39 protein-coding genes and 2 pseudogenes (2 of these 41 only partly in view) are annotated in these 57,671 nt (G+C 69.6%); 23 read left to right on the top strand and 18 right to left on the bottom strand.

Annotation, left to right across the window (positions count from 1 at the left end; translation table 11 throughout):
* Window positions 1–358: the beginning of a UDP-N-acetylglucosamine 1-carboxyvinyltransferase gene (locus HDC93_RS14840; RefSeq protein WP_185010948.1), read on the bottom strand. It extends 1,172 nt beyond the left edge of the window; the window shows 358 of its 1,530 coding nt (coding positions 1–358); its start codon is at window positions 356–358; its stop codon lies beyond the left edge, outside the window.
* An 84-nt stretch (window positions 359–442) separates the two neighbouring features.
* Window positions 443–643 (bottom strand): DUF4236 domain-containing protein, encoded by a 201-nt coding sequence (locus tag HDC93_RS14835; RefSeq protein WP_033308449.1) that lies wholly within the window; start codon window positions 641–643, stop codon window positions 443–445.
* 263 nt (window positions 644–906) lie between these two features.
* On the opposite strand from HDC93_RS14835, the gene acnA reads away from it, so the two are divergent.
* On the top strand, window positions 907–3,624 hold the full coding sequence (acnA, locus tag HDC93_RS14830; RefSeq protein ID WP_185010946.1) for an aconitate hydratase AcnA: 2,718 nt from the start codon (window positions 907–909) through the stop codon (window positions 3,622–3,624).
* Window positions 3,625–3,722: 98 nt separating this feature from the next.
* Here the strand turns inward: acnA and HDC93_RS14825 are convergent, their stop codons facing one another.
* From HDC93_RS14825 to HDC93_RS14800, 6 genes and pseudogenes are all read right to left on the bottom strand, one after another.
* The gene (locus tag HDC93_RS14825; RefSeq protein WP_185010944.1) at window positions 3,723–5,078 is read right to left on the bottom strand and encodes a sugar ABC transporter substrate-binding protein; all 1,356 of its coding nucleotides are present in this window, start codon (window positions 5,076–5,078) and stop codon (window positions 3,723–3,725) included.
* An 86-nt stretch (window positions 5,079–5,164) separates the two neighbouring features.
* Window positions 5,165–6,463 carry a sugar ABC transporter permease gene (locus HDC93_RS14820; protein WP_185010942.1) on the bottom strand — a complete coding sequence of 433 codons (1,299 nt, stop codon included), beginning with the start codon at window positions 6,461–6,463 and terminating at the stop codon, window positions 5,165–5,167.
* Complete coding sequence (locus HDC93_RS14815; protein WP_185010940.1) at window positions 6,460–7,239, bottom strand: ATP-binding cassette domain-containing protein; 780 nt, start codon at window positions 7,237–7,239, stop codon at window positions 6,460–6,462. Before HDC93_RS14815 ends, HDC93_RS14820 begins: the two co-directional genes overlap by 4 nt.
* A gap of 14 nt (window positions 7,240–7,253) precedes the next feature.
* Window positions 7,254–8,336 carry a sugar ABC transporter substrate-binding protein gene (locus tag HDC93_RS14810; protein WP_185010938.1) on the bottom strand — a complete coding sequence of 361 codons (1,083 nt, stop codon included), beginning with the start codon at window positions 8,334–8,336 and terminating at the stop codon, window positions 7,254–7,256.
* A gap of 677 nt (window positions 8,337–9,013) precedes the next feature.
* Window positions 9,014–11,584, bottom strand: a pseudogene (locus tag HDC93_RS14805) (SpoIIE family protein phosphatase); the annotation flags it as partial.
* A 472-nt stretch (window positions 11,585–12,056) separates the two neighbouring features.
* Window positions 12,057–13,115, bottom strand: a complete 1,059-nt coding sequence (locus HDC93_RS14800) for a lytic polysaccharide monooxygenase (RefSeq protein ID WP_185010936.1) — start codon at window positions 13,113–13,115, stop codon at window positions 12,057–12,059.
* Between the two features lie 361 nt (window positions 13,116–13,476).
* Here HDC93_RS14800 and HDC93_RS14795 point away from each other — a divergent pair, with 361 nt between their 5' ends.
* Window positions 13,477–13,755, top strand: a complete 279-nt coding sequence (locus HDC93_RS14795; RefSeq protein WP_185010935.1) for a hypothetical protein — start codon at window positions 13,477–13,479, stop codon at window positions 13,753–13,755.
* Between the two features lie 112 nt (window positions 13,756–13,867).
* Complete coding sequence (locus tag HDC93_RS14790; protein ID WP_185010933.1) at window positions 13,868–14,278, top strand: MmpS family transport accessory protein; 411 nt, start codon at window positions 13,868–13,870, stop codon at window positions 14,276–14,278.
* A 303-nt stretch (window positions 14,279–14,581) separates the two neighbouring features.
* Here the strand turns inward: HDC93_RS14790 and HDC93_RS14785 are convergent, their stop codons facing one another.
* Window positions 14,582–15,727, bottom strand: a complete 1,146-nt coding sequence (locus tag HDC93_RS14785) for an acetylxylan esterase (protein WP_185010931.1) — start codon at window positions 15,725–15,727, stop codon at window positions 14,582–14,584.
* Window positions 15,728–15,958: 231 nt separating this feature from the next.
* Here HDC93_RS14785 and HDC93_RS14780 point away from each other — a divergent pair, with 231 nt between their 5' ends.
* The 5 genes and pseudogenes from HDC93_RS14780 to HDC93_RS14760 all read left to right on the top strand — a co-directional run.
* Window positions 15,959–16,951 carry a sugar ABC transporter permease gene (locus tag HDC93_RS14780; protein ID WP_185010929.1) on the top strand — a complete coding sequence of 331 codons (993 nt, stop codon included), beginning with the start codon at window positions 15,959–15,961 and terminating at the stop codon, window positions 16,949–16,951.
* Window positions 16,945–17,817 carry a carbohydrate ABC transporter permease gene (locus HDC93_RS14775; RefSeq protein WP_185010927.1) on the top strand — a complete coding sequence of 291 codons (873 nt, stop codon included), beginning with the start codon at window positions 16,945–16,947 and terminating at the stop codon, window positions 17,815–17,817. Before HDC93_RS14780 ends, HDC93_RS14775 begins: the two co-directional genes overlap by 7 nt.
* A 45-nt stretch (window positions 17,818–17,862) precedes the next feature.
* A complete protein-coding gene (locus HDC93_RS14770) occupies window positions 17,863–19,518 on the top strand; it encodes an extracellular solute-binding protein (protein ID WP_185010925.1) in 1,656 nt (551 codons plus the stop codon).
* Entirely contained in the window at window positions 19,515–20,246 is a 732-nt protein-coding gene (locus tag HDC93_RS14765; protein WP_221516684.1) for a hypothetical protein, read from the top strand. The genes HDC93_RS14770 and HDC93_RS14765 overlap by 4 nt, the downstream gene beginning before the upstream one ends.
* 44 nt (window positions 20,247–20,290) lie before the next feature.
* Window positions 20,291–20,988, top strand: a pseudogene (locus HDC93_RS14760) (beta-galactosidase trimerization domain-containing protein); the annotation flags it as partial.
* Here the strand turns inward: HDC93_RS14760 and HDC93_RS14755 are convergent.
* Both HDC93_RS14755 and HDC93_RS14750 read right to left on the bottom strand, forming a co-directional pair.
* The gene (locus HDC93_RS14755; protein WP_185010922.1) at window positions 20,934–22,913 is read right to left on the bottom strand and encodes an alpha-glucuronidase; all 1,980 of its coding nucleotides are present in this window, start codon (window positions 22,911–22,913) and stop codon (window positions 20,934–20,936) included. The pseudogene HDC93_RS14760 and the gene HDC93_RS14755 overlap by 55 nt on opposite strands.
* Window positions 22,914–22,933: 20 nt before the next feature.
* Window positions 22,934–26,731, bottom strand: coding sequence for a GH92 family glycosyl hydrolase (locus tag HDC93_RS14750; RefSeq protein ID WP_185010919.1), 3,798 nt, complete (start codon window positions 26,729–26,731; stop codon window positions 22,934–22,936).
* A 368-nt stretch (window positions 26,732–27,099) separates the two neighbouring features.
* Here HDC93_RS14750 and ngcE point away from each other — a divergent pair, with 368 nt between their 5' ends.
* The 9 genes from ngcE (at window position 27,100) to HDC93_RS14705 (ending at window position 39,501) form a co-directional block, all read left to right on the top strand.
* Window positions 27,100–28,554, top strand: coding sequence for an N-acetylglucosamine/diacetylchitobiose ABC transporter substrate-binding protein (gene ngcE / locus HDC93_RS14745; RefSeq protein WP_185010917.1), 1,455 nt, complete (start codon window positions 27,100–27,102; stop codon window positions 28,552–28,554).
* A 42-nt stretch (window positions 28,555–28,596) separates the two neighbouring features.
* Window positions 28,597–29,523: a carbohydrate ABC transporter permease gene (locus HDC93_RS14740; RefSeq protein ID WP_185010915.1), complete on the top strand. Its 927-nt coding sequence runs from the start codon at window positions 28,597–28,599 to the stop codon at window positions 29,521–29,523.
* A 3-nt stretch (window positions 29,524–29,526) separates the two neighbouring features.
* Window positions 29,527–30,450, top strand: a complete 924-nt coding sequence (locus HDC93_RS14735) for a carbohydrate ABC transporter permease (protein WP_185010913.1) — start codon at window positions 29,527–29,529, stop codon at window positions 30,448–30,450.
* 517 nt (window positions 30,451–30,967) lie between these two features.
* Complete coding sequence (locus HDC93_RS14730; RefSeq protein ID WP_185010911.1) at window positions 30,968–32,179, top strand: ROK family transcriptional regulator; 1,212 nt, start codon at window positions 30,968–30,970, stop codon at window positions 32,177–32,179.
* A 133-nt stretch (window positions 32,180–32,312) separates the two neighbouring features.
* On the top strand, window positions 32,313–33,413 hold the full coding sequence (locus tag HDC93_RS14725) for a sugar ABC transporter substrate-binding protein (protein ID WP_185011071.1): 1,101 nt from the start codon (window positions 32,313–32,315) through the stop codon (window positions 33,411–33,413).
* A 188-nt stretch (window positions 33,414–33,601) separates the two neighbouring features.
* On the top strand, window positions 33,602–34,393 hold the full coding sequence (locus HDC93_RS14720; RefSeq protein WP_185010908.1) for an ATP-binding cassette domain-containing protein: 792 nt from the start codon (window positions 33,602–33,604) through the stop codon (window positions 34,391–34,393).
* Window positions 34,390–35,682, top strand: coding sequence for a sugar ABC transporter permease (locus HDC93_RS14715; protein WP_185010906.1), 1,293 nt, complete (start codon window positions 34,390–34,392; stop codon window positions 35,680–35,682). The genes HDC93_RS14720 and HDC93_RS14715 overlap by 4 nt, the downstream gene beginning before the upstream one ends.
* Before the next feature lie 181 nt (window positions 35,683–35,863).
* Window positions 35,864–37,822 (top strand): 1-deoxy-D-xylulose-5-phosphate synthase, encoded by a 1,959-nt coding sequence (gene dxs, locus HDC93_RS14710; RefSeq protein WP_185010903.1) that lies wholly within the window; start codon window positions 35,864–35,866, stop codon window positions 37,820–37,822.
* A gap of 164 nt (window positions 37,823–37,986) precedes the next feature.
* Window positions 37,987–39,501 carry an amino acid permease gene (locus HDC93_RS14705; protein ID WP_185010901.1) on the top strand — a complete coding sequence of 505 codons (1,515 nt, stop codon included), beginning with the start codon at window positions 37,987–37,989 and terminating at the stop codon, window positions 39,499–39,501.
* A 540-nt stretch (window positions 39,502–40,041) separates the two neighbouring features.
* On the opposite strand, the gene HDC93_RS14700 is transcribed toward HDC93_RS14705, so the two are convergent.
* Complete coding sequence (locus tag HDC93_RS14700; protein ID WP_185010899.1) at window positions 40,042–40,413, bottom strand: NTP pyrophosphohydrolase; 372 nt, start codon at window positions 40,411–40,413, stop codon at window positions 40,042–40,044.
* 82 nt (window positions 40,414–40,495) lie between these two features.
* Between HDC93_RS14700 and HDC93_RS14695 the strand changes: the two genes are divergently transcribed.
* The 3 genes from HDC93_RS14695 to HDC93_RS14685 all read left to right on the top strand — a co-directional run bounded on the left by HDC93_RS14695 (window position 40,496) and on the right by HDC93_RS14685 (window position 44,771).
* On the top strand, window positions 40,496–41,515 hold the full coding sequence (locus HDC93_RS14695) for a hypothetical protein (RefSeq protein WP_185010897.1): 1,020 nt from the start codon (window positions 40,496–40,498) through the stop codon (window positions 41,513–41,515).
* A 230-nt stretch (window positions 41,516–41,745) separates the two neighbouring features.
* Window positions 41,746–43,017 carry a nucleotide sugar dehydrogenase gene (locus HDC93_RS14690; RefSeq protein WP_185010895.1) on the top strand — a complete coding sequence of 424 codons (1,272 nt, stop codon included), beginning with the start codon at window positions 41,746–41,748 and terminating at the stop codon, window positions 43,015–43,017.
* Window positions 43,014–44,771, top strand: a complete 1,758-nt coding sequence (locus HDC93_RS14685) for a glycosyltransferase (RefSeq protein WP_185010893.1) — start codon at window positions 43,014–43,016, stop codon at window positions 44,769–44,771. Before HDC93_RS14690 ends, HDC93_RS14685 begins: the two co-directional genes overlap by 4 nt.
* Window positions 44,772–44,844: 73 nt before the next feature.
* Here the strand turns inward: HDC93_RS14685 and HDC93_RS14680 are convergent, their stop codons facing one another.
* From HDC93_RS14680 to HDC93_RS14655, 6 genes are all read right to left on the bottom strand, one after another.
* Window positions 44,845–46,269 carry a polysaccharide deacetylase family protein gene (locus HDC93_RS14680; RefSeq protein ID WP_311774543.1) on the bottom strand — a complete coding sequence of 475 codons (1,425 nt, stop codon included), beginning with the start codon at window positions 46,267–46,269 and terminating at the stop codon, window positions 44,845–44,847.
* A gap of 59 nt (window positions 46,270–46,328) precedes the next feature.
* Complete coding sequence (locus tag HDC93_RS14675) at window positions 46,329–47,780, bottom strand: cellulose binding domain-containing protein (RefSeq protein WP_185010889.1); 1,452 nt, start codon at window positions 47,778–47,780, stop codon at window positions 46,329–46,331.
* 162 nt (window positions 47,781–47,942) lie between these two features.
* On the bottom strand, window positions 47,943–50,072 hold the full coding sequence (locus HDC93_RS14670) for a 3-hydroxyacyl-CoA dehydrogenase NAD-binding domain-containing protein (protein ID WP_185010887.1): 2,130 nt from the start codon (window positions 50,070–50,072) through the stop codon (window positions 47,943–47,945).
* Complete coding sequence (locus tag HDC93_RS14665) at window positions 50,069–51,286, bottom strand: acetyl-CoA C-acyltransferase (RefSeq protein ID WP_030838745.1); 1,218 nt, start codon at window positions 51,284–51,286, stop codon at window positions 50,069–50,071. The genes HDC93_RS14670 and HDC93_RS14665 overlap by 4 nt, the downstream gene beginning before the upstream one ends.
* Before the next feature lie 209 nt (window positions 51,287–51,495).
* A complete protein-coding gene (locus HDC93_RS14660; protein WP_185010885.1) occupies window positions 51,496–52,530 on the bottom strand; it encodes a LacI family DNA-binding transcriptional regulator in 1,035 nt (344 codons plus the stop codon).
* The gene (locus tag HDC93_RS14655; protein ID WP_185010883.1) at window positions 52,527–54,914 is read right to left on the bottom strand and encodes a glycoside hydrolase family 2 protein; all 2,388 of its coding nucleotides are present in this window, start codon (window positions 54,912–54,914) and stop codon (window positions 52,527–52,529) included. The genes HDC93_RS14660 and HDC93_RS14655 overlap by 4 nt, the downstream gene beginning before the upstream one ends.
* Window positions 54,915–55,077: 163 nt before the next feature.
* Between HDC93_RS14655 and HDC93_RS14650 the strand changes: the two genes are divergently transcribed.
* The 3 genes in view from HDC93_RS14650 to HDC93_RS14640 are tightly spaced (each overlapping or abutting the next) and all read left to right on the top strand, a layout consistent with a single transcriptional unit that may run on beyond the window.
* Window positions 55,078–56,391, top strand: coding sequence for an ABC transporter substrate-binding protein (locus tag HDC93_RS14650; RefSeq protein ID WP_185010881.1), 1,314 nt, complete (start codon window positions 55,078–55,080; stop codon window positions 56,389–56,391).
* Complete coding sequence (locus HDC93_RS14645; protein WP_185010879.1) at window positions 56,391–57,341, top strand: carbohydrate ABC transporter permease; 951 nt, start codon at window positions 56,391–56,393, stop codon at window positions 57,339–57,341. The genes HDC93_RS14650 and HDC93_RS14645 overlap by 1 nt, the downstream gene beginning before the upstream one ends.
* Window positions 57,338–57,671 carry the start of a carbohydrate ABC transporter permease gene (locus HDC93_RS14640; RefSeq protein WP_185010877.1) on the top strand. It continues 497 nt past the right edge of the window, so only the first 334 of its 831 coding nucleotides appear in the window; the start codon lies at window positions 57,338–57,340; its stop codon lies off the right edge, out of view. Before HDC93_RS14645 ends, HDC93_RS14640 begins: the two co-directional genes overlap by 4 nt.

The raw sequence follows: 57,671 nt of genomic DNA, 5'->3' as shown, positions 1-57,671 counted from the left end.
CCTCGATGCGGGCGACGCGGCGCAGCACCGTGCGCCCCTCGTTGAGCAGTGAGGCGCACAGCAGTGCCACGCACGCGTTCTTGCTCGTCTTCACGTCGATGGCACCCGACAGCCGGCGCCCGCCGACCACCCGCAGATGCATCGGACCGGCGTAGCCGAGGGACACGATCTCGCTGTCGAGGGCTTCCCCGATGCGCGCGATCATCTCAAGGCTGATGTTCTGGTTGCCGCGCTCGATCCGGTTGACGGCGCTCTGGCTGGTGCCGAGCGCCTCCGCCAGCTGCGACTGAGTCCAGCCCCGGTGCTGCCGGGCGTCACGGATGAGCTTGCCGATGCGTACGAGGTAGTCGTCTGCCATGGGACTGAGGTTATCTCAGATATGAGATGTCACCCGACCGGGGGGTCTGAACGGGTGACGGGACGTCAAGCGCGCCCGGAGGGCTCAGTGCCGACGCGCCTTCGTCGTGCGCCGCCATCCGAAGGGTCCGGGCAGATCCATCGATGTCGTGCGACGTCCTGTGCTGCTGCGGGTGTAGCGGGGGCCGTTCTTTCCGCCGCCGGTGGTGATGGACCAGGAGCGTTTGTTGATGTTCAGGCGCACCCCCGGAAGGATCCGGAAACTCTTGCGGAACGTGAGCGGCATGCCTGTCTCCTCCTCGGTCGTGCGTGGGTACCCGGTTCGGATACCCGGGAAATGGGCGCGCATGACCGCAGGGTGGGCGCCGGGGCATGACCATCCGGCGCTCGTGTACTAGAGTTATCTCGACATCGAGATATCTGCCGAGAGAGCACTCCAGTCGCCACCCTGGTAAGGGTTACCTAAGTTAGCCTTACCTTAGCGGATCGGCCAAGATGCCGTGGCGGCAGGATCGTGGTGGTACGCGCACATCAATGAAGGAGACTGTCGTGTCGGCGAACAGCTTCGACGCCCGCAGCACGCTGCAGGTGGGCGACGAGTCGTACGAGATCTTCCGGCTGGACAAGGTGGAGGGCTCGGCCCGCCTGCCCTACAGCCTCAAGGTCCTGCTGGAGAACCTGCTCCGCACGGAGGACGGCGCGAACATCACCGCCGACCACATCCGTGCCCTCGGGGGATGGGACTCGCAGGCCCGGCCCAGCCAGGAGATCCAGTTCACGCCGGCCCGCGTGATCATGCAGGACTTCACCGGCGTTCCCTGTGTCGTGGACCTCGCGACCATGCGTGAGGCCGTCAAGGAGCTGGGCGGCGACCCGGCGAAGATCAACCCGCTGGCGCCGGCCGAGCTGGTCATCGACCACTCCGTCATCGCCGACAAGTTCGGCACGAACGACGCCTTCAAGCAGAACGTCGACCTGGAGTACGGCCGCAACAAGGAGCGCTACCAGTTCCTGCGCTGGGGCCAGACCGCCTTCGACGAGTTCAAGGTCGTCCCGCCCGGCACCGGCATCGTCCACCAGGTGAACATCGAGCACCTGGCCCGTGTCGTGATGGTCCGCGACGGCAAGGCCTACCCGGACACCCTGGTCGGCACCGACTCGCACACCACCATGGTCAACGGCCTCGGCGTGCTCGGCTGGGGCGTCGGCGGCATCGAGGCCGAGGCCGCCATGCTCGGCCAGCCGGTCTCCATGCTCATCCCGCGCGTCGTCGGTTTCAAGCTGACCGGTGAGCTCCAGGCCGGCACCACCGCCACCGACCTCGTCCTCACGATCACCGAGATGCTGCGCAAGCACGGCGTCGTCGGCAAGTTCGTCGAGTTCTACGGCGAGGGCGTCGCCGCCACCTCGCTGGCCAACCGCGCCACCATCGGCAACATGTCGCCGGAGTTCGGCTCCACCGCCGCGATCTTCCCGATCGACGACGAGACCATCAAGTACATGCGGCTCACCGGCCGCAGCGAGCAGCAGCTCGCGCTGGTCGAGGCCTACGCCAAGGAGCAGGGCCTCTGGCTCGACCCGGCCGCCGAGCCCGACTTCTCCGAGAAGCTCGAGCTCGACCTGGCGACGGTCGTCCCGTCCATCGCCGGTCCGAAGCGCCCGCAGGACCGCATCGTCCTCGCGAACGCGGCCGAGCAGTTCAAGGCGGACGTACGCAACTACGTCGACACCGTGGACGAGGCCGGCCAGGAGTCCTTCCCGGCCTCCGACGCCCCGGCCGTCGCGCCGAACGGCGCTCCGTCCAACCCGGTCACCGTGACCGCCCCCGACGGCACGTCGTACGAGATCGACCACGGCGCGGTCACGGTCGCGGCCATCACCTCCTGCACCAACACCTCCAACCCGTACGTCATGGTCGCCGCCGCGCTGGTGGCCAAGAAGGCGGTGGAGAAGGGCCTGACCCGCAAGCCGTGGGTCAAGACCACCCTCGCCCCGGGCTCCAAGGTCGTCACCGACTACTTCGAGAAGGCGGGCCTGACCCCCTACCTCGACAAGGTCGGCTTCAACCTCGTCGGCTACGGCTGCACCACCTGCATCGGCAACTCCGGCCCGCTGCCGGAGGAGGTCTCCAAGGCCGTCAACGACCACGACCTCGCGGTCACCTCGGTCCTCTCCGGCAACCGGAACTTCGAGGGCCGTATCAACCCCGACGTCAAGATGAACTACCTGGCGTCCCCGCCGCTGGTCGTGGCCTACGCGCTCGCCGGCTCCATGAAGGTCGACATCACCCGGGACGCCCTGGGCGCCGACCAGGACGGCAACCCGGTCTTCCTGAAGGACATCTGGCCCTCCGAGGCCGAGGTGAACGACGTCGTCGCCAACGCCATCGGCGAGGACATGTTCGCCAAGTCCTACAGCGACGTCTTCGCGGGCGACGCCCAGTGGCAGGCCCTTCCGATCCCGACCGGCAACACCTTCGAGTGGGACGCCGAGTCCACCTACGTCCGCAAGCCCCCGTACTTCGAGGGCATGGCCCACGAGCCGGCCCCGGTGGAGAACATCTCCGGCGCCCGCGTGCTCGCCAAGCTGGGCGACTCGGTCACCACCGACCACATCTCCCCGGCCGGCGCCATCAAGGCCGACACCCCGGCCGGCAAGTACCTCACCGAGCACGGTGTGGAGCGTCGTGACTTCAACTCCTACGGCTCGCGCCGAGGCAACCACGAGGTCATGATCCGCGGCACGTTCGCCAACATCCGCCTGCGCAACCAGATCGCGCCGGGCACCGAGGGCGGCTACACCCGCGACTTCACCCAGGCCGACGCGCCGGTGTCGTTCATCTACGACGCCTCGCAGAACTACCAGGCCGCCGGCATCCCGCTGGTCGTCCTGGCCGGCAAGGAGTACGGCTCCGGATCGTCCCGCGACTGGGCCGCCAAGGGCACCGCGCTCCTCGGCGTCAAGGCCGTCATCGCCGAGTCCTACGAGCGCATCCACCGCTCGAACCTCATCGGCATGGGCGTGCTCCCGCTCCAGTTCCCGGAGGGCCAGTCGGCCGCGTCCCTCGGCCTCACCGGTGAGGAGACCTTCGACTTCACCGGCGTCGAGGAGCTCAACAACGGCACCACCCCCCGCACGGTGAAGGTCACCACCGACACCGGCGTCGAGTTCGACGCGGTCGTCCGCATCGACACCCCCGGCGAGGCGGACTACTACCGCAACGGCGGCATCATGCAGTACGTGCTGCGCAGCCTGATCCGCAAGTAGGCGGACCGCCAGGGCAGTTCGAGGGCCGCGTTCCCGGGTGACCGGGGGCGCGGCCCGCGCCGTTCACGCGGCCCGCGCCCTCTCACGGCGCGGGCGGGTCACCCGCCCCGGTACTTCGCCGCCGCGGCCTGGGCCAGGTCCTGGGACTTGTCCAGGGCCGCGTCCACCGACTGCTGCCCGGCGATGGCCGCGGCGATCTGCTCGGAGACCGCCGTCCCCAGCACGGCGAACTCGGGGATGCCCAGGAAGCCGATGCCGTCGTAGGGGCGGGGGCCGACGCCCGGGTTCTTCGGGTCGGCGGATTCCGTCGCCGCCGTGAACTCCTGCCGGTACCAGGCACTGGCGGCCTGCTGGTACTCGGGATTCTCGTAGAGCGACATGCGGTTACCGGCGGGCGCCGAGGTCCAGCCCACCTCCTGGCCGACCAGCTCCTGGAACTCCTTGGAGGAGGCCCAGGAGATGAACTCCCAGGCGGCGTCCTTGTTCTCGGAGGCCTGCTGGACGCCCCAGGCCCAGGTCCACAGCCAGCCGGCCTTGTCGGTCCTGTCGTGCGGGGCCGGGACGTAGCCCACCTTGCCCTTGACCGAGGAACTGTCGGCCTCGATCGACGAGGCCAGCGACGTGGCGTCGTACATCATGGCGCACTTGCCCTCGACGAAGCGGTCCAGGATCTCCAGCACGCCCATCCGCTCGGCGCCGGGCTGGCCGTGGGTGCGGAGCAGGTCGACGTAGAACCCGACGGCCTTCTTGAACTCCGGTGAGGTCAGGCGGGCGTTCCAGTCCATGTCGTACCAGGCGCCGCCGAAGGTGTTGACGACCGTGTTGATCGGGGCGAGGTTCTGGCCCCAGCCGGGCAGGCCGCGCAGGCAGATGCCGCTCGCGCTCTCGGAGCCGTCGACCCGGGCCGCGAGGTCGGCGACCTGCTCCCAGGTCGGGTCCGGCGGCATGGTCAGCCCGTCCTTGCGGAAGAGGTCCTTGCGGTACATCAGGAAGGAGCCCTCGCCGTAGAAGGGTTCGGCGTAGAGCTTGCCGTCCTCCCCGGTCAGCGAGGACGCCAGGTTCGGGAAGACGTCGTCCTGGTCGAAGTCCGGGTCGGCCTTCACGTAGGGGTCCAGCGGGGCGAGCCAGCCGTTGTCCGCGTAAATCGGCACCTCGTACGCGCTGACGCTCGCCACGTCGTAGGTGCCGGCCTGGGTCGCGAACTCGCGGTTCATCTTCTCCCGCGCCTCGTTCTCCGGCAGCATCGTGTAGTCGACGGTGATTCCGGTCTCCGCCGTGAAGTGCTTCTTGGTGAGCTTCTTGAGGGTCTGGATCTGCGGCACGTCCGTCGCGAGCACACGGAGGTCGGCCTGCTCCTCGCCGCCGGACAGATCGGCGTCGCCGCACCCGGCGAGGACCAGACCGGCGGCGGCCGTGAGGGCCACGGCCGCCTGGGTGAGGCGGCTGCGTTTCATGACATTTCGGCCCCTACCCACCTTTGCCATTTGTTAGACATTTCGTAAGAAGCGGATTAACAAGTGGGTTTCCGGCATGCCTGTGCTCAAGGCCGGCCGCGTCTGGCCTGAGCGCGCCGGGACAGCGCGTCCGCCGCCACGGCGGCCAGCAGCACCCCGCCGGTGATCATGAACTGCACGGCGTCCTGCACCCCCAGCAGCCCCATGCCCGAGGCGATCGACTGGATGACCACCACACCGAGCAGCACCGACCAGGGCGAGCCCCGCCCGCCGAACAGACTCGTCCCGCCGATGACGGCCGCCGCGATCGCGTTGATCAGCAGCATCCCCGAACCGGCGGCACGCGCCGTCGTGGGGCTCGCCGAGGTCAGCCCCGACGCCACGAACAGCCCGCCGAACGCGGCCAGCGTCCCCGACACCATGAACATGGCGACCCGCACCCGCTCCACCCCGATGCCGGCCCGCCGCGCCGCCTCGACCCCGCCGCCGAGCGCGTACACCCGCCGCCCGTAGCGGGTGCGGCGCAGCACGTAGTCCGAGACGACCAGGACCACCAGGAAGATCAGCAGCGCGAGCGGCAGTCCCTGAAACCGGTTGAGGGTGTGGGCCCCGGCGAAGGCCACCACCGCGAGGAGCCCGGTGCGCAACCAGATCTCGCCCCCGGGCCGGTAGGGCATCCCGGTCGCCCGGTGGCGGCTCAGCCGGCGGCGGGCGGCCAGGAAGTACCCGCCTGTGCCGAGCGCCGCGACCGCGTACGCCGCCACGTCGTTGGCGAAGTGCCGGCTGGTCAGTGAGGCGACCAGGCCCTCCTCGTCGATGTTGATCGTGCCGCTCGCCCCCAGCAGGTAGAGCGTCAGACCGTTCCAGATCAGCAGCCCTGCCAGCGTCACCACGAAGGCGGGCACGCCGAGCCAGGCGTGGAAGAACCCGTGGAAGGCGCCCACCGCCGTGCCCGCGGCCACCGCCACGATCACCGCCAGCCACTCCGGCACCCCGTGGTTCACGTTCAGCACGGCGAACGCCGCCCCCGCCAGGCCGCTGACCGAGCCGACCGACAGATCGATCTCCCGGATCAGCAGCACGAACACGATGCCGACGGCGACCAGCCCGGTCCCGACGATGTCCACGCTGAGGTTGGACAGGTTGCGCGGCGAGAGGAACTTGTCGTCCAGCCCCTGGAAGACGATCCAGATCACGATCAGCCCGGAGATGACCAGCAGCGGCCCCCGCTCGCCGTCGCGCACACCACCGCGCAGGTCCCGTACGTACTCCCGCACGCTGTCCTGCCAGCCGCGGGCGGCGCCTCGCTCGCGGCCGGTGGTGACCGGCCCGGCACTGCCGGGCCCGGCCGGCCCGCCGTCCCCGTGCGGCCCGCCGCGGCTCACGGCCACGCCTCCTCGTCGCCCTTCGAACGGTGGGCCACGGCGTTGTCCGCCGCCCCGGTGACCGAGGAGATGATCTGCTCCTGGGTCACGGTGCTCACGTCGAACAGACCGTTGTTGCGGCCCAGCCGCAGCACCGCGACGCGGTCGGCGACGGCCTTGATGTCGCCCATGTTGTGGCTGATGAGGATGATCGCCATCCCGCGGTCGCGCACGCCCTCGATCAGGTCGAGCAGATGACTGGTCTGCTCCACGCCCAGGGCGGCGGTCGGCTCGTCGAGCAGCAGCACCTTGGGAGCGCCCATCAGCGAGCGGGAGATCGCCACGGCCTGCCGCTGCCCGGCCGACAGCGCGGCCACCGGCATCCGCACGTCGGGGATGCGGATCGACAGGGCACGCATCAGATCGCGGGCCCGGCGCTCCATCTCGACCTCGTCGAGGACGCCCACCCGGTCGATCTCGCGGCCGAGGAAGAGGTTGCCGACGACGTCCAGGTTGTCGCACATGGCGAGGTCCTGGTAGACGGTCGCGATGCCCAGGGCGTGGGCGTCGTGCGGGCGCTTGATCTGCACCAGGCGCCCCTCCCACTCGATGATGCCCCGGTCGGCGGGGCTGACCCCGGAGATCACCTTGACCAGCGTGGACTTGCCGGCCCCGTTGTCGCCCGCCAGGGCCACGACCTCCCCGGCCCGGACCTGGAGGTCGACGTCCACGAGCGCCTGGACGCCGCCGAAGCGCTTGGTGATGCCGCGCAACGCCAGTACGGGGGGACGGGCCACGGGGACCACCTCGCTCACCGGGTGAGCCCGGCCCGGTCGCAGGCCGCGCGGAGCTTCGGGGTGCAGATCTGGTCGATCGTGTAGACGCCGTCCCGCACGAGCGTCCGGCCGATCGTCTCGCGCGTCACGGCGGTCGGGGTGAGCAGGATCGCCGGGACGTCCTCGGTCGTGGGGCTGTCCACCTTCGTCGTGACCAGGGCGTCGATGTCGTTGCCGCGCGCCAGGGCGACGGCCATCGCGGCGGCCGCCTCGGCCTCCAGCCGGAACGGCTTGTAGACGGTCATGTACTGCTCGCCCTTGACGATGCGCTGTACGGCGTCGAGGTCGGCGTCCTGCCCGGTGACCGGGGGCAGGGGCGAGACACGGTCGCTCTTGAGGGCCGAGACGACACCGGCCGCGATCGAGTCGTTGGCCGCGAGCACCCCGTCGATCCGGCTCGGGCCGAGGTCGCTGATCGCGGCGGACATGTGGTCGTGCGCGTTCTCCGTGCGCCACCCCAGGGTGTTGTACGACTTCAGGATCCGCACCTCGTCCTGGAGGACGGACCGGGCCCCGTCCTCGTACCAGGCGGTGTTGGGGCTGGAGGGGTCGCCGTTCATCATGACGACTCCGCCGCCGTCGGCCCTGGCGCCCATGCCCTCCAGGAGCGCCTGGCCCTGGAGCCTGCCGACCTGGGCGCCGTCGAAACTGACGAAGCCCGAGATCGGCCCTTCGGCGAGCCGGTCGTAGGCGACGACCGGGATGCCCTCGTGGTGTGCCGCGCGGACCGAGGAGCGCAGGGCCTTGGGGTCGACGACGTCCAGCATCAGGACCGAGACCCCCCGGGTGATCATGGAGGTCATCTGCTGCCGCTGGCTCGCCGCGTCGTTCTCGGCGTTGGCGTACACGACCGTGCAGTCGGCGCACAGCTCCTTCACCCGCTTCTCGATCAGCGGCTTGTCGGACTTCTCCCAGCGGGGCACGGCCCGGCTCGGCAGCAGCAGCCCGATGACCAGCTCGCCCTCGCCCTCCCCGCCGCTGTCGGTACACCCGGCGAGGGAGACGGCCAGGAGGACCGCCAGCAGCCCGGCGACGCCGCGCAGGCCGACGCCACGCATCAGGGACCTCCCTCGTGGGACCGGGCCCGGCGCGAGGACGGGGGAGGGTCCGCGGCGCCGTCGCCGATGTGCTCCATGGCCCGGTCGAGCCCCACGGCCTGCTCGCCCCTGCGGCCTGCCTCCCGCTCGCCGGTACGACCTGCCTCCCGCTCGCCGGTGCGGCCCGGCGCTCGCTCGCGGTCGCCGTCGCGGTCCGTTGCGTGGTCGTCGTCGTGGTGAGCCGCTGAGCTGCTGTCGTGGTCGGTTGCGTGGTCGTCGTCGTGGTGAGCCGCTGAGCTGCTGTCGTGGTCGGTTGCGTGGTCGTCGTCGTGGTGAGCCGCTGACCCGCCGTCGTGGTCGGTTGCGTGGTCGTCGTCGTGGTGAGCCGCTGAGCTGCTGTCGTGGTCGGTTGCGCGGTCGTCGGCGTGGTCGGCAGCTGATCCGCCGTCGTGGTCCGTTGCGTGGTCGTCGTCGTGGTGAGCCGCTGACCCGCCGTCGCGCTCCGCCGCCCGGTCGTCGTCACGGTGCCGGCCCTGGGCGCGGGCCCTGCGGCGGTCCCGGTTCCGGCCCAGCCCCCAGTTCCGGTCGCGGCCCAGGCCCCAGCCGCGGCCCGGCCTACGCTCCTCCTCCGGATCCTCCTCCGGCTCGGGCACCTCGTCCGGCTCCTCGCCGTCCTCCGTCTCCCGTTCCGAGCGGGTGACGACGATCTCGCTCCACACCTGCTTGCCGCCGCCCACCGGCACCGACCCCCAGGCCGCCGACACCGCCTCGACCAGGAAGAGTCCCCGGCCGCCCGTCGACTCCCAGTCCACGACCACCGGCTTGGCCGGCGCCCGGGGCGAGGAGTCGCTCACGGTCACCCGCAGCCGGTCCGCCGCCAGGGTCAGCTCCACCCGGACCGCGCCCTGCGTGTGCACCAGCGCGTTGGTGACCAGCTCCGACACCACCAGCAGGACGGTGTCGGCCTCCTCCGCGATGCCCCACGAACGCAGCGTGCGCGCACTGAACCTGCGGGCGTGCATCACCGCGTCCGGCAGCCGCCACACCACCCAGCCCGCCCGCACCGGCCGTACCCGCATCCCGTCGTAGCGCAGCAGCAGGATCGCCACGTCGTCCTCACGGCGCCCGTCCTCGCCGAGCAGCGCGTCGGCCATCCGCCCGGGGTCGGCGGGATCGGCCGCGGCGAGCGCCAGACGGACGAGCCGCATGCCCTCGTCCACCTGGAGGTCCGCCGACTCGACCAGACCGTCCGTCACCAGCGCGAGCACCGAGCCCGGGGCGAGCGCCAGTGCCGTCAGCGGGAACTCCGCGTCCGCCAGGACACCCAGGGGGAGCCCGCCCTCGACGGCGATCTCCGCGGTGCTGCCGTCGGGATGCCGTACGAGCGGGGCCAGGTGCCCGGCCCTTACGAACAGCGCGTTGCCCTCCTCCATGTCGAGCTCGACGTAGCAGCAGGTGGCGAACAGGTCCGTCTCCATGCCGACGAGCAGCCGGTTGGCGTGCGCGACGACCACGTCCGGCGGATGCCCCTCGACGGCGTAGGCCCTGACCGCCGTACGCATCTGGCCCATGATCGTCGCGGCGCCGGCGCTGTGCCCCTGCACATCCCCGATGACCAGGGCCACCTTGCTCTCCGACAACGCGATCACGTCGTACCAGTCGCCGCCCACCTGGAGCCCGCGCCGGGCCGGCAGATAGCGGGCCACCGCGGTGCCCCCGGGCAGCCGGGGGAGCCGGCGCGGCAGCAGGCTGCGCTGGAGCATCGTCGCGAGTTCCTGCTCGGCGTCGTAGGCGTGCGCGCGCTTCAGGGCCTGCCCGACGAGTCCCGCGGTCGCGGTCAGCAGGGCCCGCTCCTCGGGGGCGAACTCGTGAGGGGTGTCCCAGCCGACCAGGCACACCCCGGCCACCCCGCTCTTGGCCGGCAGCGGCAGCACCGCGAGACCGCCGGGGCCGATCCCCGCGAGCCCGGGTTCCAGCACGGAACCCTCCGGCCACAGGCTCATCCGCCCGTCCCGCAGCGCCGCCTGGAGCGTGGGCAGGGCGGTGACCGGCGCGTCGGGCCACTCCGAGCGCCACTCGCGCCGCCACAGCTCCGGCCAGGCACCGGCACTCGGCGGATCGAGCATGGTGACCGCCAGCCGGTCCTCCAGCAGTTCGGCGAGCGCCACCCGGTCGGCACCCAGCGGCTCGCGCAGCGCGGCGACCACCACGCGGCTGACGTCCCGCACGGTCGTGGCGTCGTCGAGCGCGGCCGTCAGCCACTGGATCCGGGCGACGTCACTGGCGCTGCGGCGCAGCACCGGAGCCGCGCTCACCACGCCCAGCACCCGCTCCGGGGTGCCGTCGGGCCTCTTCAGCACGCGGCAGTTCAGCCGCAGCCAGCACAGTTCCCCGGTCGGCCGGCGGATACGGAACTCCAGCTCACGGCGGCCCGGGGTCTGCGCGGACGGCTCGATCACCGACATCAGCGCGGGGACGTCCTCCGGGACGCTGCAGGAGAGCAGGGTGTCGGTCTTGCCGTCGAAACCGCCCTCGGGGATGCCGACGAGTTCGAGGAGGGCCGGATCCGTCTCGACCAGACCGGTGCCGGGCGACAGGGCGAAGGAGCCGACCCCCAAGGCGCGCAGGGCCGAATCCAGCAGCGGTGCGGGCGCCGACCGGTCGGCCTCGCCGCGCAGCCGCTCGGCGACGGCTTCGGCGTACCGCTCCAGGAACTCCCGCTGTTCGGTGCCGAACCCTTCCGCGGCCTCTCCCACCACGACGAGACAGCCCAGCCACCCGCCCGCGGCCCCCAGCGGCAGCGCTCCCAGCGGGACGGCTGCGGCCGCGGTCTCCTCTCGCCCGGGAAGCACCACACCCGCGAGCCACACGGCCCGCCCGCGGAGAAACGCCTCGACGACGGCCGGACAACCGCCCCCAAACCCGGTCGGGCCCGACGGCGCCGAGGTGGGAGCGCCCTGCGGAGCGGCAGGGGAGTCCGCCCCGGGAGAGGCGCTCGGCCGCGTGCCCGGTGCTCCCGCGGAATCCGAGACCGCCACCCGCCCCGGCAACTGGTACCGCTGCTCGGACTCGGCCCCGGCCGACTCCACCAGGCAGAGCTCCGCGCCGTCCTCACTGCGCACGTAGACCGCCGCCAGCGTCACCCCGGCGAACGCCAGCAGCCGCGCTCGCGCGGCCGTCTCCGGAGCGGGACGAGGCGGATCGGTACCCCCGTTCCCCGGCGCCCGAAGACCGGGGACCGCGGCCCGGGCATCGCCGTGATGGGGCATGTCCGCATCCACCTCCCGTCCATGCCGCAGCCACCGGCAGGTGGGAGTCCCCGGAACTCAGGCGACGACGACGCGGGCACGGGACCGGCGGCGCGGGGTCGCGCCTCCCATGGCGGATCCACGCCGCTCATGAGCGGCAGGGCACCCACCAACAGCTTCGCACACCTGGATAACTGCGACATATGGGGCACCCTGGCCGGCTCGGCCGACGTCTCCGACGGGTTCCGCTCACGCACCCCGACGACCCGGGACGCACCCCGACGACCCGGGACGCACCCCGACGACCCGGGACGCCGCTCGGCCGAACCGACGCGGCACGGCCGAAACGGCCCGCACGGAGATCGAGATCACCGCGGTGGGGTCCCGAAACACGCAGCTCCGGCGCTGGGTCGACCCTGGTCACCGGCCCGCACGGCACGACGGGCCCGGTGATCACCGCCTTCGGGCCACCGGGCCCGCCCCGTACGACGGTTCAGCCCACCCGGCAGGGCGGACTGCTCGTGCTTTCAGCCCCCGAACCGGAGACGACGTAGCCGAACGTCGTGCTCTTGCCCGGGGCCAGGGAGCCGTTCCAGTTGGCGTTGTGGACCATCACCGCCTGGCCGTTGTAGGTCGCGCTGCCGCTCCACAGGCTCTCGACCTTCTGGCCCGCCGGGAGTGTCCAGTCGACCATCCAGCCGAGCATCGGGACGGTGCCGCTGTTGGTGACGGTCACCTCGGACTGGTAGCCGCCGTTCCAGGTGCCGGTCGTCCTGCGGGTGGCCGTGCAGGTGCCGGGCACCGGCTCGGACGGGTTGCCGGGCTCCTTGATGCCGGTCACCTCGCCGTTGCCGCCGTCGAAGACGACGTCGGAGCAGGAGTAGAAGGTCTCCTGGCTGTCGGAGCGCTGCCAGACCATGTAGATGATGTGGCGGCCCGACTTGGCGGCCGGGAGCTTGCCGGTCCAGGAGTAGTTGGCCTCGACCGTCCCCGGGGAGCCGTTCAGCGGCGGGTGGTCGACCGAGAGGAAGGGCTGGGCCTCCATGTCGTTCCAGGTGAGCGTCTTGGTCGGGTCGAAGCCGTCCTTGGTGATGTAGACGTAGAACCAACCCGGGTGCGCCGCCCAGGCGTTGTACGAGAAGTCGACCGTCGCCCCCGAGGTGAGGTGGGTCAGCGGCCAGTCCTTGCTGGGCGTGTTGAACCCGGTGAAGTTGGTGTTGCCGCCGCTGCACAGCTCGCCGTCCGGCACGAAGCCCCGGGTGCGGCCGGCACCGTCCGAGCGGAGCACCGAGAACCAGTTGTAGAACGGTGTGGTACCGCTGACCTGCTGCGCACCGCGGCACGCGGGGTTGACCGGCTTGATCTCACCGGTGCCGGTCAGCCCGTCCTGCCAGCACAGGAACGTGCGGCTGCCGGGCTTCATGGGCGTGCCGTGCGCCTCCGCCTCACCACCGGCCGTCATGACCAGGCCGAGGGCCGGGACGGTGACGAGGAGGGAGAGCAGCACGAGGAAGAGGGCTCTGGCCCGGGTGGGGAGCGCTGATCGGGGCATCGTGGAACCTCCCGGCTTGCTTGTCAGGATCATGACAGCCTCATCCGTTCGTGGGGGTGTCGGGCCTGCGGATGTGTGTGCCTGGATGTGCGGGATGGGAGCGACTTCTGGGGCGGGTTCCGGTCCACCACGATGGGAGCGCTCCCACCCCGCCTGTTGCGGAAGTTAGCGCCCGGCGGCGGAGATGTAAACGGCTCGGGCGAAAGGGTGGGGGCCGGGGGAGCGGCGACCGGTGACGATGACCCGCCCGCCGGGTGGTGCGGGGGTCGTTCGGGTGATGCGACAGCGCCCGCGTGCGTCCGAGGTGCTCGCAGACTGCGGATGACTGGACGGCTCGTCAAGTGGGAAGCGGGAGGCGGTCATGGCGTGCATGCCGACCGGGGATGTCGACTTTCACGACGCCGTCAAGGAGGTCTTCCGCGGGTATCCGGAGACGCAGGGCAAGTACGCGCTGTCCAGTCTCGCGCTGGAACGCCGGAGGAGGGTCGACGTCGACAAGGAGGTCGCAGTCTCCCGGATCGAAGGCCGCAAGATCATCACCGAATTCGAGGAGCGGAAGTCGGTGATCAGGATGCAGCTCTGCCTGAAGTGGAACTTCGACTGCACCGAATGCCTCATGTGGGAAGAGGCGCCGGAGTAGGCGGGTGTCATCGCCCGTCTCCGGCCCATGAGGCCGCCGGGCAGAGCGAGTTGACTTTACCTTCCCTTTGCGATTGGCTGCGGATCCGACCATCAAGATCCGGGGGATCCACGTGAACCGCATACTTCGTGCTGTCGTCTGCTCCGTCGCGGCCGGCGGTCTCGCGCTCGGCCTCAGCTCCTGCTCCGAGGCGGTCGACCAGGTCGACAAGGCGGTGAACGAGACGTATGAGGTCACCTACGAGGTCACGGGGAAGAACATCGACTCGGTCGACTTCCACGGCGGCGGTGGCAAGGCCATGGAGCCGAAGATCGAGTCGGTGTCGAAGCCCGAGCTGCCCTGGAAGAAGACGGTCACGCTGCGCGGCATCATGCCCGCGGCCGTCATGCCGGTCGCCACGGATCCCGAAGGCGCCCAGGTCACGTGCAGGATCATCTACAAGGGCAAGGTGCTGGAGGAGCAGAGTGCCGAGGGTCTGGTGACCGCCGGCGGCTGCACTGCGCAGTCCCCGATCGCAGAGTGATGCTCGTCGGGTGACGACCGGGGCGGCGCCGTACAGGGCGCCCAGGAGGAAGCCGGCGAAGGCCCCCCCCGGGAGGCCCGGCAGGGGGTGGCGCAGCCTGTTGGCCGCGCCATCGGCGTGTCGGCGGACCTTGCGCCGTCTTCCGTGGACCTGAGCGTCTCCGGTCGTAGTGGCCTGAGCGTCTTCGGTCGTAGGGGACCTGAGCGTTCCCGGTCGTAGTGGCCTGAGCGTTTTCGGTCGTAGGGGACCGGGGCCCTCTCGTGGCGAGACACCTCGCCGTGAAGCCGACACGCCCCGGGACGGCTACCGCACACCCCTGCCGGCGTCGTCACTCACCTCGTCCAACACCGCTCGCAGCCACTCCAGTTGTCGCCGCACCTGTACCGCCTCACCCCCCTCGTGCCCGTTGAACGGATACGCGTGGATCTCCTTGCGCGGACCCTTACCCGTCAGTTCCGCATAGCGGTTGAACGCGGCGTACACCCCGCTCGGCGGACACACCGTGTCGCGCAGCCCCACCCCGAAGTGCGCCGGGGCCTGCGCCCGCCGGGCGAAGGAGACACCCTCGACGTAGGAGAGGGTGCGACAGGCCGCGTCCTCGGCGCCCCGGTGGACGGCGAGGTAGGCGGCGATCTCGCCGTACGGGCCCGCGTCGGTGAGGTCCAGGGCGCGCCGGATGCCGCACAGGAGCGGGGCGGTGACCAGCAAGGCCGCCAGGTCCGGGACGAGCCCCGCGACCGCCAGGGCCAGCCCGCCGCCCTGGCTGTTGCCGACCGCCACGGTCCGCTCCGGGGCGACGCCGGGCAGCGCCCGTACCGCCGCGACCGCGCGCACCGCGTCCGTGATCAGGCGCCGGTAGTGATAGTCCTCGGCGGCGAGCAGCCCCCGCACCGCCGGCCCTGGTCCGCCCGCCGCGGCGGCGTGCGGATCGGGTGTGTCTCCGCCGCACCCGTACTGGTCGCCCTGGCCGCGGTTGTCCATGAGCAGATGAGCGTACCCGGCGTTGACCCACGTCAGGCGCTCGTGCGGCAGCCCGCGCCCGCGCCCGTACCCGGCGAACTCGACCACGGCGGGCAGTGTTTCGCCGGCTCCACTCACACCGGCCTGCAGTGTTTCGCCGCGTCCACCCACAGCGGCGGGCAGCACTTCGCCGCGTCCACCCACACCGGCGGGCAGCACTTCATCGCCTCCACCTACCCGCACACCTCCCCCCACCCCCACCGGCCGGCTGAACCACGCCCGTACCGGGTCACCCCCGAACCCCCGGAACGTCACGTCCCAGGTCCGCGTCAGCCGGAGGCCCGTCTCCACCGGTCGCACCGCCATCAGCGGGTCCGTCTCCCCGGCCGACGTCAGGGTGTCCCGCCAGAACGCGTCGAAGTCGGCGGGCTCCTCGATGTCCGGGCGGTGGCGCTCCAGTTCTGACAGCGGCAGGTCGAACGCGGGCACGGCGGCACCTCGCAGGAGTCGGTGGTCATCCAGAAACTTGCGGGACGGCAGAAGCCTTTGGCTCATGGGCATACCCAGCTTCGACGCTGTTCCAACGCGTCCCAGGCGTCCCGTCCGGCTGTAGCAGTACCCATTGACAGCGCTTTCTGGTGCCCTTAGGTTGCCGCGAAGTTACCGGTAGAAGCTCGAAAGTTTCGGTTCCGCGTCCCACGCCCACGGGAGGCCCGAGCAATGAGCACGTCCACCACATCGGCCCCGCCGGGCACCCAGGACCAGCCCCCGGCCCGGGCCGCCCCACGGCGCGGCAAGCGGACGGACACCCGGACCGGTTGGCGGCGGGCGCTGCGCCGCGACTGGCAGTTGTACTCGCTGGCGATCCTGCCGCTGCTGTTCTTCCTGGTCTTCCGCTATCTGCCGATGATCGGCAACATCATCGCCTTCCGGCGCTTCGAGCCCGGCGGTTCGCTCTTCGGCGAGGAATGGGTGGGGCTGCGCTATGTGCGGATGTTCCTCGGCGACCCCACCTTCTGGCAGGTGTTCCGCAACACCCTCTGGCTGGGCGGGCTCACCCTCGTCTTCTGCTTCCCGATCCCCGTCGTGCTGGCGCTGCTGCTGAACGAGGTGCGCCGGCGCTCCCTGAAGCGGTTCGTGCAGTCGGTGTCGTACCTCCCGCACTTCCTGTCGATCGTGATCGTCGCGGGCATCACCCTGCAGATGCTGGCCAGCGACGGCCCGGTCAACCACGTCCTCGGCCTGCTCGGCCACGACCCGGTCCGCTTCGTCCAGGAACCGGAGTGGTTCCGCGCCCTCTACGTCGGCTCGGAGGTCTGGCAGTCCGCCGGCTGGGGCACGATCCTCTACCTCGCCGCGCTCACCACGATCGACGAGGATCTGTACGAAGCCGCCCGCATCGACGGTGCCAACCGCTGGCAGCAGATCTGGCACGTCACCCTGCCCGGCATCCGCCCCACCATGATCACGCTGCTGATCCTCAACGTCGGCACGTTCATGGCGGTCGGCTTCGAGAAGGTGCTGCTGCTGTACAACCCGCTGACGTATCCGACCGCGGACGTGATCTCGACGTACGTCTACCGCTCCGGCGTCGAGTCCAACAGCTTCAGTTACGCCGCCGCCATCGGGCTGTTCGAGGCGATCATCGGCCTGGTCCTCATCACGTCCGCCAACCAGCTCTCACGCCGCACAGTGGGGACGAGCCTGTGGTGAAGCCGAGCCGCGCGTACCGGGTCTTCCAGGGCGTCAACGGGGTGGTCCTCACGCTCGTCGTGCTGGTCACCCTCTACCCGTTCGTCAACATCCTCGCGCGGTCCTTCAGCGGGGAGCGGCAGATCCGGGCCGGAGAGGTGACCCTGCTGCCCAAGGGGTTCAACCTCACCACGTACGAGATCGTGTTCCAGGACGCGATGTTCTGGCGGAACTACGGCAACACCGTGCTCTACACGGTCGTGGCGACAGCGGTCGCGATGGTCCTGACGACCTGCTACGCCTACGTCCTGTCGAAGAAGCACCTCAAGGGCCGCGGCCTGCTCGTCGGCGTCGCCGTGTTCACCATGTTCTTCACCGGCGGCCTGATCCCGAACTACATCCTGGTCACCAGCCTCGGCCTGAAGAACAGCGTGTGGGCGATCGCCCTGCCCAACGCGATCAGCGTCTTCAACCTGCTCGTGATGAAGGCCTTCTTCGAGAACCTGCCGACGGAGCTGGAGGAGGCCGCGCAGATCGACGGCCTGAGCACCTACGGCGTCCTGCTGAGGATCGTGCTGCCGCTGTCCAAGGCGGTCGTGGCGACGATGGTGCTGTTCTACTCGGTGTCCTTCTGGAACTCCTGGTTCAGCGCGTTCCTCTACATGGACCGGACCGAGCTGATGCCGGTCACGGTCTACCTCCGCAACCTCATCCAGGGCGCCACCGGTGGCGGCAACGCCGGTGCCGGAACCGAGCAGCTCAGCCAGGTCGGCGCGAACATCCAGTCGGTGACCATCGTCCTCACCGCCCTGCCGATCCTCTGCGTGTACCCGTTCGTCCAGCGCTACTTCGTCTCGGGCGTGATGCTCGGCGCGGTCAAGGGCTGACCGCCGCACCCTTCCTCAACTCGCTTACGGAACAAGGGGGTTCCCGTGAAGAACGCAGGACAGCTGTCGCGGCGCCAGATGCTCGCCGCGGCCGGCTTCATCGGCCTCGCCACGGTCACCGGCTGCGGCGGCGGGGACGACGGCGGCGACGGCAAGGACCTGTCGAAGAAGCAGGACGGGGCCATGAAGAACTACCGGGCCGGCCAGCAGTTCAAGGCATCCCGGCCGCTGTCCTTCCCGGTGCTGCACAACAACAACCCGGTGTATCCGATGAAGAACGGCTGGCTGTTCTGGAAGGAGGTCACCAAGCGCACCGGGATCACCCTCAAGCCCCTCGACGTCCCGCTGGCCGACTACGAGAAGAAACGCAGCGTCCTCATCGGCTCCGGCGACGCCCCCTTCATCATCCCGAAGACGTACCACCCCGGCGAGGTCGCCTTCGTGTCCTCGGGGGCGATTCTGCCGGTCAGCGAATACGTCGACCTGATGCCCAACTTCCGCGACAAGGTGAGGAAGTGGAAGCTGGAGCCCGAGCTGGACTCCATCCGCCAGTCCGACGGCAAGTACTACCTGCTGCCGGGCCTGCACGAGAAGCCCAAGTCCGGCTACTCCCTGTCCTTCCGCACGGACATCCTCGACAAGCACGGACTCACCCTGCCCACGACGTGGGACGAGGTGTACGACGTCCTCACGGCGCTCAAGGCGGAGTACCCGGACAAGTACCCGTGGACCGACCGCTGGAGCACCAACACCCCGTTCCCCTGTGGCGCGTTGTTCCAGTACCTCGGTCAGGCGTACGGGGTGAAGGCCGGCTGGGCGTACGACAACATCAGCTTCGACACCAAGGCGCAGACGTTCGTCTTCACCGCCGCCCAGGACGCCTACCGGGACGTGGTCGCGTATCTGCGCAGACTGGTCTCCGAGAAGCTCCTGGACCCGGAGAGCTTCACCCAGCAGGACGACCAGGCCGTGCAGAAGCTCCTCGCGGAGAAGTCGTACGTGATCAGCGCCAACCCCCAGGAGCTGGTGCAGAGCTACCGCTACAACCTGTCCAAGCAGGTCAAGGGCGCGAAGATCGAGATGGTCCCGGTGCCCCTCGGCCCGGCGGGGCCGGTCCTGCTGAGCGGTATCCGGCTGGAGAACGGCGTCATGATCTCCAGCAAGGCCCTCAAGAGCGACACCTTCGTCGCGATGATGCAGTTCGTGGACTGGCTGTGGTACTCCGACGAGGGCCAGAAGTTCTGCAAGTGGGGCGTGGAGGGCGTCACGTACACCGAGTCCGGCGCCACGTACACGCTGGAGCCCGGAATCTCCCTCATGGGCTCCGACCCGGACGCCCCGAAGGACCTCCAGAAGGACTACGGCTTCTTCAACGGCGTGTTCACCTACGGCGGCAGCTGGGAGCTCGTGTCCTCCCACTTCAGCCCGGACGAGAAGAAGTTCCAGGACGTGATGTCCCAGCGCAGGGAACTCCCCGTCGACCCGGCGCACCCGCTCCAGTCCTTCGAGCAGGAGCAGGCGACCCTCTGGGACACCCCGCTCAAGGACACCGCCATCCAGAACACCCTCCAGTTCGTCCTCGGCAAGCGCCCGATGTCCGACTGGAACGCCCATGTCGCCGAGCTGAAGTCGAAGAACATGCAGCAACTCGTCGACCTGCACAACAAGGCGTACGAGCGGTTCAGGAAGGAGAACGGATGACCCCGGGCGGCCGGACGGCGACCGTTCGGCGGGAAGGGCCCCACAACAGTGCCGCGCGCACCTCCGGCTTCGGCACCGGCCCCCTCTCCCGCGCCTCCGCCCTCATCCACACCCTCCTGACCGTCGAAGCACTGCTCCTGCTCGCCGCCTCCCCGGGCCTGGCCGGACTGCTCCTGCTCGGCCCCGAGCCGGCGAACCTGCCCCTCGCGGCCCTCTGCCTGCTGCCCCTCGGACCGGCCCTGTCCGCCGCGCTCTACGCCCTCCACCACCGCAGCCGCGACCTCACCGAACTGCACCCGGCCCGCGCCTACCTACGCGGCTGGCGGCTCAACGCCGGACCGGCACTGAAGCTGTGGACACCCCTGCTGGTCTGGCTGACGGTCATCGCCTTCACCCTCACGCACTTCTCCGCCACCGGCCTGCCCGGCTGGTGGGCACTGCTGCTCGGGGTGATCGGCGTGGGCTCCCTCCTCTGGGGCGCGCACGCCCTCGTCCTCACCTCCCTCTTCGCCTTCCGAACCCGGGACACCGCCCGCCTCGCCGCCCACTTCCTGTTCCGGCACGGCCGCGCCACCCTCGCCGCCGCCTCCCTGCTGGTCCTGACGGCCGCGTCGGCCGCCCTGCTGACCGAGGCCCTGCCCGCCCTGCTGGCCGCCCCGCTGCTGCTGTCCCTGCTGCACGGCAGCCGGTCCGTGATCGGCGAGACGCGGAAGGACTTCACCGCATGACGTACAAGATCCGCTACGGCGGCGGCCACAGCCCCGAGCAGTGGCCGCGGGAGGTGGTCCTCGCGCCCGCCCTGCACCTGGTCAAGGGTGATCTCGCCACCCGCCTATAAGCCGCGGCCGCCCGCGGCGGCACGGTCCTGGCGACCTTCCTCTCCGGCCGCGTCGACGAGCACGACCGCGCCATCCTGACCGACGTCCCCGGCCCATTCGCCCCCTCATGGGCGTCCGCGTCGACGAATGGGACGCCCTGCCGCCGGAGTTCGCCCAGCCCGTGCCCGAACTGGGCACCGGGGCCCGCCTCGTCTTCGAGATCGTGCTCCCGCGCGGCGCGGTACCGGTCGCCACCTACGGCACCGACTTCTACGCGGGCACCCCGGCCGTCACCCGCCACCGGTACGGCGACGGCGAGGGCTGGTACGTCGTCACCGCCCTCGACCAGCCGGGCGTCGACGAGGTCGTCCGCCGGATCCTGACCCGCCACGACCTGCCCGGCCCGTACGCGGACCGCCCGGCGGTGGAGACGGCCACCCGTGTCGCCCCCGACGGCACCCGCCTGCTCTTCCTCCTCGGCCACTCCCCGGAACCGGCCCGCCTGATCACCCACACCACCACCACCGACCTGCTCACCGGCAAGCGGGTGGACCAGGGCGAACCCCTGGTTCTCGACCCCTTCGGCGTGGCGATCCTTCAGTGGATGCGCCGCCCCCGCCCGTCCGGCACCCCGGACTTGCGAAAGAAGTAGCTGTTGACCTGGTCGCGCCACTCGCGGGCACTGCGGAGCTGCTCCTCGTAGCGCTCGGCCACCCGGGCGTGGCGCGCCGGGTCCACCAGGCCGGCCAGCGAATCCCACACCGCCCGGGCCTCCTCCACCTCCTCGACACCCTCGAAGTGGGTGTCGTAGATGTGCTGGATCACGGTCTTCCCGCTCTTCAGCACATGTCCGTACGGCACATGGTGGAAGAACAGCAGCAGCTCGTCCGGGCAGGTGTCCGGCGACTCGTACAGCTCGGCCCACGGCTTGCCGTACTGCCCGGCGTACCCCGTGCCGCTCGCCGCACTGCGGTCGACGCCGATGCCGTCCCGGTCGGCGAAGTGGTACGTCCCCCACGGGCTGTACTCGTAGCCGTCCACGCTCGGCCCGTAATGGTGCCCCGGCTGCACCATGAAACCCACCCCCAGGGGAGCGGTGTACTTCTCGTACGTCCGCCACGAACCGTCGAGCACGGCGTGCAGCCCACGGGTGAGCTCCGCCGGGGCGTCCGGGAAGCCGAGCCCGATCCACTCGTCGAGCACCGCGCCCGGCTCGGCGTCCGGCTGCCAGGCCAGCCGCCCGAAGGTGTAGAGGTTGGCCTGCGCCAGCGGATGCCCCGTCCAGAACGGGTCGTCACCGACGTTCGACACGGCCACGAGACCGCCCCGGGCGAGGCCGCCGACACCGGTGTCCTCGGGCCGGAACCGCAGCACCTCGCTCCACATCGGCCCCAGCCAGCACACGTGCCGCTGCTGCCCGGTGTACTCCTGGGTGACCTGCAGCTCCACCGCAAGGCGGGTCCGCGGCATGGCCCCGAGCAGCGGCGACACCGGCTCCCGGACCTGGAAGTCCATCGGCCCGTGCTTCACCTGGAGCACGGCGTCGGCCGCGAACTCCCCGTCCAGCGGCAGGAAATGGTCGTACGAGGCCCGGGCCCGGTCCGTCGTGCGGTCCCGCCAGTCCTGGCGGTGGTCGTAGACGAACGCCCGCCAGTGCACGGTGCCGCCGAACGGCTCCAGCGCCGCCGCCAGCAGGTTCGCGCCCTCGGCGTGACTGCGGCCGTACGCGAACGGCCCCGGCTGCCCCTCCGAGTCGGCCTTCACCACGTACCCGCCGAAGTCGGGGATCGCCTCGTACACCCGCCGGGTCGCCTCCGCCCACCAGTCGCGCACGGACTCGTCCAGCGGATCGGCCGTGGGCAGCCCGCCGAGCGTGATCGGCGCGGCGAAGGAGACCGACAGGTGGGTGCGGACGCCGTAGGGGCGCAACGCCGCGGCGATCTCGGCGACTTCACCGATGCGGTCGGTCAGCAGACGCGCCTCGGTCGCGTGCACATTGACGTTGTTCACGGAGATCGCGTTGATCCCGCACGCCGCGAGCAGCCTGCCGTACGCCCGCACGCGCTCCAGTTCGCGCCGCGCGCTCCCGTCCTGCCAGAACAGCGAGCCGCCCGCGTACCCGCGCTCCACCTGGCCCATGACCGGGTGGACGGCCACGTTGTCCCAGTGGTCCAGCATGCGCAGGGCGAGCGCGGGGCGGTGGATCTCCCGCGCCCACGCCCCGGTGAAGGCCGACTCGCCGCGCCGGACGACGTGGAACAGGCCGTAGAGCAGGCCGGGTCCACCGGAGGCGGTGACGGTCGTCGTGCCGTCCTCGCGCGCGAAGGCGAAGCCCTCGTCGCCGAGGTCGTCGCCGCCGAGGTCGAGGACCAGGTCGTACGCGCCGTCGGGCACGGCGTCCCGTACGACCCGGCCCCCGAACTGCCGGCAGGCCTCGGCCACCTCCCCGTGCACCGTCTCCACCAGTGGGCCCGATCCCCGGATCAGGGTCCGCCGGCCGCCGACCGCCCGGAAGGCGGCGGGCGGCAGCCAGGCCGGGTCGACACCCTCGGGCAGGACGGGCACAGGAAGTGGCATCGGACCCCCAACTCGGGTGCTCAGGAGAGCAGTTCGACCTCCGCCAGGGTTGCCTCGCCGTCGAGGACCAGGCGGTACTTCTCGTACGTACCCGGCGACCTCACGGAGAACGCTCGGGTCTGCCGGTCCCAGGCGAAGGACTCCCCGGAACGCCGGTCCAGCGTTCGCCAGGTGGTGCCGTCGGAGGAGCCCTGGAGCGTCCATCCGGCCGGTGCCTTCGCCCGGTCCGCCGACGAGGTCAGCGTGTACTGGACGGCCTCGGCGCCCTTCCGGACCGGCAGGTCCACGGAGGTCACCGAGGCGTCCGTCGCCGATGTGTCGTCGAACAGGGCGCCGTCACCCTTCAGCACGTCCGCACGGGGCGTCGGCACCTCGTCGTCCCGGGTGATCGACACGGGCGCGGCGTTCTCGCCCGTGCCCCAGGACGACGGCCGTGAGCCCATGTCGAACTCCAGGACACCGCCCTTGGCGATCAGCGAGTGCGGCAGCGAGGTCTTCGTCCAGGTCCGGCCGTTGACCTTCAGCCCCTGCACGTAGACGTTCCTCGCGCTGTTCCGGGGCGCCTTCACCACCAGCTCGCGCCCGTTCTCCAGGTGCACGGTCGCCTTGGTGAACAGGGGTGAGCCGATCGCGTACTCGCCGCTGCCCATCACCAGCGGGTAGAAGCCGAGCGAGGAGAACAGGAACCAGGCCGACTGCTCGCCGTTGTCCTCGTCACCGTGGTAGCCCTGCCCGATCTCGCTGCCCGTGTACAGCCGGGACAGCACCTCGCGGACGTTCTTCTGGGCCTTCCAGGGCTGCCCGGCCGCGTCGTACATGTAGATCGCGTGGTGGGCGACCTGGTTGGAGTGCCCGTACATGCCCATCCGGACATCGCGCGCCTCGGTCATCTCGTGGATGACACCGCCGTACGAGCCGACGAACTCGGGGGAGGCCGTCTCTGGCGTGGAGAAGTAGTCGTCGAGCTTGTCTCCCAACCCCTTCCGGCCGCCGTACAGGTTCGCCAGGCCCCGGCTGTCCTGCGGGGCGGTGAATGCGTAGCCGTACCCGTTGGTCTCGGTGTAGTCGTGGCCCCACACGCGCGGGTCGTACTTCGAGGACTCCACCCGCCAGTCGCCCTTGGCGTTCCGGCCCTGGAAGAACCCGGCCTTCGCGTCGAAGAGGTTCACATAGTCCCGGGCGCGGTTCAGGAAGTACTCCGACTCCTCCTTGTAGCGCCGCTCGCCGGTCTCCTCGTAGAGCTTTTGGCCCATGCGGGAGATGCCGTAGTCGTTGAGGTAGCCCTCCAGCGCCCAGGAGAGGCCCTCGTGGGTCTCGGTGCCGGTGTAGCCGAGGAAGGGGGAGGTGGCCATGCCCTTGCGGCCGACGCCCGAGTTCGGCGGTACGACCGTGGCGTTCTTCACCGCCGCCTCGTAGGCCGCCTTCGCGTCGAAGTCGACGCCCTTGACGTACGCGTCCGCGAACGCCACGTCCGACGAGGTGCCCGTCATGAGGTCCGCGTAGCCGGGGGAGGACCAGCGCGAGGTCCAGCCGCCGTCCTTGTACTGCTGCACGAACCCGTCGACCAGCTCACCCGCCCGGGACGGAGTGAGGAACGAGTACGCCGGCCAGGTCGTCCGGTAGGTGTCCCAGAAACCGTTGTTCACGTACACCTTGCCGTCGACGATCTTCGCGCCGGTGTGCGTCGGGGTGTCCGGGTTCGGCATGGGGGAGAAGGGCGAGGCGTACTTGTGCCTGCCGCCGACCTTCTCGAAGCCGGAGTTCGGGTACAGGTAGAGCCGGTACAGGCTGGAGTACAGCGTCGTCAGCTGGTCGGGGGTCGCGCCCTCGACCTCCACCTTGCCGAGCAGCCGGTCCCACTGCCGCTGGGCGCTCTTCTTGACGGCCTCGAACGACCTGCCCTCCGGAATCTCCTGGCGGAGGTTGTCCTTCGCCTGGTCGAGGCTGATCAGCGAGGTCGCCAGGCGCAGGGTGACGGTCCGGTCGTCGGCCTCGAAGCGCAGATGGCCCTTCACGCCGGCCGACGAACCCTCGCTCACCGGCTTGTCGAACTCGCCGTAGACGAACAGCCGGGTCGCCCCCGTCGACAGCCCGGACTTCACGTCCGAGTAGCCGGTGACGACCCCGTTCTCCTTGTCCAGGGTCAGCCCCGCCTGGTCGGTCACATTGTCGAAGAGGACGCTCGCGTCGTCGCCGGGGTAGGTGAAGCGCAGCGCCGCCGCATGGTCCGTCGGCGCCATCTCGGCCTTCAGCCCGTTCTCGAACCGCACCCCGTAGTAGTACGGCCGCGCGGTCTCGTTCTCGTGCCGGAAGGCCAGCTCCCGGGCCTCGCGGCCGAGATCCGGAGTGCCGGAGGCGAGGGACGGCATCACCTGGAAGGTCTGCCGGTCGCCCATCCAGGGACTCGGCTCGTGGCTCGCGCTGAACGCCTGGATCGTCGGCAGGTTGTCCGCGTTGTTCGCACGTGCGTAGTCGTACAGCCAGCTCAGCGAGCCCGCGTTGGTGACCGGCGTCCAGAAGTTGAAGCCGTGCGGCACCGCCGTCGCCGGGAAGTTGTTGCCCCGGGAGAAGCCGCCGCTGGAGTTGGTGCCCCGGGTCGTCACGGCGTAGTCCGACAGATGCGCCTTCGGCCGCTCGGGGGCGACGGACTCGATGCTCACGTCGTCCAGCCAGCCCCGGAACTTCGCCGGGCCCTTGGGGGAGTCGTAGGCCACCAGGATCCGGTCCACGGTCTTCCCGGCCGCGACCGACCCGATCCTCGAGGCCACGTCGTTCCACTGGTTGACGTAGAGGATCTTCGCCGCGCCCTGCCCCTGCGGGGTCAGTGCGAAGCCGTGCTGGTCGGTGGCGCGCAGGTCGCTCAGGTGGGTGCCGTCGGTGAAGGCGAGGTCCACGGAGACGTTCGTCGCGTCGTAGTCGAGGTCACCGTCCGCCATGGACGGGAAGATGCGGTAGGCCAGCCGCGTGTTGCGGCCGACGGCCACGTTCACGTCGAAGACCCTGTTGTACGAGTACGCCCGGCCCTCGGTGGTGTGCCGGCCGGCGTAACGCAGGGCGCGCTTTCCGGTGAACCCGGCGCCCGCCTTCGCGGTGGGGGAGCCGTTGGGGCCGCGGTCGACGAGCGAGAGCATGTCCTGCGGGACGGGCCCGTCGGCGCCGCCGGTGGACAGCTGGAGGTCGGCGATCTGGAGGATGCCGCCGCCGTTGTTCCGGGTGACGTCCAGCCGGAAGTGCCGGTACTCGCCGGGTTCGGCGAGGTCGTACGTCTTCGTCTGGAAACGCTCGGAGAAGGACTCGCCGGTGCGGGTGTCGAGCGTCTTCCACTCCTTCCCGTCGGCGGAGCCCTTCAGGGTCCAGTCCTTCGGGTCACGCTCATCGTGATCATTGGCCGACGTCAGCGCGTAACGGGCGAGTTTGACTGGTTTATCCAAATCGAACTCGACCCAGCCGGTGGGCTCGAAGGTGAGCCACTTGGTGCTCGGCTCGCCGTCGACCAGGTTCTCCTTCACCTCGCCGCCGCCCGTGTTCTCGGCACCGGCCCGGACATCGGTGACCTGGTCGGTCACATTGCCCGGTATGCCGCTGCTGTAGCCGCCGTCGACTCCCGAGGCCCGCTTGCCGCCGTCGGGGGTGGTGTCGACGCTGTTCAGCCAGTCCGGAACCGGGTCGTCCGCCTCAAAGGAGGACGCGAACTCCCGGTCGGGGCTCTCGGGGGCTTCGGGCCGTGCGACCGCAACGCCCTGTGAACTCAGGGTCAATGCGAAGGCGGTCGCCGACACGACCGCCGAACCCCATCTGTGCCGAGCTTTCCGTTGCATCAACGGGTACCCTCCCTGCGCAGTGGACAACGTTGTCACCTTCGATGCGCAAGGACCAGTAGTTGCCCAAGTGGCCGGGAGTGTCAAGGGTGTTGCCTGTGGAATCCGGGCGTGGTGACCGGGATATTTCCGGCGGAGCGCCCACAGGTCACTCATACTTCCGCGAGGTCTCAACTCGGATAAGACCCAGGGCCAACCCTGTGTTCGATGTTGATCCGCTGGCGGGAAGTGGACTATACCTGTCGCACGCTTCACCCGATCCGCACATCACCACCCGCACTTTCCTGCACGACCCAGCTTGACCCGATCGCGGTGCCGGGAAGGATCCGGTTCACCGCCTGAGTCCTGGAGAAGGCGAGGACTTGAGCATGGGATCCACTTCCGCCGAGAACCACGGCACCGAAGGTGTCGGCCGCCGTGATCTGATCAAAAGGTCTGCCGCGCTCGGGCTGATCTCCGTCCCCACCATGAGCTTCCTGTCCGCCTGCGCCAGCAGTGGCGGCGACGACAGTGGCGACAAGGCCAAGGCCGGCAAGAAGACCGCGAAGAACCCGCTCGCCGTCAACGACACGGCCGGCATGGAATTCGTCCTGTTCGACGGCGGCTTCGGCAAGGAGTACGCCGAGGACGCCGTGAAGATCTACGAGAAGAACTTCCCCAAGGTGAAGGTGAAGTTCTCCGCCACCCAGAAGATCCAGTCCACGCTCCAGCCCCGCTTCAACCAGGGCACCCCGCCGGACCTCATCGACAACTCCGGCGCCGAGCAGATGGACATGGGCGTCCTGGTCGGCAAGAACCAGCTCGCCGACCTCACCCCGCTGCTCGACGCGCCCTCCTACGACGACCCGAACAGGAAGGTCCGCGACACGCTGCGCCCCGGCATCGTGGAGATGGGCCAGTTCGACGGCGAGAAGGTCTGGATCCTGTACTACGCCTACACGGTGTACGGCGTCTGGTACTCGCAGAAGGCCCTGGACTCGCTCGACGAGCAGTACCCGGAGACCTGGGACCAGATGCTCGCGGTCTGCGCGAAGGCCAAGAAGAAGGGCATGGCGGGCTGGACATACGCGGGCAAGTACCCGTATTACATCCCCTTCTCGCTCTACCCGATGATCGGCAAGGTCGGCGGCCGCGAGGTCCTCGACGCGATCGACAACCTGGAGCCGAACGCCTGGAAGCACCCGGCCGTCAAGGCCTGCTTCGAGGCGTACTACGAGCTGTACAAGAAGGGCTACGTCCTCAAGGGCACCCCGGGCCTGGACCACATCCAGTCGCAGACCGCCTGGGCCGAGGGCAAGGCGCTGTTCATCCCGAACGGCTCCTGGGTGGAGAACGAGTCGGCCAACGTCATCCCCGACGACTTCAACCTGGCCGTCTCCGCGCCCACCGGCATCGACTCCTCCGACAAGATGCCCTTCGGCACCATCTGGGCCTCCGGCGGCGAGCCCTTCATCGTCCCGGCCAAGGCCAAGAACGCGGCCGGCGGCATGGAGCAGCTGCGCATCATGCTCAGTGAGGCGTCGTCCAAGAACTTCACCGGCAAGGTGAAATCACTGACCGCGTACAACGGCGGCACCGACGGCATCTCCCTCACTCCCGGCCTCACATCCGGCGTCGCGGCGCTGGACAAGGCGGGCGAGAACGTGGTGAATCCCCGTCTGCAGGACTGGTACGTGCAGTTGCAGAAGGAGAAGATCGGTGTGTCCGGTCTGGGCGAGATGATGGCCGGCCGCCTCACCCCGGCCGAGGCCATCAAGAAGATCCAGGGCTTCGCCGACGAGGCGGCCAAGGACGACTCCATCAAGCACTACAAGCACCAGTAGCAGCAACGGAAACCCAATGTCCGCAACGGCACCGGAGTGGCGATGCAGCACGGCAAGTACCGGTTCATCGTGGGCTTCCTAGCGCTGCCCCTGGGACTGTACGCGCTCTTCGTGGTCTGGCCGTTCATCCAGTCCATCTACTACTCGTTCACGGACTGGACCGGCCTGAGCCCCGAATTCACGATGGTCGGTTTCGACAACTACAGCCGGATGCTCGACGACGACATCTTCTGGAAGTCGTTGCAGCACAGCCTGCTGTTCGCCCTCCTGCTGCCGTTGGTGACGATCGGCCTCGCGCTGTTCTTCGCCTTCATGATCAACGTAGGCGGCAGAAAACGGAGAAACGGGCCCGTCATCACCGGCGTCCGCGGCTCCGGCTTCTACAAGATCGTCTACTTCTTCCCGCAGGTCCTCTCGATCGCCATCGTCGCGCTGCTGTTCGCGTTCGCGTACAACCCGGACAGCGGCGCGATCAACTCGCTCCTGCGCGGCATCGGCCTGGACGACGTCCAGCCCCTCTGGCTGGGCGACCCTGATCTGGCCCTCTGGGCGGTGATGGGGGTCCTCGTCTGGTCCACGGTCGGCTTCTTCGTGGTCCTCTTCTCCGCCGGCATGGCCTCCATCCCGGCGGAGATGTACGAGGCCGCGCTCCTGGACGGCGCGAACCGCGTCACCACGTTCTTCCGGGTCACCCTGCCCCTCCTCTGGGACACGGTGCAGTCCGGCTGGGTCTACATGGGCATCCTCGCCCTGGGCGCCGAGTCGTTCGCGGTCGTGCAGATCATGACGACCGGGCCGGGGGGGCCCGACTACTCGACCACCGTCATGGTCCTGTACGTGTACCAGAAGGCGTTCCGTGACGGGCAGGCCGCCTACGCCACCACCATCGGTGTCGCCCTGCTCGTCGTCACGCTGGCCTTCGCCGCCGTGGTGATGCGGCTGGGCCGTCGCGAGCGGCTGGAGTACTGACCGATGAAGACGACCGAAACCCCCGCGCCGCTGCCGGCCGAGTCCGGCGCACCGATCACCAAGGCGGACGTCCCGCCGCCCGCGCCCCCCAAGGAGAAGAAGGAGGGCACCGTCCTCAACGTCTTCTCCCACGGAGTCCTGGTCATCTGGGCGTTCATGGTGGTCCTGCCGCTGCTCTGGGCGGTCATGACGTCCTTCAAGGACGACCGCTCCATCTTCAGCTCCCCCTGGTCGCTCCCGGACTCCCTGCACTTCGACAACTGGTCGCGGGCGTGGACCCAGGCCAACATGAGCGACTACTTCCTCAACACGGTCCTCGTGGTCGGCGGTTCGCTCATCGGAACGCTGGTCCTGGGCTCCATGGCGGCCTACGTCCTGGCCCGTTTCGACTTCCCGGGCAACCGCTTCATCTACTTCCTGTTCATCGGCGGCATGAGCTTCCCGATCATGCTCGCCCTGGTCCCGCTGTTCTACGTCGTGAACAACATGGGCCTGCTGAACACCATCCACGGCCTGATCCTGGTCTACATCGCCTACTCGCTGCCGTTCACGGTGTTCTTCCTCACGGCGTTCTTCCGCACCCTGCCGACGTCCATCGCGGAAGCGGCCTTCGTGGACGGCGCGTCCCACAGCCGCACGTTCTTCCAGATCATGCTGCCCATGGCCAAGCCGGGCCTGATCAGCGTCGGCATCTTCAACTTCCTGGGCCAGTGGAACCAGTACATGCTCCCCACGGTCCTCAACACCGACCCCGACAAGCGGGTCCTCACCCAGGGCCTGGTCCAGCTGGCGGTCAGCCAGGGCTACAAGGGCGACTGGTCGGGCCTGTTCGCGGGCCTCGTGATGGCGATGCTGCCGGTGCTGGCGGCGTACATCATCTTCCAGCGACAGGTGGTGCAGGGCTTGACGGCGGGTGCGCTGAAGTAGCGCGGCAGGGCCACGGCACTGCCGGTCCGCACGACTCGGCGTCTCAGCCTGGCCGGGTGGGTCCGCGGCCCGGCGCAGCGGGGTGCCGCCGCGCCCACCCTCCCCCAAGCTCTCGGCTCCGCTCGAGCAGGGGGGACCCCCATCGCCCCCAGCGGCACGCATGCCCGCAGCGGGGGCGGCTCGCACCCGCGTACGGCGAGAAGGGGCCGTGTCGGGGGGTGTCCCGCCCGCAGCGGTTGGCGCGTCAACGCCAGTCAGTCGGTATGAAGGCCCATCGCGCCGTTCCGAGGACGGACACCCCCCGGCGCGGCCCCGACCCACCCCCCACGGTCAGGCGGAGCCCAAGCCGCACCGACAGAAAGCGCGAACCACCACGTAGCCCTGCGCAACCACCCGCACACCCCTCGGAATCAGTTCAACCTCTTGACGGGAGGCGACCCGAACGGCTCAGCTTAGAGTTCACTAGTTGGACATAGACGGGGCCTCATCGAAGCGGCCCCGCGCGCAGGAGGTCGTCGTGGAGACTCCGGGGTCGCAGTCATCGCTGCACCGAGCCAACCTGGAGCGTGTCGTACGAGCCGTGCGCCTGGCGGGCTCCCTCACCCAGGCCGAGATCGCCCGGACGACGGGTCTGTCCGCCGCGACGGTCTCCAACATCGTCCGGGAACTGAAGGACGGCGGCACCGTCGAGGTCACACCGACCTCCGCCGGCGGCCGTCGCGCCCGCAGCGTGTCGCTGAGCGGCGACGCCGGCATCGTCATCGGCGTCGACTTCGGTCACACCCACCTCCGCGTCGCCATCGGCAACCTCGCCCACCAGGTCCTCGCCGAGGAGTCCGAGCCCCTGGACGTGGACGCCTCGTCCACCCAGGGCTTCGACCGCGCGGAACAGCTGGTCACCCGCCTGATCGAGGCCACCGGCGTGGACCGCTCCAAGATCGCCGGTGTCGGCCTCGGCGTCCCCGGCCCCATCGACGTCGAGTCCGGCACCCTCGGTTCGACCGCCATCCTCCCCGGCTGGACCGGCACCAAGCCCGCCGAGGAGCTGCGCGGCCGCCTCGGCGTCCCCGTGCACGTGGACAACGACGCCAACCTCGGCGCCCTGGGCGAGATGGTCTGGGGCAGCGGCCGAGGCGTCCGCGACCTGGCCTACATCAAGGTCGCCAGCGGCGTCGGCGCCGGCCTCGTGATCAGCGGAAAGATCTACCGAGGCCCCGGCGGCACCGCCGGAGAAATCGGACATATTACACTCGACGAATCCGGCCCGGTCTGCCGATGCGGAAACCGCGGCTGCCTGGAGACCTTCGCGGCCGCGCGCTACGTGCTCCCGCTCCTCCAGTCCAGTCACGGCACCGATCTGACCATGGAGGGCGTCGTACGGCTCGCTCGGGACGGAGATCCGGGCTGCCGTCGGGTGATCGCCGACGTCGGCCGCCACATCGGCAGTGGAGTGGCCAACCTCTGCAATCTGCTGAACCCGAGCCGCGTGGTCCTCGGCGGTGATCTCGCCGAGGCCGGTGAGCTGGTCCTCGGGCCGATCCGGGAGTCCGTCGGCCGCTACGCCATCCCCAGCGCCGCACGCCAGTTGTCCGTTCTCCCCGGTGCCCTCGGCGGCCGTGCGGAGGTGCTCGGAGCGCTCGCCCTCGCCCTCAGCGAGATGGGTGATTCGACCCTTTTGGACGGGACTGCTCCCGGCGCACTCCAGGCAGTCACCCCTGCCTTCACTTAGAGAACGGATGGCACCGTTGCCATCTCGTTAAGGATTTACTTCTTGACGTCGCACGTGTGGCCGAGTTGACTTCCAGCCACCTCGGCCGCAATGTCGCGGCCTCGTCAGGGAGGTTTCTGAAGTGAACACGCGTATGCGTCGCGCCGCTGTTGCTATTGCCGCCGGTGCGATGGCCGTTTCGCTTGCTGCCTGTGGCAGCGCCAAGGAGTCGGGCGACAACGCCGACTCCACCGGGTCCGCCAAGAAGGGCGACGACATCAAGGTCGGCCTGCTCCTTCCGGAGAACGCGACCGCCCGTTACGAGAAGTTCGACCGGCCGCTCATCGAGAAGAAGGTCAAGGAACTCACCGGCGACAAGGGCGAGGTCGTCTACGCCAACGCCAACCAGGACGCCGCCAAGCAGAACCAGCAGGTCGACACCATGGTGTCGAACAAGGTCGACGTGCTGATCGTGGACGCCGTGGACTCCAAGGCCATCGCCGGCTCGGTGAAGAAGGCCAAGGACGCGGGCATCCCCGTCGTCGCCTACGACCGTCTGGCCGAGGGCCCGATCGACGCCTACACCTCGTTCGACAACGTCACCGTCGGCAAGACCCAGGGCGAGGCCCTGCTGAAGGCCCTCGGCGGCAAGGCCAAGGACGGCCAGATCGTCATGATGAACGGGTCCTCCACCGACCCGAACGCCGCCCAGTTCAAGAAGGGCGCCCATGAGGTGCTCGACGGCAAGGTGAAGGTCGGCCGCGAGTACGACACCAAGGAGTGGAAGCCGGAGAACGCCAACGCCAACATGGAGGGCGCCATCTCCGCCCTCGGCAAGGACAAGATCGTCGGCGTCTACTCCGCCAACGACGGCATGGCGGGCGGCATCATCACCGCCCTGAAGGCCGCCGGCATCGCCGACATCCCCGTCACCGGCCAGGACGCCGAACTCGCCGGTGTGCAGCGCATCGTCACCGGTGAGCAGTACATGAGCGTCTACAAGCCCTACCCGCAGGAGGCGGACGTCGCGGCCGAGATGGCCGTCGCCCTCGCCCAGGGCAAGTCGCTCGACTCGATCGCCAAGGACAAGGTCGACAGCCCGACCACCAAGGCCGTCCCCTCCGTCCTCGTCCCGGTCGTCTCGCTGACGAAGGACAACATCAACGACACCGTCATCAAGGACGGCATCTACACCGTGAACGAGATCTGCGCGGGCAAGTACAAGGCCGCCTGCGACAAGATCGGTCTCAAGTAAGCAACCGCCAAGTCCCCTGCGGAACACGGGAGTCCGAGCCGGACTCCCGTGACCCGTGCGGGGGACCGGTTGCCCCCGAGTTCCTCCGGCGCCCCGCCACATCAGCCCCGCAAGCTCCGCGGGGCGCCGGACGGATCACCCCTCCCACACTTCTGCACAACCTCCCGCCGGGTCAGGCGGCGAAGGAGATGGTTCACGTGTCCGCTACGCCCGTGCTGGCGTTGCGCGGGGTCTCCAAGCGGTTCGGTGCCGTTCAGGCGCTCACCGACGTAGAGCTTGAGGTCCACGCCGGTGAGGTGGTCGCCCTGGTCGGCGACAACGGAGCCGGAAAGTCCACGCTGGTCAAGACGATCGCCGGCGTGCACCCCATCGATGAGGGCGTCATCGAATGGGACGGCAGGTCCGTCCAGATCAACAAGCCGCACGACGCCCAGAACCTGGGCATCGCGACGGTCTACCAGGACCTCGCGCTCTGCGACAACATCGACGTCGTCGGCAACCTCTACCTGGGCCGGGAGCTCCGCAAGCGCGGCATCCTGGACGAGGTGGAGATGGAGCGCCGCTCCCGCGAGCTGCTCGACACCCTGTCGATCCGCATCCCCAGCGTGCGCATCCCGATCGCCTCGCTCTCCGGCGGTCAGCGCCAGACCGTGGCCATCGCCCGTTCCATGCTCGGCGAGCCCAAGCTGGTCATCCTCGACGAGCCCACCGCCGCCCTCGGCGTCGAGCAGACCGCACAGGTCCTCGACCTGGTCGAGCGGCTGCGCGAGCGCGGCCACGCCGTGATCCTCATCAGCCACAACATGGCCGATGTGAAGGCCGTCGCGGACAAGGTCGCCGTGCTGCGCCTCGGGCGCAACAACGGCGTCTTCGAGGTCAAGTCGACCTCGCAGGAAGAGATCATCTCCGCCATCACCGGCGCCACCGACAACGCCGTGACCCGCCGTGCGGCGCGCACGAACGGGGAGGGTTCCAAGTGAGCATCGACAAGACCTCCGCGGCTCCGGACGAGCACGTCGTGGAGAACCCCGAGGCGGCCAAGGCCGCCGTCACGGTCGTCGACCCCCGGCTGCTGGTGCGCGAGCAGGGCCTCAAGGGCTACGTCACCGAGTACAAGCGGAAGATGAAGTCCGGTGACCTGGGTTCCATCCCGGTCGTCATCGGTCTGGCGATCATCTGGCTCATCTTCACGAGCCTGAACTCCAACTTCCTCACCGCGGGCAACCTGTCCGACATGTCCGTCGCCATGGTCGGTACGGGCATGATCGCCGTCGGCATCGTGTTCGTGCTGCTGCTCGGCGAGATCGACCTGTCGGTCGGCTCGGTGTCCGGTGTGGCGGGTGCGTCGTTCGCGGTGCTGAACGTCACCAACGGCATGAACGAGTGGCTCGCCTTCGTGCTGGCCATCGTCACCGGCACGGTCGCCGGTGTGCTGCACGGCTTCTTCTTCGCGAAGGTCGGCGTCCCCGCGTTCGCCGTCACCCTGGCCGGTCTGCTGTTCTGGAACGGCCTCATGCTCCAGATCCTCGGCGACAACGGCACGATCAACCTCGACCCGGACGGGGTCGTGGCCCAGCTGACCAGCTACTACTTCTCCGACGTGGCCGCCGCGTACGCGCTGGCCGCGGTGGTGACCGCGGGGTTCTTCCTCAGCTCCTTCTTCGAGAACCGGCGCCGCGAGGCCGCGGGTGTGCCGTCGAGGCCGCTGAGCGAGACCCTCGTGCGGACGGTGCTGCTGGGGGTCCTGGCGTTCGCCGTCGCCATCGTCTTCAACCAGTACAAGGGCCTGCCGCTCGCCGTGGTGATCTTCATGGTGGTGCTGCTGGTCACGGACTTCGTGCTGCGCCGCACGTCGTACGGCCGGAAGGTGTTCGCGCTCGGCGGCAGTGTCGAGGCGTCCCGCCGTGCCGGTATCAACGTGGAGATGGTCCGGATCTCGGTGTTCGCGATCTCCGGCACCTTCGCCGCGGTGGGCGGCCTGTTCATCGCCTCCAAGATCGCCGCGGCCAACCAGGGAGCCGGTGGCGGTGACCTGCTGATGAACGCGATCGCCGCGGCGGTGATCGGCGGCACGTCGCTGTTCGGCGGCCGCGGACGCACCTGGAACGCCCTGCTCGGTGTGCTGGTGATCGTGTCCATCCAGTACGGCCTCGCCCTCGAGGGCATCGCCTCCCCGGTGCAGTACATGATCACCGGTGGTGTGCTGTTGGCCACGGTCGTCATCGACGCCGTCACCCGCAAGACGCAGAAGACGGCCGGGCGCGCGTAACGCCCGAGAACCCGCGTGTGCCCGGTACCTCCCAGGTACCGGGCACAGCTGTGTCGTAGGTGTGGCACAAGATGGGTACAGCCGAACGCGTGACGTACGACGCAAGGCCACGGCGCCGCCCGCCAAGGCGGAACATTAGACTCGACAAGCCCGGCAACAGCTCTACTGCAAGGAGGCACGGGTGCCGCTGCTGACCCGTATCAGGGGACCGCGCGATCTGGACCGGCTCAACCTGGAGGAGCTGAACCAGCTGGCGGAGGAGATCCGGAGCTTCCTCGTCGAAGCGGTCTCCAAGACCGGCGGTCACCTCGGCCCCAACCTCGGCGTGGTGGAGCTCACCATCGCCCTGCACCGGGTCTTCGACTCGCCCCGGGACAAGGTGCTCTGGGACACCGGCCACCAGTCCTACGTCCACAAGCTGCTCACCGGCCGCCAGGACTTCTCGAAGCTGAAGATGAAGGGCGGCCTGTCCGGCTACCCCTCGCAGGCCGAGTCCGAGCACGACGTCATCGAGAACTCGCACGCCTCGACCGTCCTCGGCTGGGCCGACGGCATCGCCAAGGCCAACCAGATCATGGAGCGCGACGACCACGTCGTGGCCGTGATCGGGGACGGCGCGCTGACCGGCGGCATGGCCTGGGAGGCGCTGAACAACATCGCCGACGCCAAGGACCGCCCGCTCGTCATCGTCGTCAACGACAACGAGCGCTCCTACGCGCCGACCATCGGCGGCCTCGCCAACCACCTCGCGACGCTGCGGACGACGGACGGCTACGAGCGTTTCCTCGCCCGCACCAAGGAGGTCCTCGAGCGCACGCCCGTCGTCGGACGGCCGCTCTACGACACCCTGCACGGCGCCAAGAAGGGCCTGAAGGACTTCATCGCCCCGCAGGGCATGTTCGAGGACCTCGGCCTGAAGTACGTCGGGCCGATCGACGGACACGACCTGGAGGCCCTGGAGTCCGCGCTCGCCAAGGCCAAGCGGTTCGGCGGGCCGGTCATCGTGCACTGCCTCACCGAGAAGGGCCGCGGCTACCAGCCCGCCCTCCAGGACGAGGCGGACCGCTTCCACGCCGTCGGCAAGATCCACCCCGACACGGGCCTGCCGATCGCCAGCTCCGGCGCCGACTGGACCTCCGTCTTCGGCGAGGAGATGGTCAAGCTCGGCGAGGAGCGCGAGGACATCGTGGCCATCACGGCCGCCATGCTCCAGCCCGTGGGCCTGGACAAGTTCGCCAAGCGCTTCCCCAAGCGGGTCTACGACGTCGGCATCGCCGAGCAGCACGGCGCCGTCTCCGCGGCCGGCCTGGCCACGGGCGGCGTGCACCCGGTGTTCGCCGTCTACGCCACCTTCCTCAACCGCGCCTTCGACCAGGTGCTGATGGACGTGGCCCTGCACAAGTGCGGCGTCACCTTCGTGCTCGACCGGGCCGGGGTCACCGGCACCGACGGCGCCTCCCACAACGGCATGTGGGACATGTCGATCCTCCAGGTCGTGCCCGGACTGCGGCTGGCCGCACCGCGTGACGCCGACCAGGTCCGCGCCCAGCTGCGTGAGGCCGTCGCCGTCGACGACGCGCCGACCGTGGTCCGCTTCTCCAAGGGCGCCGTCGGCCCCGCCGTGCCCGCCGTGCGGCGCGTCGGCGGCATGGACGTCCTGCGCGAGCCGGGCACCGACCGGCCGGACGTCCTGCTGGTCTCCGTGGGCGCCCTCGCGCCGATGTGCCTGGAGATCGCCGGCCTGCTCGACAGGCAGGGCATCTCCGCGACCGTCGTCGACCCGCGCTGGGTCAAGCCCGTCGACGAGGCCATGGCCCCGCTCGCCGAGCAGCACCGCGTGGTCGTCACCGTGGAGGACAACAGCCGGGTCGGTGGTGTCGGCTCGGCGATCGCGCAGGCGCTGCGTGACGCGGGTGTGGACGTTCCACTGCGCGACTTCGGCATCCCGCCGCGCTTCCTCGACCACGCCTCGCGTGCCGAGGTCCTGGCCGAGATCGGTCTCACCGCGCCGGACATCGCCCGGCAGGTGACCGGGTTGGTCGCCAAGCTGGACGGACTCCCCCACTCTCGGCTTCGCTCGAGCGGGGGTACCCCCACCGAGCGCGGTGCCGTGGAGACGGTGGAGAGCGCGCGCGACTGACGCGGCCGATGCGGCCGCACGGCCGAACGGGTTCGAAATGGGCCGGTTTCCCCACCATGAGGGTGGGGAAACCGGCCCATTGGCGTGAATCCGTCCGGGCCGGGGCATACGGATGGTGCCACCTCTCGATCATGTCGAGGACGACGAGCGTGGGAGGTAACCCCGTGAGCAGTACCCTCTTCCGGACGAAGAAGGTCGAGCAGTCCATCCTCGACACCGAGGAACCAGAGCACGCGCTCAAGAAGTCGTTGTCCGCGCTGGATCTGACCGTCTTCGGCGTCGGTGTGATCATCGGTACCGGCATCTTCGTTCTCACCGGCACAGTCGCCAAGGACAACGCCGGGCCCGCGACGGCTCTGGCGTTCGTGGCGGCCGGCGTCGCCTGTGCGCTGGCCGCGCTCTGTTACGCCGAGTTCGCCTCCACGGTTCCGGTCGCCGGGTCCGCCTACACGTTCTCGTACGCCTCGCTCGGGGAGCTTCCCGCCTGGATCATCGGCTGGGACCTGGTCCTGGAGTTCGCGCTGGGGACGGCGGTGGTGGCCGTCGGCTGGTCCGGCTACATCCAGTCGCTCCTGGAGAACGCGGGCTGGACGATGCCCGCGGGGCTGGGCAGCCGGGAGGGGGCCGACACCTTCGGCTTCGACATCCTCGCCGCCGCGCTCGTCCTCGTCCTCACCGCCATCCTCGTGATCGGCATGAAGCTGTCCGCGCGGATCACGTCGGTCGTCGTCGCCATCAAGGTGACGGTCGTCCTCGTGGTGATCGTCGCCGGTGCGTTCCTCATCGAGGGGAAGAACTACGACCCGTTCATCCCGAAGGAGAAGCCGGTGGAGGCGGGGGCGAGCCTCGACTCACCACTGATCCAGTTGATGTTCGGCTGGGCGCCCTCCAACTTCGGCGTGATGGGCATCTTCACCGCCGCCTCGGTCGTGTTCTTCGCCTTCATCGGCTTCGACGTCGTGGCCACGGCCGCGGAGGAGACCAAGAACCCGCAGCGCGACATGCCGCGCGGCATCCTCGGCTCCCTCGTGATCTGCACGACGTTGTACGTCCTCGTGTCGATCGTCGTCACCGGCATGCAGCACTACAGCCAGCTGTCGGTCGACGCGCCGCTGGCCGACGCGTTCAAGGCGACGGGGCATCCGTGGTTCGCGGGCTTCATCAGCTTCGGCGCCGCGGTCGGCCTGACGACGGTGTGCATGATCCTGCTGCTGGGGCAGACCCGGGTGTTCTTCGCGATGAGCCGGGACGGGCTGCTGCCGCGGTTCTTCTCGCGCGTCCACCCGCGGTTCAAGACGCCGCACCGGCCGACGATCCTGCTCGGCGTGATCATCGCGGTCCTCGCCGGGTTCACGCCGCTGACGGAGCTGGCGGCGCTGGTGAACATCGGCACGCTGTTCGCGTTCGTTGTCGTCGCCATCGGTGTGATCATCCTGCGCAAGAGCCGCCCCGACCTGCCCCGGGCGTTCCGCACGCCGTGGGTGCCGGTCATCCCGATCCTGTCGGTGTGCGCCTCCCTGTGGCTGATGATCAACCTGCCCGCCGAGACGTGGGTCCGCTTCGCCCTCTGGATGGCCGCAGGCTTCCTCCTCTACTTCGTGTACGGCCGTAGGCACAGCCTTCTCGCACGCCGCGAAGCGGGCGAGGAGCAGCCGAGCGCGGGCGGCGGCACGGCTTAGGGGTCCTTTCACTATGAGCGTCCGATCAGGGCGCGTGGTCTGGTGCCGTGCGTCGCAAGGCGCCGGGAAGCCCTCGTAGCGGAGCTACTAGGGCTTTTCGGCAACGCGGCGAGGTGCGGTGCCAGGCCGCGCGACCCGGACGGGCATAGTGAAAGGACCCCTTAGGCTCCGCCTGACCGTGGGGTGTGGGTCAGGACCGTGTCGGGGGGTGTCCGTCCTCGGAACGGCGCGATGGACCTTCATACCGGCTGACTGTCCGTTGACGAGCCGACCGCTGCGGGCGGACACCCCCCGACACGGCCCCTTACGTGGTCCGGCGGGTGCGGGAGCGCTTAGCTGCGGGCATGCGTGCCGCTAGGGCGGCACGGGTGGGCGCGGCGGCACCCCGCTACGCCGGGCTGCGGTCCCACCCGGCCCCAGCACCACCGCCGAGTACTCCGCTACGCCGGGCTGCGGTCCCACCCGGCCCCAGCACCACCGCCGAGTACTCCGCTACGCCCGCTGCGGACCCACCCGACCCGAGCGGCAACCCCGGGCACCCTAACGACGTACAGATCGCGGTCCCGCCACGTCCGCCCCCAGCTCCGCGACCCGCCTCCGCAGCTCCCGGTCCGCCGTGATCACCAGGGCGGGACGGTCGCCGGCCGAGGCCACCACCTCGACGATGTGGTCGTCTCCGCTGCCCGCGGCGGACGACACCCGTACCCCCGGCACGGACTCCACCCCGCACGCCGCCCCCTCCACGACCAGGACGATCTCCACCGGGCCGGAGACGGCCGGAACCCCCTCCGACGCCAACCGGTCACGCAACCGCTCCGCCGCGCCCCGGCGGTCCCGCCACCACCCGTCCGGCACTGAACCGACGACGTTCGCCGCGTCGACGACGACCAGGACAGGCACGGTGGCGTTCATGTGGCCAGGGTCGCACGCCAGATGGGCGCGAGGCAGGGGTGGGCGGGCGCACCGGGCCCGGTCGGCCGCATAAAGTGAACACGTGAACGGCGACTGGCTCATCCGCGGCCGCGACGGCCGCCTCACTGTCTATCTGCCCTCCGACGACGCCGTCCTGTGCCGTGCGGAACGCAGCCCCGCAGGTCCCTGGGAGGACGCTCCGCGCACCGTCGGCGGCAGTCAGAAGCTGCACCCCGGCGCGGCGGTCGGCCAGGGGCGCGACGGGTACGCGCACCTGGCCGCCTGGCGGCCCACCGTGGCGGGGGAGTCGGGGCTCGTGCACTCGACGCATTTCCGGCCCGGGCTCGCGGCCCTGGACTGGGTCCCGATCGGGCACCCGGACCAGAAGGGCGACCGGACGGGCGCGCCGGCGGTCGCCGTCGACGGCGCGGGGCGCGGGTACGTCTTCGTCCGGAACAAGGGCGGCGGGGTGAGCCTGCGCAACCAGAAGGTCAAGGGCGGCTGGGGCGGCTGGCTGAACCTCGGAGGGCACGACGTCGAGGGGGACCTGGCCGCCGTGACGGCGGAGTCCGGGCTCGTGGAGCTGTACGCCTGCGTGCCCGGCGGGATCCTGCGCTGGCGGCAGGAGGGGGACGGGAAGAAGCCGGTGCAAGCCGAAGGCGTCGACGCCCCCGTCCGTCCCGGGACCCTGCGCGCGCTCGCCACGTCCGCCGAACACACCACCCTGTTCTTCACGAACCTGTCCGGCGACCTGTGCGCCTGGCGTCCGGGTGAGAAGCCGGTGACCCTGCTGGCGTCGGCCGGGCCGGGGCCGGTCTCCGCGGTGCGGTGTGTCATCGAGGGGCACGACTGCACCGTGCTCGCTCAGCGGTCGGCGAGTGGCCGGGTCGCCTTCGCCGCGTATCCGACCGAGGAGGAGTCGGCCGGTGCCTGGTGGACCGAGTCCGGGCCCCGGCTGCCCGCCGACGCCATGGTGTCGGCGGCGCTCGACGAGCACGACGAGGTCGTCGCCGCCTGCCTGTCACCGTCGACCGGGACCGTGTTGCTCACCCGTCGCAAGGGCGAGCAGGGGCTCGCGCTGGAGGTCTGGCGGGAGATCTGACCGCCTCCAAGAAGCGGAACTGATCCCTTCATCTTGAGGCTCTTGACGCACCAGACACATGAGATGTGTCAAGGGTTGTACAGATGTGTGCGTGACAAGGCGCACCTAGGGTGAACATGCTCAAAAAGTGAAGGTCTTGTTAACCTCCTCGGACTTGTTCGATTTTGCTCGGGGGGCCGGTTGCTACTGCGTCTGGCCGACGCCGTGGCAACGGGGTTGGGGATGAATTCGTGAGCAGATCCTCCACGGCGGATCTTGTCGTTGTCGGACTCGGTTACGTGGGGCTGCCGTTGGCCAGGTCCGCCGCCGCCGCGGGCCTGAAGGTGGTCGGTCTCGACCGCAGCCGACGGGTGGTCGAGGGACTGAACGCCGGCCGTTCGCATGTCGACGACATCTCCGACGCCGAAGTGCGCGCCATGCGCGAGCAGGGCTTCGAGGCCGTCGACCGGGCCGACGTGATCGCCGGAGCCGCCGCGGTCGTGGTGTGCGTTCCCACGCCGCTCACCGAGCACGGGGCCCCGGACCTCGGTGCCGTGCACGCCGCCGTGGACGACATCGCCGCCCACCTCACCGCCGGCACGCTCGTGGTCCTGGAGTCGACGACGTACCCGGGCACGACCGACGAGGTCGTCCGGCCGCGTCTGGAGGCCGGGGGCCTGCGCGTCGGCATCGACTTCCACCTCGCCTTCTCGCCCGAGCGCATCGACCCGGGCAACCCCTCCTTCGGCCTGGAGAACACCCCCAAGGTCGTCGGCGGCGTCACGGCCGACTGCACCAAGGCCGCCCGCGCCCTCTACGAGCGGTTCGTGAACCGGGTCGTCGAGGCCAAGGGCACCCGCGAGGCCGAGATGGCCAAGCTGCTGGAGAACACGTACCGGCACGTCAACATCGCGCTCGTCAACGAGATGTCGATGTTCTGCCGCGAGATCGACGTCGATCTGTGGGACGCCATCCGGTGCGCGTCCACCAAGCCGTTCGGGTTCGCGCCGTTCTACCCGGGGCCCGGCGTCGGCGGGCACTGCATTCCGATCGACCCCAACTACCTGTCGTACAAGGTGCGTTCGCTGGGCATCCCGTTCCGGTTCGTGGAGCTGGCGCAGGAGATCAACCAGCGCATGCCCGTGCACGTGGTGAACCGGGCCGCCGATCTGCTCAACGACCAGGGCAAGGCCGTGCGCGGCTCCCGCATCCTGCTGCTCGGTGTGACCTACAAGCCGGACATCTCCGACCAGCGCGAGAGCCCGGCCCTGGCCGTCGCGGAGAACCTCCTCGCGCGCGGTGCCGAGCTCGTCTACTTCGACCCGCGGGTCGAGGACTGGCGCGTCGCCGGTGCCCCCGTCGAGCGGGCCGAGGACTACCTCGCCGCCGCCGAGGCCGCCGACCTGACGATCCTGCTCCAGCCGCACCGCGAGATAGACCTCGACGGGCTGGCCGACCGCGCCCGGGCGCTCTTCGACACCCGGGGCAAATCCGCCGACCACCCGCGGGTGGTCAAGCTGTGACTGCCGACGATACGTACATACCGGGAGCCGTCGACTCCGGTGGCCGTCGGGCCCACCGCAAGCGGCGGCACCTGAAGGTCTCGTACTTCGTCTTCCTGGGCCTGGCCGCACTGATCGCCACCCGGCTCGACGCAGGCTCCCTGCACCTGTACTCCATGGGTGCCATGGGCCTGCTCGCCCTGAAGATGTTCGGCGCCCTCTTCTACCGTCCGGCCAAGGCAGGGCGGGAGGAGCTGGAGTACCTGGAGAACACCTGGGTCACCGCGGTCATCCCGATCTACAACGAGGACCCGGTGATGTTCGAGCAGGGCATGCGCAGCCTCCTCGCGCAGAGCCGCCTGCCGAACGAGATCCACATCATCGACGACGCCAGCGCCAACGACTCCGGCATCAGGGCCGCGAAGAAGATGCGCCGGGAGTTCGAGGCCAAGGGCGTCAAGTACACCGTCAGCGTCCAGCCCGAGAACAAGGGCAAGCGCGAGGCGCTGGCGCTCGGCTTCGAGGCGGCGCCCTACTCCGACATCTTCCTGTGCGTCGACTCGGACACCGTGCTGTCCCGGGACACCGTGCGCGAGCTGCTGCTGCCGCTGGCCGACGAGAAGATCATGGCCTCCACCGGCATGGTGCTGGCGCTCAACCACGACAGCAACATCTTCACCCGCCTCCAGGACCTGCGATACGGCAACTCGTTCCTGTTCGAGAGGGCCGCCTACTCGCGGCTGAAGTCGGTGCTGTGCTGCTGCGGCGCGCTCTCCGCGTACCGTGGCACGCTGGTGCGCAAGTACCTGCCGGACTTCCTCAACCAGCAGTTCCTGGGCAAGCCGGCCGTCTTCGGTGACGACCGCCGTATGACCAACTACTGCCTGATGGAGGGCCAGGTCGTCTTCCAGGAGACCGCCGTCGGCTACACGGCGGTCCCCGAGAAGCTGCCGCACTTCCTGCGCCAGCAGGTGCGCTGGAACAAGTCCTTCTTCCGCGAGTCGCTCTGGGCGTTCCGGCACCAGAAGAAGTACCGGCCGGCCTTCTGGCTGACCTGCATGGAACTCGCCCTGTGGCTGGTCTTCGGCTCGGCGATGTTCTACTCGATGGTCATCCTGCCCATCATGAAGCCCCAGCAGTTCGTCAACCACATCGGCGACTACCTGGTCTTCATGGTGCTGATGGGCTATCTGCGCAATGTGCGCTACCTCGACTTCCCGCGGCGCGGGATGGGCTTCATCAAGCGTTTCGGCATGTTCCTGCTCGCGCCGATCTACGGCGTGATCCAGCTGACGCTGCTGACCCCGCTGCGGTTCTACGCCCTGTTCACCCTCCACAAGGGCAGTTGGGGCACCCGCCAGGGCGGCGTCGAGGTGTCCGTGGCCGGGGACCACGAGAGCGATGTGACGGAGATCTTCGAGGAAGAGGACCCGTACTCCGACAAGAAGGTCACCGAGACGCTCCAGTTGATGCGTCTGGAAGGCGTGGCGCTGCGCACCCGGCCCCGACCGGCCGGCGGCATCCCCTCCCAGCCGCAGCCGATCCCCGGCTACGACGAGGAGCACCATGCGGGCGTCCCGCAGCAGCGCGTGAGCTGGGGGGCGCCGGCCCCGGCCGGTCAGCAGCAGTGGCAGGGCGGACACCCCGGTCACCAGGACCCGTACCAGCAGCAGTACCCCGGCCAGGGCTACGGGCAGGGCGGATATCCGCCCCAGGACCCGTCGTGGCAGCAGGGCCGGGGACAGGGCCAGGGTTACGGGCAGGGCGGCTGGTAGAGCCGCAGGAGAACGAAGAGAGGGGTGGCCGGGGGCGCCCCTCTCTTGTGTGTCCGGGCGCAACGCCCGGGCCTCAGGTGTAGGAGGCCATGGCCTCCTCGACCGTCAGCACCGGGATGTCCCGGTCGTCGATCGCCTTCATCAGCGTCTCCAGACCCGCCTTGCCGATCTCGGTGCTCGTGGCCGGGGCGCCTTCGGTGACCTTGTGCAGGCAGAGGATCAGCCAGTCGCCGCTGTTGACGCACCGGTCGAGCCGGCCACCCGCGCCCGTCAGCTTCGACAGGGCCGTACCGCCGATCCCCGTGCCGTCGTTGATGCCCGTCAGCGCCTTGAGGCGGTACGGCATCGCCGGCGCGAACGACTCGATCGTCTCGGAGATGATCGACCGGGCCGTGGTGAAGTGCCGGCTCGCGATCTGGTCGACCGGGACTCCGTCGGAGGTCTTCTGGAACGCGCCGTGCGGATAGGCGAAGTGCTCGCTGGTGAAGCCGTTGGACACCAGCCACTCGCGCAGCTTGCGGAAGTCGTCGTCGGCCTGCTCGGCGGTGAGCTTGGGGTAGCTGGCCGTGTGGACGGCGTTCGCGTACGAGTGGCCCCCCATCTCCCAGCCGGAGAAGTCCTGCATCGACCGCATCTGGTTGAGCGTCAGGAAGCTGCCCGTACCGATGGCGTCGGCGATGTTGTAGACCGTGCCGGGGAAGCCGAAGCGGTCCATGACCGGCCGGGCCAGGTCGTGGATCGACTTGTGGGAGTCGTCGAAGGTGATGGAGACGACGCCCTTGGGGAAGACCGAGACGGTGTCCGGTATCAGCTCGACCGCCTGCAGCCGGTAGGTCACCGGACCGCCCGCGTCGTCGTACACGGCGAACGACATGTCGGTGAAGCCGGTCTTGGTGGACGGCTTGCCGTCGGCGCCGATGGAGTACGTGCCGGCCGCCGCGGCCACATCCGCCCACTGGAGGTGGACGGTCACCCACTCCCCGGACTGGACGTAGTTCGCCGACGTCTTGGAGTGGACGTGGTGCGTCCAGGCGAAGTGGTTCGCGAGGGAACCGCTGCCCAGGTAGAAGACGAGCTTGGCCAGGTTCGTCACGTCGTCCACGCGGAAGACCAGCCGGATCATCTTGCCCGTCAGGCTCATCGCCGGCAGGCCCGTCTTGCGGACGTAGCTCTGCTTGCCGGTGCCGCCCGTGGTCACCCGGACCGACTGGGTGCCGCGCACGAAGACGGACTTGTCGTTCGCCTCGGCCGACGCGGTGCCCGCGCCCCCGGGCGTCCAGCCGTGGCCGGCCTGGAACTGCTGGGACCACGTGGCCCGGCGGTACTTGGGGCGGCGGCCGGAGGGGGCGTAGAGGGGAGGCGTGGTGAGGCCTCCGATGCCTCCCGCGGCGGCCGGGGCGGCGGCGGGCCGCGCCACCACCTTGCCCAGCCACGCGCCGCCGCCGGCCATGGCGACGCCCCCCGTACCGCCCATCAGCAGCGCGGAGCGCCTGCTCACCACCGGCTTGTCCTCCCTTGCCTCGGCAGCGTGCCTGTGGGCGCCGGACCGCCTCTTCCTCACCGGGACTCCCGTACCGTGTCGAAGTAGTTCATGCCCTCGTCGGTGAAGCCGTCGACAGCGGACTGCACCTGCTTCGCCGAGAGGGTGTCGTTCGCGTTGTAGTAGAGCCAGTCCACCTTCATGTCCCAGGCGCGGTCGCCCTTGAACGGCAGATCGATGAACCAGTGGTTGAAGTTCACGGACATGTCCGCACGGGGGGCGTACTTGCCGTTGCTGAGGAAGAGCTTCTTGCCGTCGAGCCAGTAGGCGACGACGCCGTCCTTCACCCGGATCAGCACGGTGTGCCAGGTGTCGAGGCTCTTGTTGGTGGTCTCGTAGACCCGGTCGTTCGTCTTGTGGTCGAACCAGGTCACGGTGTCGAGCTTGGGACCGGGACGGCCCCAGCCGCCGTTCGGCATGTACTCGTTGTCCAGCTCGCTGTACTTCGAGCCCGTGCCGCCGATGGTGTAGAAGGTCTGGTTGACGTGGTCGCCGGAGTCCCCGGTGGCCGGCCCGTCGCTGAAGTGGATCCGGGCCGCGTAGGTGCCGTCGCGGAACTTGCTCGCGGCCGTGCCGAGGCTCGCCTGCTTCGTCCCGGCCTTGGTGCCGTCCGTGCTCGCCCGCAGGTTGAGCACCTGGCCGTCGGCGTGGGAGCCCTCGGCGGTGGGGAAGCTGACGCCGCTCGCGGACCAGGTGTTCTCGACGCCCGGGCCGCCCTTGCTGGTGCGGACCAGCCAGCCGTGCTTGAACAGGGCCGGGTCCTTGGGGCCCAGGTAGCTGAAGTCGTCGAACAGCACCCCGGACGGAGGGGCCGGCACCCGGTCGGGAGCGACGGCCTTCGCCGTCGACTTCTTCTCGTCGCTCGCCTTGGTGCCGTCGGGCTCCTCGCCCCAGGCGAGGACGCCCCGCTTGTAGGCGGTGACCTTCTCCGCCTCCTTGTAGCTGGTCATCTCCGCGTCGAAGGAGCGGTCGTCGGATTGCTTCAGCTTCTTGTGGTCGGTGCGGAACAGCTGGAGGTCTATGCCCTTGCTGTTGGCGCCGGGCTTCAGGCTGCCCGCGGCGGCCGTGAACCGGACCTCCAGATAGTGGTCGGCGGTGTCGGTGGCCTTGTCCATCGCGACGATCCGCCCGGCCACGTTCGAGCAGCCGAAGACGACGTTGACACAGTTGAAGGCGTACGAGGAGGCGCCCGCCGCGCCGTCGGCCGTGAACCAGTACCGGAGCGTCACATCGCTCAACGGGACTGCCTTGTCCGTGTCGTTGAAGATTTCGAACGACGGCTTGGCCGCCGTGGCCGTCGCCGGGGTGTCGGTCCGGTAGCGGATCTTCAGCTCCGGCGGATCCGGATTCGCCGCCTTCCACACGGGATACAGAGCCGTGCCGCCTGCGGCGACCACCGCCACGAGGAGCAGGAGCCTGATCCTGGGCCAGACCCGGCGTCGGGGTGTTCGGCGACGAGGGGACGCCACGCAGGACTCCTTCGAGGACACCCGGCGGTCCGCGGTGGAGACCGTCAGAGTCAGGTAAACAATGGTCGGATTGTGTGAGGATCCTATCTGTGGCGGCATACAGAAAGGGGGGCGGGTGCACGGATTGTTACCGTACGCCCCACCCCCCTCAGGGGTAACGCGTTACGCCGGGACGCTCGCGACGCCCTGCGCCAGGAACCTCTTGCCGTTCACACGCTCGGAGACACCCTCGCGGTCCAGGTACGGCGTGATGCCGCCCAGGTGGAAGGGCCAGCCGGCGCCCGTGATGAGGCACAGGTCGATGTCCTGCGCCTCGGCGACGACGCCCTCGTCGAGCATGATGCCGATCTCCTGCGCCACCGCGTCGAGCACGCGGTCGCGGACCTGCTCCTCCGTCAGGACGGTGTCGCCCTGCTTCAGCAGCGCGGCGACCTCGGGGTCCAGCTCCGGCTTGCCGGAGTCGTAGACGTAGAAGCCGCGCTTGCCCGCCTTGACGACGGCCGCGAGGTTCGGGGAGACCGTGAAGCGGTCCGGGAAGGCCCGGTGGAGGGTCTCCGAGACGTGCAGACCGATCGCCGGGCCGACCAGTTCCAGCAGGACCAGCGGCGACATCGGCAGACCGAGCGGCTCGACGCCCTTCTCGGCGACCTCGACGGGGGTGCCCTCGTCGATGATGTTCTGGATCTCGCCCATGAAGCGGGTCAGGATGCGGTTCACGACGAATGCCGGGGCGTCCTTGGTGAGGACCGCGGTCTTCTTCAGCTTCTTGGCGACGGCGAAGGCCGTGGCCAGGGAGGCGTCGTCGGTCTTCTCGCCGCGGACGATCTCCAGCAGCGGGAGGACCGCCACCGGGTTGAAGAAGTGGAAGCCCACGACCCGCTCGGGGTTCTTGAGCTGAGACGCCATCTCGGAGACCGACAGCGAGGAGGTGTTCGTCGCGAAGATGGCGTGCGCCGGGGCGACCGCCTCGACCTCCGCGAACACCTGCTGCTTGACGCCGATCTCCTCGAAGACCGCCTCGATGACGAAGTCGGCGTCCGCGAAGCCCTCGGCCTTGTCCAGCACACCGGACACCAGCGCCTTGAGGCGGTTGGCCTTGTCCTGGTTGATACGGCCCTTGCCGAGCAGCTTGTCGATCTCGGCGTGGACGTAAGCAACACCCTTGTCGACGCGCTCCTGGTCGATGTCGGTCAGCACGACCGGCACCTCCAGACGGCGCAGGAAGAGCAGCGCGAGCTGGCTGGCCATCAGACCGGCGCCGACGACACCGACCTTGGTGACCGGGCGGGCCAGGGACTTGTCCGGGGCGCCGGCGGGGCGCTTGCCGCGCTTCTGCACCAGGTTGAAGGCGTAGATGCCGGCGCGCAGTTCACCGCCCATGATGAGGTCGGCGAGGGCCTTGTCCTCGGCGTCGAAGCCCTGCTGGAGGTCGCCGTTCTTGGCGGCGGCGATGATGTCCAGGGCGCGGTAGGCGGCCGGGGCCGCGCCGTGCACCTTGGAGTCCGCGATGAAGCGGCCCTTGGCGACGGCCTGGTCCCAGGCCTCGCCGCGGTCGATGACCGGGCGCTCGATCTCCAGCTCGCCCTTGAGGACGGCCGCGGTCCAGATCAGCGACTGCTCCAGGAAGTCCGCGCCCTCGAAGATCGCGTCGGCGATGCCGAGCTCGAAGACCTGCTTGCCCTTGAGCTGCTTGTTCTGGTTGAGGCTGTTCTCGATGATCACCGAGACGGCCTTCTCGGGGCCGATCAGGTTCGGCAGCAGGGCGCAGCCGCCCCAGCCGGGAACCAGGCCGAGGAAGACCTCGGGGAGCGAGAACGCCGGGAGGGCCGCGGAGACGGTCCGGTAGGTGCAGTGCAGACCGACCTCGACACCGCCGCCCATCGCGGCGCCGTTGTAGTACGCGAAGGTCGGCACGGCCAGCTTGGCCAGCCGCTTGAAGACCTCGTGGCCGCCCTTGCCGATGGCGAGGGCGTGCTCGTACTCCTTGAGGATCTCCACGCCCTTGAGGTCGGCGCCGACCGCGAAGATGAACGGCTTGCCGGTGAGGCCGACGCCGACGATCTCGCCGTCCGCCGCCTCCTTCTCGACCTGGTCGATGGCGGCGTTCAGGTTCGCCAGCGAGGCCGGGCCGAAGGTGGTCGGCTTGGTGTGGTCGTGCCCGTTGTCCAGCGTGATCAGCGCGAAGCGCCCGGCACCCAGCGGCAGGTCGAAGTGGCGTACGTGCGCAACTGTGACGACCTCGTCCGGGAACAGCTCGGAAGCCTGCTTGAGAAGCTCGGCGGTGGTGCTCACTTGTCCCCCTCGAAGTGCGGGTTCTCCCAGATGACCGTCGCGCCCATGCCGAAGCCGACGCACATGGTCGTCAGGCCGTAGCGGACGTGCGGCTGCTCCTCGAACTGGCGCGCCAGCTGCGTCATCAGACGGACGCCGGAGGAGGCCAGCGGGTGGCCGAAGGCGATGGCGCCGCCGTACTGGTTGACGCGCTCGTCGTCGTCGGCGATGCCGTAGTGGTCCAGGAAGGCCAGGACCTGGACAGCGAAGGCCTCGTTGATCTCGAACAGGCCGATGTCGGAGATCGACAGACCCGCCTGGGCCAGCGCCTTCTCCGTCGCCGGGATCGGGCCGTAGCCCATGACCTCCGGCTCCACGCCCGCGAAGGAGTAGGAGACCAGGCGCATCTTCACCGGGAGGTCGTGCTCCCGCGCGAAGTCCTCGGAGGCGATGAGCGAGGCGGTGGCGCCGTCGTTCAGACCGGCCGCGTTACCGGCGGTGACCCGGCCGTGCACACGGAACGGGGTCTTCAGGCCGGAGAGATTCTCCAGGGTCGTGCCCGGGCGCATCGGCTCGTCGGCGGTGACCAGGCCCCAGCCCGTCTCACCGGCCTCGGGGGAGGTGCGGCGTACCGAGACCGGCACCAGGTCGGCCTGGATCTTGCCGTTGGCGTACGCCTTGGCGGCCTTCTCCTGGGAGCGCACGGCGTACTCGTCGGCGCGCTGCTTGGTGATCTGCGGGTAGCGGTCGTGCAGGTTCTCCGCGGTCATGCCCATGAACAGGGCCGACTCGTCGACCAGCTTCTCGGAGACGAACCGCGGGTTCGGGTCGACGCCCTCGCCCATGGGGTGGCGGCCCATGTGCTCGACACCGCCCGCGATGGCGATGTCGTAGGCGCCGAAGGCGACGGAACCGGCGACCGAGGTGACGGCCGTCAGGGCGCCGGCGCACATGCGGTCGATGGAGTAGCCCGGCACGGACTGCGGGAGACCCGCGAGGATCCCGGCGGTGCGGCCGATGGTCAGGCCCTGGTCACCGATCTGCGTGGTCGCGGCGATGGCGACCTCGTCGATCTTCTTCGGGTCGAGTCCGGGGTTGCGGCGCAGCAGCTCCCGGATCGCCTTCACGACGAGGTCGTCGGCACGGGTCTCGTGGTAGATGCCCTTCGGGCCCGCCTTGCCGAACGGGGTGCGGACGCCGTCGACGAAGACGACGTCCCTGACGGTACGAGGCACGATGGCTCTCCTCCAGGGTCAGGATCTGCATTGCTGCTGCGATGCGCTGAGCGCGCGCTCAGGCCCATGCTACTTATGAGTAACGTGGCTGCACAGTCCTGACAGGGGGAGCGGTGAAGGTCACATCTCATCTCCGGGTGGTGCGGTGCCCTTGGGGGCGCGGGGAACTGCGCGACCAGCCGCAACGCACCCGCACTCCCCTGCGGCGCTCACCGAGGCGGTGCGGTGGACCCCCGAGGCGTCAGCACAGGGGTCGGCACCGGGTGTGACTCGCCCTCACCCTCGGTGATCACCGAGAACAACGTCCTGGCCACCTCCGCTCCAAAACCGTGCACGTCATGACTCATCGCCGACAGCGTCGGATGCGTCAGCCGGCACAGCTGCGAGTCGTCCCAGGCCAGCAACGACACGTCCTCCGGCACCCGAAGGCCCATCTCCGCCGCCACCGACAGCCCCGCCACCGCCATGATGTCGTTGTCGTACACGATCGCCGTCGGCCGGTCGGCCGGCGCCGCGGTCAGCAGCGACCGGGTCGCCCGCGCCCCCGCGTCCCCGGAGAAGTCCGTCGCCACCTGCCACGCCCCGGCCAGCGCGAGTGCCCCCGCCGTCTCGTCGAACGCCGCCGTCCGGATCGACGTGTGCCCGAGGTCCGCCGCCCCGCCGACCCGGGCGATCCGCCGGTGCCCGAGCGCGGCCAGATACCGCACCGCCTCCGTAACGGCCGTGGCGTCGTCCGTCCACACCGAGGTGAGCCCCCCGGTCAGTGAGGGATGCCCGACGGCGACCACCGGCATCCCGAGCCGCTCCGTCATGGCCACCCGCGGATCGTCCGCGCGGAAGTCGACGAGGATCGACCCGCCGGTCTGCCGGCCCCGCCACCACGCCTCCTGGACGCCCACCTCCTCGTCCATGTTCCGTACGAGCCGCAGCAGCAGCGAGCTGGAATGCTCGGCCAGCACGCTCTCCACGCCGGAGACGAACTCCATGTACCAGGGCTCGAGGCCGAGCACCCGCGCCGGACGGCACACGGCGAGACCGACCACGTCCACCCGCGATCCGGCCAGCGTCCGCGCCGTGAGGCTCGGCGACCAGCCCAGCTCCCGCGCCGCGCGGAAGATCCGGTCCCGGGTGGCCTCCGACAGCCCGGGCTTGTGGTTGAAGGCGAGGGACACGGCACCCTTGGACACACCGGCGCGCGCGGCGACGTCCTTGATGGTGACGCGAGGGGTCGGCGTTGCCGTCATCGGGTGGGCTCCACGCAGTACAGGGCCGAACGAGCGGTCTGCGCGTTTGGAGTCTTCCAGCCGCGCACCCCGATGGTCACCTCTTCGCCCGGCAGCAGTGTGACCAGCCCCCGGTCGGCCCGTGCCCCCGGTTCCAGCCGGTCGGCCTGGAGCAGCAGGTCCCGGACCAGGGTGCGGGCTCTCACCGTGATGCCTCCCGGGGTGAGCCCGACCTCGAACCGCGGGGCCGGGTAGGGGACTTCACGGTCCGGTACGGGGAAGTGCAGCGCCCGCAGCCCCTCCGCGCCCGCGCCGGCGTCCGTGTCCGCCACCAGGAACTCCTTCGGCCCGAGGGGCGTCAGCTCGCGCGGCACGTCCACCCGGGCCACGCTCCGCGCCCTGGCCGCCAGCTCCACATCCGCCTGCCCCAGCACCTCGCCCTCGACGGACATCCGCCGCAGGGTCAGCGCCCCCGTCCAGTCCCCGGCCGCCTGGTTCACGGTGGCCAGCACGAGCCGGCCGTCCCGCTCCCGGAGCGTCAGCAACCGGTCCGCGTACAGCCGCCGCAGCTCGTAATACAGCGGCTTCTCCCGGCCGTCCCCGTCGATCGCCGCCCAGGACGTCACCGGCCAGCAGTCGTTGAGCTGCCAGACGATGGTGCCCGCGCACACCGGCCAGTGGGAGCGCCAGTGCTCGATCCCGGCGGCGACCGCCCGCGCCTGGTTGAGCTGCATCAGGTAGTGCCAGCGGTCGAAGTCCCCGTCCGGCACGGCGAAATGCCGCTCGAGTCCCCGCTCCAGCTTGCCGTTGCCGTCGTCCGCCTTCTGGTGGTGCAGCATGCCGGGGGAGTCCGGCGCGAGCTCCTCCCCGGGCAGCGCCCGGCGCAGCGTGGTGTACGCGGGCGGCGCCTGCCAGCCGAACTCGGCGACGAACCGCGGCACGCTCAGCCGGTAGTCCGCGTAGTCCTCCCGGTTCCACACCTCCCACGAGTGGTGGGTGCCGTGCGCCGGGTCGTTCGGGTGGTGCTCCCAGGACCCGGACCACGGGCTGCCCGCCGTGTACGGCCGGGTCGGGTCCAACTCGGCCACCACGCGCGGCAGCACGCCCAGGTAGTAGCCCTCCCCCCAGGAGTCCCCGGCCAGCCGCGGCTCCCACTCCCAGTCCCGGAAACCCCACAGGTTCTCGTTGTTGCCGTTCCACAGCACGAGCGACGGGTGCGGCATCAGCCGTGCGACGTTCTCCCGCGCCTCGGCCTCCACCTCGCCGCGCAGCGGCTGCTCCTCCGGATAGGCGGCGCAGGCGAACGGGAAGTCCTGCCAGACCAGCAGGCCCAGTTCGTCGCAGGCGTCGTAGAAGTCCTCGCTCTCGTAGATCCCGCCGCCCCAGATCCGGACGAGATCGACGCCCGCGCCGGCCGCCTGCTCCAGCCGCTCCCGGTAGCGCTCGCGGGTGATCCGGGACGGGAAGACGTCGTCGGGGATCCAGTTGACGCCCCGGGCGAAGAGCCGCTCGCCGTTGACGACGAGGGTGAAACCGGTGCCGTGCGCATCGGGCCGCCGGTCCAGCTCCACGGTCCGGAAGCCGACCCGCCGCCGCCACACGTCCAGCGTGTCCTCGCCGTGCAGCAGCTTCAACTCAATTTCGTACAGCGGCTGTTCGCCGTACCCGCGCGGCCACCACAGCCGCGCGTCCGGCACCCGCAGGCGTACGGTCCCGCCCGACCCCTCGATCTCCGCCCGCGCCCGCACCCCCGCGACGGTCGCCTCCACGGCGAGCGGTGCCTCGACGCGGGTCCGCTCGACGTCGACGGCCAGCTCGACGACGCCCGTGCCGTCCTCGACGGTGACCAGCGGACGCACCCGGGCGATCCGGGCCGTCGACCAGTGCTCCAGGCGCACGGGCCGCCAGATCCCGGCCGTCACCAGGGTCGGCCCCCAGTCCCAGCCGAAGGAGCAGGCCATCTTGCGCAGGTACGGGTAGGGCTCGGCGTAGGCGGCGGGCCGTTCGCCCACCCGGCCCCGCACCGCCTCGGCCTCCGCGTAGGCGGAGACGAACCGCACGGACAGCCGCCCGGACAGGCCCGTCACGTCGAACCGGTACGAGCGGTGCATGTTGCGCACCGTCCCCAGCGGCCGCCCGTCCAGGGAGATCTCGGCGACGGTGTCGAGCCCGTCGAAGACCAGGTCGGTCTGCTCCTGCCCCCACGGGCCGCCGATCTGCCGCTCGTACGTCCACTCCCGGCGCCCCACCCACGCCACCTCGGTCTCGCCCTGGCCGAGGAACGGGTCCGGAATCACCCCGGCGGCCATCAGGTCGGTGTGCACGCACCCCGGCACCGTGGCCGGGAGCGTGTCCGAGTCGTGCCGCAGGATCCAGCCGTCGCCGAGCGGTGTGGCCTCCAGCATGCGCACTCCCTTAACCGGTTCAGTGAAGAGTCGTATGAAGGTTTCGCATCGTTGGCGCGATTGGGACTTTACCGGTTGAGTGAGCGCTGCCAGAGTTCCGAACCAGCCATACCGCACGTGCTCGTCCGTCCCGAGTTCCCCTCCGCGAACGGAGCTGATGCACATGAACCGCCGTACCCTCCTCGCCCTCGCCGTGGGCGCAGCCCTGCTGGCCTCCGGCTGCACCGGCACCACAGGCTCCGCCAAGGGCGCCGACGCCGAGGCGCCCGACGATCCCTCCAAGGCCGAGGGGACCATCACCGTCCTCACCCACCGGACCGACCTCGTGCAGGACGGGACGATGAAGAAGTACGCCGCCGAGTTCAACAAGACGTATCCGAAGGTGAAGGTCGAGTTCGACGGCATCACCGACTACGAGGGCGAAGTCAAGATCCGTATGAACACGGAGAACTACGGCGACGTCCTCATGATCCCCGCGGTGATCGAGAAGAAGGACTACCCGAAGTTCTTCGCCTCCCTGGGCGGCAAGGAGAAGCGGAGCGAGAAGTACCGCTTCACCGACTACACATCCGTCGTCGGCAAGGTCTACGGCCAGAGTCCGCTCGGCGCGGTCCCCGGGTTCATCTACAACAAGAGGGTGTGGAGTCAGGCGGGGGTCACCGACTGGCCCACGACCCCGGACGAGTTCCTCGCCGGCCTCAAGGCGGTCAAGTCGAAGACCGACGCGGTCCCCTACTACACCAACTTCAAGGACGGCTGGCCGCTCAGCCAGTGGACGGGGGTGAGAGGCTCGGTCAGCTGCGACGAGCAGGCCACCACCAGGTGGGCCGAGGGCAACCCCTGGGCCGAGGGCGGCGAACTGCGCGTGGCGGACAGCCTGCTGTACGACATCGTGCACGAGGGACTCGTCGAGAAGGACCCGACCACCACCAACTGGGAGGCCTCCAAACCCCAACTGGCCAAGGGCGAGATCGCCACCATGTGGCTCGGCTCCTGGGCGGTCATCCAGATGCAGGGCGCGGCGAAGCAGGCCGGCACCGACCCGGACGACATCGGGTTCATGCCCTTCCCCGCCCAGAAGGACGGCACGTTCTGCGCGGTGACGTCGCCGGACTACAACCAGGCCGTCAACATCCACTCCTCGCACAAGGGGGCCGCCCGCGCCTGGATCGACTGGTTCACCGACAAGTCCGGCTACGCGCAGGACAACCTGGCGCTGTCCCCGCTCAAGGACGCCCCACTGCCCGACATGCTCAAGCCGTACGAGGAGGCGGGCGTCAAGCTCCTCGACCTCGACGACAGCAAGGGCGCCGAGCTGAAGACCCTCGAGAACCAGTCCGAGGTCGGCATCAACAAGCCGGACTACCGCAAAGAACTCGTCGACATGGCCCGCGGCGCCAGGAAGGGCGACCCGGACGACTTCCTGGACGGCCTCGGCGAGAAGTGGACCGAGACCCAGAAGTCGCTGGGGTACTGATGACGGGCACGACCGAGACGGCGGCCGTCAAGGCGGCCGCGGGGGCGGCCACCGCCCCGGCCCCGGCACCCGCCCCGCGCCCGGCACGCCTGTGGCGCGGGGCCACCCCCTGGCTCTTCCTGCTCGCCCCGCTGGCTCTCCTGATCGTCTTCACCTACGCGCCGATCGCCAACATGGTCGCGTACAGCTTCACCGACTGGGACGGGGTGAGCCCCGAGCTGCGCTGGACGGGCACCGGGAACTACGCCGAGCTCTTCACGCGCCCGGAGCTGTTCGAGGTCTTCTGGGTCAGCGGCTACTACCTGGCGGCGTCGGTGATCCAGATCGTGGCCGCGCTCTACTTCGCCACGATCCTCAGCTTCAACGTCCGCTTGCGGAACTTCTTCAAGGGCGTGCTGTTCTTCCCGTACCTGGTCAACGGCGTGGCGATCGGGTTCGTCTTCCTCTACTTCTTCCAGGACGGCGGCACCCTCGACTCCGTGCTGAGCCTGCTCGGCGTGCAGACGGACCGCGCCTGGCTGGGCACCCCGGCATCGGCGAACACCTCCCTGGCCGCCGTCTCCGTCTGGCGCTACCTGGGCCTGAACTTCGTCCTGTTCCTCGGCGCGATCCAGTCGATCCCCGGGGAACTGTACGAGGCGGCCGAGCTGGACGGCGCGAACCGCTGGCACCAGTTCCGCCACATCATCTCGCCGGGCATCAAGCCGGTCCTGTCCCTCACCGTGATCCTCTCGATCTCGGGCTCCCTGTCGGTCTTCGAGATCCCGTACATCATGACCGGCGGCGCGACCGGCACCGAGACGTTCGTCATCCAGACCGTGAAGCTGGCGTTCCAGTTCAACAAGACGGGCCTCGCCTCGGCGGCCGCGGTCGTGCTGCTGCTGATCGTCCTGGCGGTGACCTGGGTGCAGCGGCGCCTCGCCCCCGACGACAAGGTGGACCTCGTATGACGCGCCGCGCGGTGACCCGCGTCCTCGTGTACCTGTCGCTGATCGCGGCGACCGCGGTGGTGCTGCTCCCGCTGGCCGCCGTGTTCCTGACCTCGCTGAAGACCGAGAAGGAGATGGCGGCCGGCAGCGGAGCGCTCGCGCTGCCCGGCGACCCGTTCAACTTCGACAACTACGTGACGGCGTTCCGGGACGGCCGGATGCTCTCGGCGTTCGCCAACACCGCGATCATCCTGGTCGTCGCCATCGGCGGCACGGTCCTCATCGGTTCGATGACGGCCTACGCCATCGACCGCTTCCGGTTCCGGTTCCGTACGCCGGTGCTGGCCCTGT

Source organism: Streptomyces sp. AK010, from assembly GCF_014207295.1.
Taxonomy (GTDB): Bacteria; Actinomycetota; Actinomycetes; order Streptomycetales; family Streptomycetaceae; genus Streptomyces; species Streptomyces massasporeus.
The sequence above is the reverse complement of the archived record's forward strand: the minus strand, read 5'-3'. Positions and strand labels throughout refer to the sequence as shown.

Bases quoted from the DNA above. Each gene is read 5' to 3' on its own strand.
- HDC93_RS14765 (WP_221516684.1), top strand. From the start codon at position 19,515: ATGACCCCGGGCGGCCGGACGGCGACCGTTCGGCGGGAAGGGCCCCAC.
- HDC93_RS14645 (WP_185010879.1), top strand. From the start codon at position 56,391: ATGACGGGCACGACCGAGACGGCGGCCGTCAAGGCGGCCGCGGGGGCG.
- HDC93_RS14650 (WP_185010881.1), top strand. From the start codon at position 55,078: ATGAACCGCCGTACCCTCCTCGCCCTCGCCGTGGGCGCAGCCCTGCTG.
- HDC93_RS14755 (WP_185010922.1), bottom strand. From the start codon at position 22,913: ATGCCACTTCCTGTGCCCGTCCTGCCCGAGGGTGTCGACCCGGCCTGG.
- ngcE (WP_185010917.1), top strand. From the start codon at position 27,100: ATGGGATCCACTTCCGCCGAGAACCACGGCACCGAAGGTGTCGGCCGC.
- HDC93_RS14750 (WP_185010919.1), bottom strand. From the start codon at position 26,731: ATGCAACGGAAAGCTCGGCACAGATGGGGTTCGGCGGTCGTGTCGGCG.
- HDC93_RS14700 (WP_185010899.1), bottom strand. From the start codon at position 40,413: ATGAACGCCACCGTGCCTGTCCTGGTCGTCGTCGACGCGGCGAACGTC.
- HDC93_RS14825 (WP_185010944.1), bottom strand. From the start codon at position 5,078: ATGAAACGCAGCCGCCTCACCCAGGCGGCCGTGGCCCTCACGGCCGCC.
- HDC93_RS14725 (WP_185011071.1), top strand. From the start codon at position 32,313: ATGCGTCGCGCCGCTGTTGCTATTGCCGCCGGTGCGATGGCCGTTTCG.
- HDC93_RS14735 (WP_185010913.1), top strand. From the start codon at position 29,527: ATGAAGACGACCGAAACCCCCGCGCCGCTGCCGGCCGAGTCCGGCGCA.
- HDC93_RS14800 (WP_185010936.1), bottom strand. From the start codon at position 13,115: ATGCCCCGATCAGCGCTCCCCACCCGGGCCAGAGCCCTCTTCCTCGTG.
- HDC93_RS14655 (WP_185010883.1), bottom strand. From the start codon at position 54,914: ATGCTGGAGGCCACACCGCTCGGCGACGGCTGGATCCTGCGGCACGAC.
- HDC93_RS14810 (WP_185010938.1), bottom strand. From the start codon at position 8,336: ATGCGTGGCGTCGGCCTGCGCGGCGTCGCCGGGCTGCTGGCGGTCCTC.
- HDC93_RS14660 (WP_185010885.1), bottom strand. From the start codon at position 52,530: ATGACGGCAACGCCGACCCCTCGCGTCACCATCAAGGACGTCGCCGCG.
- HDC93_RS14795 (WP_185010935.1), top strand. From the start codon at position 13,477: ATGGCGTGCATGCCGACCGGGGATGTCGACTTTCACGACGCCGTCAAG.
- HDC93_RS14780 (WP_185010929.1), top strand. From the start codon at position 15,959: ATGAGCACGTCCACCACATCGGCCCCGCCGGGCACCCAGGACCAGCCC.
- HDC93_RS14720 (WP_185010908.1), top strand. From the start codon at position 33,602: ATGGTTCACGTGTCCGCTACGCCCGTGCTGGCGTTGCGCGGGGTCTCC.
- HDC93_RS14740 (WP_185010915.1), top strand. From the start codon at position 28,597: ATGCAGCACGGCAAGTACCGGTTCATCGTGGGCTTCCTAGCGCTGCCC.
- HDC93_RS14835 (WP_033308449.1), bottom strand. From the start codon at position 643: ATGCCGCTCACGTTCCGCAAGAGTTTCCGGATCCTTCCGGGGGTGCGC.